General features: G+C 66.9%; 54 protein-coding genes, 2 pseudogenes and 3 riboswitches (1 of these 59 cut by a window edge). Of the genes and pseudogenes, 36 read left to right on the top strand and 20 right to left on the bottom strand.

Annotated features, from left to right (window positions below; all coding sequences use genetic code 11):
• The 5 genes from CRT60_RS12460 to CRT60_RS12440 form a co-directional block, all read right to left on the bottom strand.
• Positions 1–650: the 5' portion of a DUF190 domain-containing protein gene (locus CRT60_RS12460; protein WP_098736716.1), read on the bottom strand. The gene continues 1,198 nt to the left of window position 1, outside the view; the window shows 650 of its 1,848 coding nt (coding positions 1–650); the start codon lies at positions 648–650; its stop codon lies off the left edge, out of view.
• Positions 651–753: 103 nt separating this feature from the next.
• Positions 754–834: riboswitch (Fluoride riboswitch) on the bottom strand.
• Between the two features lie 104 nt (positions 835–938).
• Positions 939–1,298 (bottom strand): DUF190 domain-containing protein, encoded by a 360-nt coding sequence (locus CRT60_RS12455; RefSeq protein WP_098736715.1) that lies wholly within the window; start codon positions 1,296–1,298, stop codon positions 939–941.
• Positions 1,299–1,380: 82 nt separating this feature from the next.
• On the bottom strand, positions 1,381–2,598 hold the full coding sequence (locus tag CRT60_RS12450; protein WP_098736714.1) for a cation:proton antiporter: 1,218 nt from the start codon (positions 2,596–2,598) through the stop codon (positions 1,381–1,383).
• A gap of 80 nt (positions 2,599–2,678) precedes the next feature.
• A riboswitch (Fluoride riboswitch) is annotated at positions 2,679–2,741 on the bottom strand.
• 47 nt (positions 2,742–2,788) lie between these two features.
• Positions 2,789–3,616: a universal stress protein gene (locus tag CRT60_RS12445; protein WP_161958032.1), complete on the bottom strand. Its 828-nt coding sequence runs from the start codon at positions 3,614–3,616 to the stop codon at positions 2,789–2,791.
• A 193-nt stretch (positions 3,617–3,809) separates the two neighbouring features.
• Complete coding sequence (locus CRT60_RS12440; RefSeq protein ID WP_098736712.1) at positions 3,810–4,388, bottom strand: recombinase family protein; 579 nt, start codon at positions 4,386–4,388, stop codon at positions 3,810–3,812.
• 509 nt (positions 4,389–4,897) lie between these two features.
• Between CRT60_RS12440 and CRT60_RS12435 the strand changes: the two genes are divergently transcribed.
• From CRT60_RS12435 to CRT60_RS12410, 6 genes are all read left to right on the top strand, one after another.
• A complete protein-coding gene (locus tag CRT60_RS12435; RefSeq protein WP_098736711.1) occupies positions 4,898–5,578 on the top strand; it encodes a winged helix-turn-helix domain-containing protein in 681 nt (226 codons plus the stop codon).
• On the top strand, positions 5,562–6,977 hold the full coding sequence (locus CRT60_RS12430; RefSeq protein WP_098736710.1) for a sensor histidine kinase: 1,416 nt from the start codon (positions 5,562–5,564) through the stop codon (positions 6,975–6,977). Before CRT60_RS12435 ends, CRT60_RS12430 begins: the two co-directional genes overlap by 17 nt.
• Positions 6,978–6,981: 4 nt before the next feature.
• Positions 6,982–7,653 carry a DedA family protein gene (locus CRT60_RS12425; protein ID WP_098736709.1) on the top strand — a complete coding sequence of 224 codons (672 nt, stop codon included), beginning with the start codon at positions 6,982–6,984 and terminating at the stop codon, positions 7,651–7,653.
• Positions 7,654–7,738: 85 nt separating this feature from the next.
• Positions 7,739–8,347 carry a phosphatase PAP2 family protein gene (locus CRT60_RS12420; RefSeq protein WP_161958031.1) on the top strand — a complete coding sequence of 203 codons (609 nt, stop codon included), beginning with the start codon at positions 7,739–7,741 and terminating at the stop codon, positions 8,345–8,347.
• Positions 8,348–8,354: 7 nt separating this feature from the next.
• On the top strand, positions 8,355–8,987 hold the full coding sequence (locus CRT60_RS12415) for a DedA family protein (RefSeq protein ID WP_244592446.1): 633 nt from the start codon (positions 8,355–8,357) through the stop codon (positions 8,985–8,987).
• 218 nt (positions 8,988–9,205) lie between these two features.
• A complete protein-coding gene (locus tag CRT60_RS12410; RefSeq protein WP_204561848.1) occupies positions 9,206–9,559 on the top strand; it encodes a PepSY domain-containing protein in 354 nt (117 codons plus the stop codon).
• Between the two features lie 249 nt (positions 9,560–9,808).
• Here CRT60_RS12410 and CRT60_RS12405 read toward each other — a convergent pair whose 3' ends face one another.
• The 4 genes from CRT60_RS12405 to CRT60_RS12390 form a co-directional block, all read right to left on the bottom strand.
• On the bottom strand, positions 9,809–10,210 hold the full coding sequence (locus tag CRT60_RS12405; protein WP_098736707.1) for a hypothetical protein: 402 nt from the start codon (positions 10,208–10,210) through the stop codon (positions 9,809–9,811).
• A gap of 34 nt (positions 10,211–10,244) precedes the next feature.
• Positions 10,245–11,039: a COG4705 family protein gene (locus CRT60_RS12400; protein ID WP_204561846.1), complete on the bottom strand. Its 795-nt coding sequence runs from the start codon at positions 11,037–11,039 to the stop codon at positions 10,245–10,247.
• A 332-nt stretch (positions 11,040–11,371) separates the two neighbouring features.
• Positions 11,372–14,374, bottom strand: a complete 3,003-nt coding sequence (locus CRT60_RS12395; RefSeq protein ID WP_098736705.1) for a Tn3 family transposase — start codon at positions 14,372–14,374, stop codon at positions 11,372–11,374.
• Positions 14,374–14,931 (bottom strand): recombinase family protein, encoded by a 558-nt coding sequence (locus CRT60_RS12390; RefSeq protein ID WP_098736704.1) that lies wholly within the window; start codon positions 14,929–14,931, stop codon positions 14,374–14,376. Before CRT60_RS12390 ends, CRT60_RS12395 begins: the two co-directional genes overlap by 1 nt.
• A gap of 407 nt (positions 14,932–15,338) precedes the next feature.
• On the opposite strand from CRT60_RS12390, the gene CRT60_RS12385 reads away from it, so the two are divergent.
• The 6 genes from CRT60_RS12385 to glyA all read left to right on the top strand — a co-directional run bounded on the left by CRT60_RS12385 (position 15,339) and on the right by glyA (position 21,339).
• A complete protein-coding gene (locus CRT60_RS12385) occupies positions 15,339–16,025 on the top strand; it encodes a uracil-DNA glycosylase family protein (protein WP_143273227.1) in 687 nt (228 codons plus the stop codon).
• A 13-nt stretch (positions 16,026–16,038) separates the two neighbouring features.
• Positions 16,039–16,836 carry a hypothetical protein gene (locus CRT60_RS12380; RefSeq protein ID WP_098736702.1) on the top strand — a complete coding sequence of 266 codons (798 nt, stop codon included), beginning with the start codon at positions 16,039–16,041 and terminating at the stop codon, positions 16,834–16,836.
• Between the two features lie 139 nt (positions 16,837–16,975).
• Positions 16,976–17,488: a 2-phospho-L-lactate transferase CofD family protein gene (locus CRT60_RS12375; protein WP_098736701.1), complete on the top strand. Its 513-nt coding sequence runs from the start codon at positions 16,976–16,978 to the stop codon at positions 17,486–17,488.
• Positions 17,489–17,490: 2 nt separating this feature from the next.
• A complete protein-coding gene (gene cofC / locus CRT60_RS12370; protein WP_098736700.1) occupies positions 17,491–18,102 on the top strand; it encodes a 2-phospho-L-lactate guanylyltransferase in 612 nt (203 codons plus the stop codon).
• A gap of 296 nt (positions 18,103–18,398) precedes the next feature.
• A riboswitch (glycine riboswitch) is annotated at positions 18,399–18,485 on the top strand.
• 115 nt (positions 18,486–18,600) lie between these two features.
• Complete coding sequence (locus CRT60_RS12365; protein ID WP_098736699.1) at positions 18,601–20,028, top strand: L-serine ammonia-lyase; 1,428 nt, start codon at positions 18,601–18,603, stop codon at positions 20,026–20,028.
• 39 nt (positions 20,029–20,067) lie between these two features.
• Positions 20,068–21,339, top strand: a complete 1,272-nt coding sequence (gene glyA, locus CRT60_RS12360; protein ID WP_098736698.1) for a serine hydroxymethyltransferase — start codon at positions 20,068–20,070, stop codon at positions 21,337–21,339.
• Positions 21,340–21,736: 397 nt separating this feature from the next.
• On the opposite strand, the gene CRT60_RS12355 is transcribed toward glyA, so the two are convergent.
• Both CRT60_RS12355 and CRT60_RS12350 read right to left on the bottom strand, forming a co-directional pair.
• Complete coding sequence (locus CRT60_RS12355) at positions 21,737–21,943, bottom strand: hypothetical protein (RefSeq protein WP_098736697.1); 207 nt, start codon at positions 21,941–21,943, stop codon at positions 21,737–21,739.
• A 34-nt stretch (positions 21,944–21,977) separates the two neighbouring features.
• Complete coding sequence (locus tag CRT60_RS12350) at positions 21,978–23,351, bottom strand: ISKra4 family transposase (RefSeq protein ID WP_098737006.1); 1,374 nt, start codon at positions 23,349–23,351, stop codon at positions 21,978–21,980.
• Between the two features lie 62 nt (positions 23,352–23,413).
• Between CRT60_RS12350 and CRT60_RS37005 the strand changes: the two are divergent.
• Positions 23,414–23,554, top strand: a pseudogene (locus CRT60_RS37005) (transposase); the annotation flags it as partial.
• A gap of 57 nt (positions 23,555–23,611) precedes the next feature.
• On the opposite strand, the gene CRT60_RS12345 reads toward CRT60_RS37005, so the two are convergent.
• The 8 genes from CRT60_RS12345 to CRT60_RS12310 form a co-directional block, all read right to left on the bottom strand.
• Positions 23,612–24,271: a TetR/AcrR family transcriptional regulator gene (locus CRT60_RS12345; RefSeq protein WP_098736696.1), complete on the bottom strand. Its 660-nt coding sequence runs from the start codon at positions 24,269–24,271 to the stop codon at positions 23,612–23,614.
• 65 nt (positions 24,272–24,336) lie between these two features.
• On the bottom strand, positions 24,337–25,728 hold the full coding sequence (locus CRT60_RS12340; protein ID WP_244592445.1) for an MmgE/PrpD family protein: 1,392 nt from the start codon (positions 25,726–25,728) through the stop codon (positions 24,337–24,339).
• Positions 25,725–27,254 carry an AMP-binding protein gene (locus tag CRT60_RS12335; protein WP_098736695.1) on the bottom strand — a complete coding sequence of 510 codons (1,530 nt, stop codon included), beginning with the start codon at positions 27,252–27,254 and terminating at the stop codon, positions 25,725–25,727. The genes CRT60_RS12340 and CRT60_RS12335 overlap by 4 nt, the downstream gene beginning before the upstream one ends.
• A 67-nt stretch (positions 27,255–27,321) precedes the next feature.
• On the bottom strand, positions 27,322–28,494 hold the full coding sequence (locus tag CRT60_RS12330) for an acyl-CoA dehydrogenase family protein (protein WP_098736694.1): 1,173 nt from the start codon (positions 28,492–28,494) through the stop codon (positions 27,322–27,324).
• Between the two features lie 33 nt (positions 28,495–28,527).
• Positions 28,528–29,802, bottom strand: coding sequence for a dihydrolipoamide acetyltransferase family protein (locus CRT60_RS12325; RefSeq protein WP_098736693.1), 1,275 nt, complete (start codon positions 29,800–29,802; stop codon positions 28,528–28,530).
• A 3-nt stretch (positions 29,803–29,805) separates the two neighbouring features.
• Positions 29,806–30,609 carry an enoyl-CoA hydratase/isomerase family protein gene (locus CRT60_RS12320; RefSeq protein ID WP_098736692.1) on the bottom strand — a complete coding sequence of 268 codons (804 nt, stop codon included), beginning with the start codon at positions 30,607–30,609 and terminating at the stop codon, positions 29,806–29,808.
• A 25-nt stretch (positions 30,610–30,634) separates the two neighbouring features.
• Complete coding sequence (locus CRT60_RS12315; RefSeq protein WP_098736691.1) at positions 30,635–31,609, bottom strand: alpha-ketoacid dehydrogenase subunit beta; 975 nt, start codon at positions 31,607–31,609, stop codon at positions 30,635–30,637.
• A 6-nt stretch (positions 31,610–31,615) separates the two neighbouring features.
• Positions 31,616–32,614, bottom strand: a complete 999-nt coding sequence (locus CRT60_RS12310) for a thiamine pyrophosphate-dependent dehydrogenase E1 component subunit alpha (protein ID WP_098736690.1) — start codon at positions 32,612–32,614, stop codon at positions 31,616–31,618.
• Positions 32,615–32,978: 364 nt separating this feature from the next.
• On the opposite strand from CRT60_RS12310, the gene CRT60_RS12305 reads away from it, so the two are divergent.
• The 17 genes from CRT60_RS12305 to CRT60_RS12225 all read left to right on the top strand — a co-directional run bounded on the left by CRT60_RS12305 (position 32,979) and on the right by CRT60_RS12225 (position 50,456).
• Positions 32,979–34,202 carry an ABC transporter substrate-binding protein gene (locus CRT60_RS12305; protein ID WP_098736689.1) on the top strand — a complete coding sequence of 408 codons (1,224 nt, stop codon included), beginning with the start codon at positions 32,979–32,981 and terminating at the stop codon, positions 34,200–34,202.
• Between the two features lie 58 nt (positions 34,203–34,260).
• On the top strand, positions 34,261–35,145 hold the full coding sequence (locus tag CRT60_RS12300; RefSeq protein ID WP_098736688.1) for a branched-chain amino acid ABC transporter permease: 885 nt from the start codon (positions 34,261–34,263) through the stop codon (positions 35,143–35,145).
• Between the two features lie 10 nt (positions 35,146–35,155).
• A complete protein-coding gene (locus tag CRT60_RS12295; protein ID WP_098736687.1) occupies positions 35,156–36,952 on the top strand; it encodes a branched-chain amino acid ABC transporter ATP-binding protein/permease in 1,797 nt (598 codons plus the stop codon).
• Entirely contained in the window at positions 36,945–37,667 is a 723-nt protein-coding gene (locus tag CRT60_RS12290) for an ABC transporter ATP-binding protein (RefSeq protein ID WP_098736686.1), read from the top strand. The genes CRT60_RS12295 and CRT60_RS12290 overlap by 8 nt, the downstream gene beginning before the upstream one ends.
• 27 nt (positions 37,668–37,694) lie before the next feature.
• Complete coding sequence (locus CRT60_RS12285; protein ID WP_098736685.1) at positions 37,695–38,861, top strand: iron-containing alcohol dehydrogenase; 1,167 nt, start codon at positions 37,695–37,697, stop codon at positions 38,859–38,861.
• A gap of 265 nt (positions 38,862–39,126) precedes the next feature.
• A complete protein-coding gene (locus CRT60_RS12280) occupies positions 39,127–39,969 on the top strand; it encodes an IclR family transcriptional regulator (RefSeq protein ID WP_098736684.1) in 843 nt (280 codons plus the stop codon).
• Positions 39,966–41,126, top strand: a complete 1,161-nt coding sequence (locus tag CRT60_RS12275) for a thiolase family protein (protein WP_161958030.1) — start codon at positions 39,966–39,968, stop codon at positions 41,124–41,126. Before CRT60_RS12280 ends, CRT60_RS12275 begins: the two co-directional genes overlap by 4 nt.
• A gap of 1 nt (position 41,127) precedes the next feature.
• Entirely contained in the window at positions 41,128–41,538 is a 411-nt protein-coding gene (locus CRT60_RS12270) for a Zn-ribbon domain-containing OB-fold protein (protein WP_098736683.1), read from the top strand.
• A 20-nt stretch (positions 41,539–41,558) separates the two neighbouring features.
• Complete coding sequence (locus CRT60_RS12265) at positions 41,559–41,942, top strand: hotdog family protein (RefSeq protein ID WP_098736682.1); 384 nt, start codon at positions 41,559–41,561, stop codon at positions 41,940–41,942.
• 14 nt (positions 41,943–41,956) lie between these two features.
• Positions 41,957–42,343: a MaoC family dehydratase gene (locus CRT60_RS12260; RefSeq protein ID WP_098736681.1), complete on the top strand. Its 387-nt coding sequence runs from the start codon at positions 41,957–41,959 to the stop codon at positions 42,341–42,343.
• A complete protein-coding gene (locus CRT60_RS12255; protein ID WP_098736680.1) occupies positions 42,340–43,086 on the top strand; it encodes an enoyl-CoA hydratase/isomerase family protein in 747 nt (248 codons plus the stop codon). Before CRT60_RS12260 ends, CRT60_RS12255 begins: the two co-directional genes overlap by 4 nt.
• Positions 43,087–43,164: 78 nt before the next feature.
• Positions 43,165–44,307, top strand: a complete 1,143-nt coding sequence (locus tag CRT60_RS12250) for an ABC transporter substrate-binding protein (protein ID WP_098736679.1) — start codon at positions 43,165–43,167, stop codon at positions 44,305–44,307.
• Positions 44,308–44,416: 109 nt separating this feature from the next.
• Positions 44,417–45,277: a branched-chain amino acid ABC transporter permease gene (locus CRT60_RS12245; protein ID WP_098736678.1), complete on the top strand. Its 861-nt coding sequence runs from the start codon at positions 44,417–44,419 to the stop codon at positions 45,275–45,277.
• A 15-nt stretch (positions 45,278–45,292) separates the two neighbouring features.
• On the top strand, positions 45,293–46,993 hold the full coding sequence (locus tag CRT60_RS12240) for a branched-chain amino acid ABC transporter ATP-binding protein/permease (protein WP_098736677.1): 1,701 nt from the start codon (positions 45,293–45,295) through the stop codon (positions 46,991–46,993).
• Positions 46,990–47,724, top strand: a complete 735-nt coding sequence (locus tag CRT60_RS12235; protein WP_098736676.1) for an ABC transporter ATP-binding protein — start codon at positions 46,990–46,992, stop codon at positions 47,722–47,724. Before CRT60_RS12240 ends, CRT60_RS12235 begins: the two co-directional genes overlap by 4 nt.
• A 27-nt stretch (positions 47,725–47,751) precedes the next feature.
• The gene (locus CRT60_RS12230; protein ID WP_098736675.1) at positions 47,752–48,825 is read left to right on the top strand and encodes an SDR family oxidoreductase; all 1,074 of its coding nucleotides are present in this window, start codon (positions 47,752–47,754) and stop codon (positions 48,823–48,825) included.
• Positions 48,826–48,839: 14 nt separating this feature from the next.
• The gene (locus CRT60_RS12225; RefSeq protein WP_244592444.1) at positions 48,840–50,456 is read left to right on the top strand and encodes a class I adenylate-forming enzyme family protein; all 1,617 of its coding nucleotides are present in this window, start codon (positions 48,840–48,842) and stop codon (positions 50,454–50,456) included.
• Positions 50,457–50,922: 466 nt separating this feature from the next.
• Here the strand turns inward: CRT60_RS12225 and CRT60_RS12220 are convergent, their stop codons facing one another.
• Positions 50,923–51,921, bottom strand: a complete 999-nt coding sequence (locus tag CRT60_RS12220) for a sensor domain-containing diguanylate cyclase (protein ID WP_161958029.1) — start codon at positions 51,919–51,921, stop codon at positions 50,923–50,925.
• Positions 51,922–52,129: 208 nt separating this feature from the next.
• Here CRT60_RS12220 and CRT60_RS12215 point away from each other — a divergent pair.
• The 6 genes and pseudogenes from CRT60_RS12215 to CRT60_RS12190 form a co-directional block, all read left to right on the top strand.
• Positions 52,130–52,893 (top strand): IS5 family transposase gene (locus CRT60_RS12215; protein ID WP_098736672.1). Its coding sequence is split into 2 segments (ribosomal slippage): positions 52,130–52,460 and positions 52,460–52,893, totalling 765 coding nucleotides; the frame shifts between segments, so codons are not numbered across the junction.
• 62 nt (positions 52,894–52,955) lie between these two features.
• The gene (locus CRT60_RS12210; RefSeq protein ID WP_244592487.1) at positions 52,956–53,537 is read left to right on the top strand and encodes an ABC transporter ATP-binding protein; all 582 of its coding nucleotides are present in this window, start codon (positions 52,956–52,958) and stop codon (positions 53,535–53,537) included.
• Positions 53,519–53,920 (top strand): annotated as a pseudogene (locus CRT60_RS12205) (ATP-binding cassette domain-containing protein); the annotation flags it as partial. The gene CRT60_RS12210 and the pseudogene CRT60_RS12205, both read left to right, overlap by 19 nt.
• Positions 53,921–53,934: 14 nt before the next feature.
• The gene (locus tag CRT60_RS12200) at positions 53,935–54,822 is read left to right on the top strand and encodes a branched-chain amino acid ABC transporter permease (RefSeq protein ID WP_098736671.1); all 888 of its coding nucleotides are present in this window, start codon (positions 53,935–53,937) and stop codon (positions 54,820–54,822) included.
• A gap of 3 nt (positions 54,823–54,825) precedes the next feature.
• Entirely contained in the window at positions 54,826–55,035 is a 210-nt protein-coding gene (locus CRT60_RS36440) for a hypothetical protein (protein ID WP_098736670.1), read from the top strand.
• Positions 54,969–55,720 (top strand): branched-chain amino acid ABC transporter permease (locus CRT60_RS12190; RefSeq protein WP_244592443.1); only part of this gene is annotated, 752 nt, incomplete at its 3' end. The genes CRT60_RS36440 and CRT60_RS12190, both read left to right, overlap by 67 nt.

Below are 55,720 nucleotides of genomic sequence, written 5' to 3'. Positions count from 1 at the left end.
GCACCGGCCAGGAAGGCGACCGGGTAATGGACATGTCCCACCCCCCAGGCGTGGCAGACCCAGTCGCCGGTGACGGCGGCGATCAGACAGGGGATCAGCGCCTCGTACTCGATGCGACCGATGGTCAGCACCTCCAGCGCGAAGACGGCGCCGGCCACCGGCGTGCCGAAGACGGCACCGAAGCCGGCGGCGATGCCGCCCATCAGCAGAATGCGCAGTTCGGCGGCGTCGAGCCGGCACAGGCGGGCAATGCCTCCGGCGATGCTGCCGCCCAACTGGACGGCGGTTCCCTCCCGGCCGGCCGAGCCACCGAACAGGTGGGTGATGACGGTGGAGACCAGGATCAGCGGCGCCATGCGCAGCGGCACTCCGCCGCCCGGCTCGTGGATTTGGTCAACGATCAGGTTGTTGCCGCCCTCGGCCGGCCGGCCGACCCAATGATAGACGAAGCCGATGACGACGCCAGCCACCGGCAGGCCGTAGAGCAGCCATGGGTAATCGAGGCGTGCCTGCGTCGCCCGGTCCAGGCTCCACAGGAACAGCGCGCACAACGAACCGACGATGGCGGCCATCGGGACGGTCAGGCACAGCCAGGTGCCGACCGCCGCCATCGGCCCGGCCCATGGCGCGGCCCGGTCACGAAGGGTCATGGGGACTCTCCACCGGAACCGCGCATGGCGCGCCCGCACGCTTCCGGAACAGTGTTGCGACGATGGGATTTGGCTGGATTCGGACACACTACTCCCCCAAGGACAGGAAGTAGGAGTCATCAGCCCGCCGGAGCGGAGCGGTTCGACCGGAAACGGTCAGGCAGAATCCATTGCCGCTTTTCACCTCTCATTTTTGCGCCGCAGCGTCAACCGCAAAGATCACGATGCACGCGCCGCGCGACAGTCGCGCGCCGCGATCCGGGGTGGAACGACCCGTCCGGCAACGCCTCAGGTGAGCCGGGCCGGTTGGCGGATGGTGCCGGGGCCGTATTGCAGCACCTGAACCTTCTCCAGGGTGATCAGCCCGCCGGGCATCATGGCGTCGAGAACCGGCAGGAACGCATTGATCGCGTCCTCGCGGTCGACAATCTCGACCACCAGCGGAAGATCCTGGGAGAGCCGCAGGATCTTCGCGGTGTGAACCTGGCTGGAATGGCCGAAGCCCATGCCCCCACGCAGCACCGTCGCCCCGGCGAGGTGCATGGCTCGGGCCTTCATGACGATCTGTTCGTAGAGCGGGCCGCCGTCATGACGATCGCTTTCGCCGATGAAGGCTCTCAGGAGCACCGCGTTCTGGGGAACCTGCATTTGGGCGCCCTCCCAAACTCGACGCATGATCCACACGCGTCCCGTCATCATTATTGTACCGCCGACATCGTCCGGCATCAGTTCATTCGGCCTCCCCCACCGTTTTCCCTGCCGGCACAGCACCGGCCGTCGGCGCGGTCTCCGGCACGACCGGCGGCAACAGGTGGTGGGGCAGGCAGAACGCGTTGGCAAGCAGGGTGGGCAAGACGGCACTGCCGATGACGGTCGCCACCAGGGTGGAGTATTGTGCCTGGTCGATGATCCCGTGCGACAGGCCGAACAACGACGCGATGGTCCCGAAAGTCAGGCCGGTGGACATCAGCAGCGTCGTGTGCATCGCCTCCTCGCGCGGTGCGCCGAAGCCCCGTGTCGTCGGGTAGACGCCGGCGATCTTCGCCGCCACCTTGATCGCCAGGAAAACGACCGCCGCCGTCGGCGCGGCGACCAGGGCCGGCACGGAGACGAAGGAGCCGGCCCGGATGAAGTAGAAGGGTGTCAGCAAGCCGAAGGTCAGGGTGCGCAGCCGGCGGATCAGCGCGTGATCCTTGCCGACGGTGCCCGCCAGCACCATGCCGACCAGATAGGCCGGCAACACCGCCTCGCTGTCCGCCCAGACGGCGAGCGCCGCCAGTCCGAACAGAATCAGGAGCAGGAACTTGGCCTCCAGTTCCGATGGCCGGTTGCCGAACCGCTGGAAGACGTGCCGGGTCAGCCAAGGCAGGATGGCGAAGACGGCCAAGCCAGCCACGACGAAGACCGCCGTCTTCACGGTGAAGGGGGCGAAGATGAGGCCGAGGGCGAGCACGGTGCCGAGGTCGGTGACGAAGCAGGCGCCGAGCAGCACCTTGCCGTATTCGGTCACGTTCAGCCCCGATTCCAACATCACCGCGTAGACCACCGCGACCGAGGTCGTCGACAACGCCACTCCAGCCAGCCAACTGGCCGGGGCCGTCCAGCCGAGGAGGCTGTGCGCGGCGGCGGCGCAGGCGAGGAAGGGTACGAGAAAGCTGACCAACCCAATGGCGCCGGCCTCCCGCCATCGCCGCCGGAACACCGCGGGATCGAGTTCCGCCCCAGCCAGGAAGGTCAGCACGATTGCGCCCGTGCCGGACAGGAAGACGATCCAGCTCTGGTCGGCACCCAGGACGGCATCGCCCAGCATCGCGCCGACGATCAGTTGGGCGATGGTGCCGACGACGATCTCCGAAAGCGCGGTGGCGATGCCCAGGCGGATCGACAGCAGGGTGGCCACCAGCGCCAAGCCCAGCCACAGCGCGGCAAGAGTCCAGGTTTCCGACATGACGCCTCTCCCTCTGAGCAAGCCCGGGGGCCGTTGCGTGGGAGAAGCGGGTTTGGGCACAGCCGACCCCCACCGCGTCCCACGCAGCAGGAGTCATCAGCCCTTTCGGACGGTTCCGGGGGAACTCCATCCCCGATGGCAAAAGCCTAACGCCGATCGTCTCCGCTGGTCAACGGCTGTGCGGACGGGGTCAGTGGCTCATCAGCAGGGGAATGTCGGCCGCACCCAGGACGTCATCGGTGACGCCGCCGCACAGGCGCTCGCGCAGCGGGCTGCGGGCATAGGCACCCAACACCAGAAGATCGCTGCCCGCCCGCCGGGCGGCGTCGAGGAGCGTGGCGGCGACGCCCCCATCAACCGGCAAAAGCTCCGGCTTGGCGGCGACGCCGTGGTCGGCCAGAAACGCCACCAGGGCCGCCGCATCCTCCTCCCGGACACCCCGCTCCAGCACGGTCAGAACCCGGATTTGCGTGGCGCGGACCAGGAATGGCATCGCATCGGTAACCGCCCGGGCGGCTTCGGCGCTCGCGTTCCAGGCAATGGCGATCACGCGCCCAACCGACGCGATTGGGTGGGCGGGAACCAGGAGCGCCGGACGCCCGCTTCGGGTGAGGATCCGGCTTTCGACCGTGGGGTCGAGGCGACGCAGCCCGCTCCGCGCCGTGCTGGAGAGGATGGTGAGATCGGCACAGCGGGCCTGACGCGCGAACAGCGTGGCCGGGAACCCATGCCCGACCTGAAAGGAGGCTGTGGCGGTCCCCGGTCCGCCGACGGCGCACCACGCGTCATACACGGCGCGGGCGCGGTGCTCCTCCTGGTCGTACCGTTCCAATGCCTCACGGATGGTCCGGTTGCTGACCCCGTCGCCGAGTGCGGCGATCACCCGGCCATCTGGCAATCGCGCATGCAGAACAGCGACACGCGCGCCGAAACTCTCGGCCACGAGACCGGCGGCATCGAGACGGCGGCGATCCGATGGCGACCCGTCGAGCGGTACGAGAAGGGAACGGATGTCCATAGTTTGCAGACCCCGCGACGTCGTTCGGGACCTCCTGGTCCGTCTCCCAGTATCGATCTTTCCTTGCCCGATCGCCAGCCAGGACGGGTGGCCCTTGTCCGGTGGCGTGTGAGCATGCCGCAGGCCGTGTCGATCGGTTTCACAGGCGATGACGGAGAACTGGGGGCAATGGAACAGGAAGCCGACATTGGCATCAGGAACCGGTAGCGGCATCTTCGGGCGGCTGTAGGGCAAATGCCCGGTACAGGGTCGATGGGTGAACATTGAGGATTCGGGCCGCCTCACGGGGCGACCGCCCTTCGTCGACCAATCGCCGGGCAAGAGCGATCTGGTCGACGGTCAGCTTTGGTGGCCGGCCGAACCGAACGCCGCGCGCTTTGGCCGCAACACGGCCCGTACCGGTCCGCTCGGCAATCAGCGCACGCTCGAATTCGGCGATGCCAGCAAATACGGTCAGAACCATGCGACCGGCCGGCGAGGTGGTGTCGGCCCATGGCTCGGCGAGCGAACGGAGCCCTGCACCGGCCCCCTCAAGCCGCTCCGCAATATCGAGGAGATCACGGGTCGACCGAGCCAGCCTGTCGAGGCGCGTGACCGTCACGACGTCATCAGCCCGAAGCTGGTCGATCAGCCGGACAAGCTGCGGTCGGTCGCGCTTCGCTCCGGAGACCTTCTCTTCATAAATCCGCCGACAGCCGGCCACCTGCAGGGCCGTCCGCTGCTGCGAGAGATCCTGGTCGTCGGTGGAAACGCGCGCATAGCCTATGAGCATGGGGCACCCGTCGCAAAAGTCATCGCGAAACTTTTTCCTTTCGCGACAGATTTTTGCAACATCAAAATCTCTTGAGCTTTCATCCGGCTGCGGGTGTCGCGAAACTTAGGAGTTTCGCGAGGCAAGCAACCGTTGCGGTTTCGCCGTGCGGTCAATATTGCCGGACGTTCAAAGATTCCGAGCGTTCAAGCCGCTGGAAAGGGTGGCGGCAGCGCGCATGCGGAGCGGTTGGCGCCTTCAGCGCCATCGTCGATCTCGATTTGGCCTTCACATGCATCGCTGCAGCTGAACCCGTCTTCTGGCCCCATGCATAGAGGGGCAGATGTCCCTCGTGAAATGATACCGGGAAAGTTGAAGGAGCTGTTCATTCCATCCGTCTCGGGAGGTGCCCAGGTTACAAATCCGTATAGAATCAGTGACCGCCCATTAAGACGACTTCGACTATCTTGTTTGACCGGCTGTGAGGATCAGAGACGGACATTTCGAGGAGGGATCGGGGGGCTGCGCCAATGAAGATATTGATCATTGAAGACGATCCGGAAACGGCGGGCTATCTCCAGACCGGTCTGCGAGAACAGGGGCACAGCGTTGAATGCGTGGGCAACGGGCGCGACGGCCTGCTTCTCGCCGCGGGACAGCCGTTCGACGCTTTGGTCGTCGATCGGATGCTGCCGGGCCTCGATGGACTCTCGGTGCTGAAAACCTTGCGCGGTGCGGGGGTGAAGACGCCGGTGCTGTTGCTCACCGCCCTCGGTGGGATCGGCGACCGGGTGGAGGGGCTGGAGGCCGGAGGCGACGACTATCTGGTCAAGCCCTTCGCCTTTGCCGAATTGCTGGCCCGTCTCAATGCTCTGGTGCGGCGTCCGCCGCTGAACGACGTCCCCACGGTGCTCCGGGTGGCCGACCTCGAAATGGACCTCCTGAAACGCTCCGTGACCCGAGGAGGCGCATCCATCGATCTGCAACCGCGCGAGTTCCAGCTGCTGGAGTATCTGATGCGCAATGCCGGGCGCGTGACGACCCGCACGATGCTGCTGGAGCATGTCTGGGACTTCCACTTCGACCCCAAGACCAACATCGTCGAAACCCACATCAGCCGCCTGCGGGCCAAAGTGGACCGCGGCCGCAGCAGAGAGTTGATCTGCACGGTACGCGGGGCTGGATACACCCTGAATGACGACCCTGCCTAGACTGTTCCGGACCGCCAGTTTCCGGCTGGCCGCCGCCTTTGCTCTCATCTTCGCGGTGTCGGCGCTGATCCTGGGGGGAGTGGTCTATTGGACCACCCACGCGGCGTTGGAACAGCAGATGAACAGCCGGATCATGGCCGACCTCGACCGGCTCCGCGGTGAATTCCAGGCCGGCGGTCAGGCGCAGCTCGCTGCCGAGGTGCGGCGCACCGCTGGCCGTCCCGGCGCGCTGCATGAACTCGTCGCCGATGCAGGCGGCGCCATTCTGGCCGGCGACATGACGACGGTTCCTCAGCCGGGCTGGAGCACCATCGAACCGCACCGGATGCCCAGCGACGAGAGCGAACTCGTGGGGATCCGCACCCTGACGATCCGGCTGCCGGACGGCACACTGCTGGCGGTCGGTGACGATCTTGAATGGATAGAGGATGCCGACGAAGCGATCTTCCACGCATTTTCCGTCGCGGTACTGGTAACGCTCGGGCTTGGGATCGCCGGCGGTGCTCTGTTGAGCGTGGCTTTCCTGCAGCGGGTGGATGCCATCTCGCGCACGGCGGAGCAGATCATCGCCGGTGACCTGGCCAGCCGCATCCCGGTGCGGGGAACCGGCGACGACCTCGACCGGCTCTCGGATACGCTGAACCGCATGCTCGGCCGCATCGCCGATCTGATGGAGGGGTTGCGGCAGGTGTCCAACGACATCGCCCACGATTTGCGCACTCCGTTGGCGCGGCTGCGCCAGCGTCTGGAGCGGGTGCGGACAACCGCCGCATCGACCGACGACTACGCGGTCGCAGTGGACGCGGCCCTGGCGGAAACCGACACGCTGCTGGAGACCTTCGCCGCGCTGCTGCGCATCGCCCAGATCGAGGGCGGCGCTCGACCGCCGGTTCGCGACCCGGTGGAGCTTCACGTCATCGTGGAGACAGTGGTCGAGGCCTTCACGCCCTCGGCCGAAGAGGACGGCAAGGTCTTGGTCAGTCCTCCGCTCGACCCGGCGGTGGTCGCGGGCGACCGCGAGTTGCTGACCCAGATGCTCGTCAATCTTGTGGAGAATGCCATTCGCCACACCCCGGCCGGAACGCGCATCGAGGTGGCTCTCACCGTCGGTTCAGGGGTGGCGCGGTTGACGATTGCCGATGACGGCCCCGGTGTGCCGGCGGAAGAGCGCGGGCGCATTTTCCGCCGCTTCTACCGGCTGGAGCGGAGCCGCACCACCGATGGCAGCGGGCTTGGCCTCAGTCTGGTGAAGGCCATCGCGGACCGTCATGAGGCGACGGTGTCCGTGACGGACAACGGCCCGGGCCTGCGGGTCTCGCTTGACTTCAATCTCCTTGATGGCGCGTCGGCCCGGCCGGCCGGGGAATGCCCCCCGGTCACGGCACAACATTCGAGGTGACGCGATGTCTCTCCCGCTCCACGGGCTGCTTCCCCAACTTCTGACCGGTTACGGTTATTGGCTGATCGCCGGCGTAGTTGCGCTGGAGAGCATGGGTCTGCCCCTGCCGGGAGAGACGATGCTGATCGCCGGATCGATTCTGGCGGCGGCCTCCCCCGATTTCCGGATCGAGTTCGTGATCGGCGCGGCGGCTGCCGGCGCCGTGGTGGGTGACAATGTCGGTTTCCTGATCGGTCGGCGCTACGGCTATCGGCTGCTGGTGCGCTATGGGGCGCTCTTGCGGCTGACCGAACCGCGGCTGCGGCTTGGCCAATACCTGTTCCAACGGCACGGTGGCAAGGTCGTGCTGTTTGGACGGTTCGTCGCGCTGCTGCGGGTGCTGACCGCGCTGCTCGCCGGCGCCAACCGTATGTGCTGGCGGCGCTTCCTGCTCGCCAATGCCTGCGGCGGGCTGCTCTGGTCCATTGCTTTCGGCCTGGGTGGCTGGAGCTTCGGGCAGGCACTGGAGCGCTATCATGGCCCACTGGCGGTCGGTGCCGGCGGCATCGCCCTGGTCGCCGGGGTCTTGGGGTGGCGATATGCGCGGCGTCATGAAGAACGCCTGCAGCGTGCCGCAGACCGGGCCTTCGCCGATCCCCGCCAGTCTCCCGAACTCACCCGAACGCTCCAGCCCTAGCCATCGGCGTCACGCGCGAAGCGCCCCCGCACTGCCCATCTGTCTGCCCGGCCTGTCATCGCATCGAAACAAGTGGACCTCGCTCATGGAAGCTTTGAATCGGCATCTGTTCCTCCTGCTGAACGCCCCGCCCGATCCGCAGACCATGCTTCTGCTGCTGGCGCGCTTCCTGGCGGATGACGTGGTGGTGCTGGCGGCGGCGCTGATCGCGGTGCTGTGGGTGTGGGGACGGCACAACGGGCGTTCGGCTCTGGTCGGCGCCGGCTGCGCCCTGCTGACGGCGGCCCTGATCAACACGGTGATCGGCGCTATCTGGCAGCATCCGCGCCCCTTCATGATCGGGTTGGGGCACCAGCTGATCCCGCATGCGGCCGACTCGTCCTTCCCCAGCGACCATGCGACCTTCATGTGGACGATTGGGGTCAGCCTGCTGCTGCGCGGTTCCTGGCCGCGGCTGGGCTGGGGGATGATGGCCTTCGGTGTCGGCGTCGCCTGGGCGCGCATCTATCTCGGTGTTCACTTCCCGCTGGACATGGCCGGCGCGCTTCTGGTCGCCACCACGGCATCGCTGCTGGTCGTTCCGGTCCGGCCGCTGATCGACCGGATGCTGACGCCGGCCATCGTCCGGCTTTACGAGGGAACCGTGCGGCTGCTGCATCTGCCCGCTGCCCTGTTCCCGCTGGACCGCGGGTGAGGGCGTGGTGGGGCATCTTCTCGAAGCGCTCGGATCGATCATTGTGTCGGTCATCGCGACGCTGGGGTATCCCGGCGTCGCGATGCTGATGGCGCTGGAATCCGCCTGCATTCCGCTGCCGTCGGAGGTCATCATGCCATTCGCCGGCTATCTCGTCTCGACAGGACACTTCAACCTGATGCTGGTCGCCACCGTCGGCGCCATCGGCTGCAACCTGGGATCCGAGATCGCCTATGCGGTGGGACGGCGGGGCGGACGGCCGCTGATCCGGCGCTGGGGCCGCTACGTCCTGCTCGACGAGCATGACCTCGATCTGGCGGAGCGCTTCTTCTCCCGGCTCGGCGGACCGGCGGTGCTGGTGGCCCGGATGTTGCCGGTTGTGCGGACCTTCATCGCCCTTCCCGCCGGAATGGCCGGGATGCCGAGGCTCCGCTTCCATCTCTACACCTTCATCGGCTCCTGGCCCTGGTGCTTCGGGCTGGCCTATGTCGGTTACGCGCTGGGAGAACGTTGGAACAGCGATCCGACGCTGCGGGACTGGATGCATCGCTTCGACGTTCTGGTGATCGTCGTGATGGTGGCGGCGGTGGCCTGGTTTCTATGGCGGCGACTGCGCACCCCGGCAAAGCCGAACCGTTGATCGCCCCCGTTGCCTGCCGGCACTCCGGTCCGAATTGGGTCGTACCGCTGGCGAGTTGCCGGTCTTGGTTGCCCGATCCAGCGGGTCTGCCGCCGATCATGGCGAAGCCGCGGCCTCGATCTTACCAAACCGTATAGCGCTCGCCAAAGGCCGGTAAGCCAGCCCCGCCTAGGATCGTCTGTACCGGGGCATGACGCCCCGCAACAGGAGCGATTCGTATGAAGACCGTCATGAAGCCCGCGTCTGCGATCTGTGCGGCACTGCTGGTGGCTGGCATCGGTTATGGCGCGCACGCCGCTCAGAAGACCCATGAAGACGCCCGTGACCTGTCGGCGCTGTCGCAGGCGAAGATCTCGTTGTCGCAGGCGGTGACTGCCGCCGAACAGGAAACCGGCGGCAAGGCACTGTCTGCCGACATCCTGCAGGAAAATGGAAAGGTGGCCTTCGGTGTCGAGGTCGCCAAGGACAAGGCGACCGAGACTGTGGTCGTGGACGCAGCCTCCGGCGGTGTTCTGAAGCGTCATGTCGCAAAGGGCGATGGTGAAGAGCAGGAAGACAACGACGCCGAATGATCTTGATGCCGTCTGTGTCCGGCCCGGAAGGAGACTTCCGGGCCATTTTCTTTGGATCGGCACTCGGCACCGGCTCCAGCGCCCTTGAAGGCATGTCGAATATGTCGGCGGTCCCCTCCCGCACAACCACCGCCGACACGTCAAAAAGGCGCGATGGTCATGCCCACCGCGCCTCTTCCTTTCGAAATGTCCGGATATCGCGTCGTCAGCCCCATCAAACCGGCGGATGCGGATCGATGCGACGGTCACTCAGCCATGTGTGCCGTTGCTGTCCATGGTATCGAGCAGGGTCGCCAAAGCCTTCTTGGACGCGGCCACCGTCGGGGCGCTATCGCGCAAAGCCGACAGTGCCCCGTCGATGGCCTTGTCGACCGCATGCCACTGGCTCGGTGCTCGGGGCTTCAGGCCCGCTTCCGCCTCGTCCCATGACGTTTCAAGATCCTTGATGCGGATCTTTGCGCCCGCAAGGTCTCCCTTGTCGACCAGGGCCGCCGTATCGACGACAATCTTGCGGAAGCCCGAGATGTCGCCCAGTCCGGCAGACGCTTCGGCCTGCGAAACCGCGCCTGCTACCGGCATGAAATATGTGACTGCCACGGCACCCGTGGCAACGAGCGCCACAGCGGTGAGTGCGATCCAGGAGTGTTTCATCGACGATCTCTGCTTTGCATGAAGGAAAGGATGATCAGGCTTCATCGCCCACGGATGCATTGCGATGCTGAGCGGTGGTGACGCTCACCATCGCCACCAGGGCCACGATGACGACCAGGAAGACGGCGCTGGTCATGATCGTGCCGAGACCCAGACCACCGTACTGCCGGGCCTGCGACAGGAAATCGCCCAGCGATGCGCCAAGCGGCCGCGTCAGCACATAAGCGATCCAGAAGGTCAGGATCGGGTTGCAGCCGCGGTAGTAGGCCAACGTGACAAGCGCGATCAGCCCGCCGAAGACGAGCACGCCGAGCCGGAAGCCGAGTTGGAGTGCCTCGGTTGCAAGATCGCCGGCCGCCGTGCCCAGAGCGAAAGTGAAGAGGATCGCTGTCCAGTAGAACACCTCACGACGGTTGGTGACGATGGTGTGGATCGACAGCGTCCGTTCGGTCGCATACCAAGTGGCGAAAATCGCCGCGAGGGCCACCGCGAACACCGTTGTGCTGACGTAGAGGCTGACATTCAGACCGTCCGTCAGCGCATCCGTGATCTGGGTGCCGACGACGCTGACCAGAACGACGGTCAACCAGTAGATCCAGGGCACATAAGCCCGCGCACGCAGTTGCAGCAGCAACGCGCCGCCCAGCAACATGGCCATGATCCCACCGGTCAGGCCGGTCCCCAGGCCGACATGAACGGCCAGATAGTCGGCCCCGGTTTCGCCCACCGTGGTGGACATGATCTTGATGATCCAGAAGATGAGCGTGACCTCCGGCACCTTGTTCAGCATACCGGCGCCGGACGCCCGTGCGTCGTGTGTCGCGTGCATTGGATGGCTCCTTCGTGTGTTCACGGTGATTTCGCGGCTGGAAAGAAGCCTAAAGTCGGCAAGGTTCGGCGGCGGTGGACCCGATGTTGAAAAATCCCAATGTCGGAAGTGGGTGCCGCCGGATCATACGCCTCCCGAAAAAACAGAGCTTGGTGGCGTCTCTTTTCCTTACCGGCAGCCCACAGAAATCATTCAAAATCCCGATGTCTGGCCGAAGGAGGTGCAGGCTTAGGTTTTTCTATTTCAGATCATTTGCATTTTGGGGGCCGAGTAGCAGCGGAACAGAAAACCTAGGTAAGGCCGCGGCGGATGCTGGCTGACGGCGTTACCATTCAGGCGTCCTCATAGGCCAAGGCCACCGGACTGCGCAGTGGCCGCAGTTCACCCCGAGCCACTGGCTCGGGCAGGGTGAAGGCGTAACGGCCAAGCATGTTGATGTGCTCATGGGCGAGCGGCGACAGGCGGGCCACGTCCTCGTTGCGAACGTCGAAACCTTCCATTCGCAGTTGGTCAAGCGCGGCGTCCATGTAAATCGTGTTCCACAGGATGATGGCGTTGACGACCAGACCAAGGGCGCCGAGCTGGTCCTCCTGACCTTCCCGGTAGCGCTGACGCAGTTCGCCCCGCTTGCCATGGAAGACGACGCGGGCGAGTTGGTGGCGGCCCTCACCTCGGTTGAGCTGGGTGAGGATGCGGCGGCGATAGGCTTCGTCGTCGATGTAGGCCAGCAGATAGAGCGTCTTGATGATTCGGCCCAGTTCCTCCAGCGCCCGTGCCAGCCGGGTTGGCCGGTCGTTCGTCTGGAGCGTCCGCATCAGCCCGCCGGCCTGCACGAGGCCCAGCTTGAGCGAGCCGGCCAGGCGCAACAGATCGTCCCAATGCTCGGCGATGAGGCCCGTCCTCACCTTGTGCGCGGCCAGCTTGTCGAGGGGGCCGTAGTCGGCCGCCGGATCAGTCCGCCAGAATCGGGCGCCGCCGACATCGGCGATCCGCGGGCTGAACTGGTAGCCGAGCAGCCAAAAGATGCCGAAGATCACGTCCGTGTAGGCGCCGGTGTCGGTCATGATCTCGGTCGGCTCCAGATCGGTCTCCTGTTCCAACACGACGCTCAGCAGCACCAGGCTGTCGCGCAGAGTGCCGGGCACGGTAATGGCGTTCAGGCCGGTGAACTGGTCGGACACGAGGTTATAGTAGGTGACGCCGCGTTCGGAGCCGAAGTACTTCGGGTTGGGGCCGGCGTGGATGGTGCGCACCGGTACCACGAAGCGCAGCCCGTCGGCGGAGGCGACATCGCCGCCGCCCCACCGCCGCGCCAAGTCGATGCCGTTCTGGGCGGCGACAAGGCGGGCATTGGCCAGGGTCAGGGTTTCTGCCCGCAGATAATTCTGCCGAACCCAGCTCAGGCGCGACCGCCGGAGCGCCGGCAGGTCCGGGCGCACCAGCGGTTCCAGGCCGGTGTTGCATGCCTCGGCCAGCAGCATGGCACACAGCGTCGTCGGCAGATCCTGCGCCCGCGCCTCGGCTTCGCTGGCATGGGTGAAGGCGCCAGCGAAGCCGGTCCGGGCATCGATTTCCAGCAGCAATTCCGGTAGATCGACACGCGGCAGGCGCGCTGTCACGGCCTCCCGCAGAGCAACGAGGCTGGCCGGCTCGTCGAGGCGGTCGAGGCCGGTCAGCACCAGGTCCTCGTCGGTGCCATTCCGTTCGAGGCGGATGCCGGCATTTTGAGGAAGGTTGTCGGTCACCGTTCGGAACGCCTGATCGAGCCGCTCGGTCAGTTGATCGATCTCTTCACCCGCATTCTGCGACTTTCCCAGCGTGCGGCAGACGGTTGGCCGCGCGGCCTCCCAAGCGGCGCCGTCGAGCAGGCCGATGCGGGGGTCGGCAAAGCGCAGACTTGGCGTCGCAAACACGTCGCGGCGACGGAGCGCGCCGCGCAGCCGATCGACCAGACACAGGGTCCAGGCGCGCCGGTCAAGGACGCCGTTCCGGATCACCCGGCGTTCCCAAGACTTCGGCACGAACTCCGTGGGCCACGGCGCACCGCGTGCATTGCCCTCCCCAACCGTCCGGAGGTGGTGCAGAGCCTTCAGCACAGGCCGGCCAGTCGGCATGGCGCCCAAGCCGACCACACGCACGAAGTGCGGTAGGAAACGCCGGATGCGGCGGTGCTGCGCCATAAGTTCGTCGAGATAGGGATCGTCCGGCGGCTTGGTCAGGCTGTCCACTTGAGCCACGGCGGCTTCCAGGGCGGCTTGCGGCACAGCCCCGAAAACGGCGGTTCGCAGATCACTGTCGCCAACATCACCGTCGAGCACCAAAGCACAGACCCTGCTCAGGATGCGGGCGGCAGCGTCAAGGTCGCCCAGGCTGCGCAACCGCGCCTCCCGGCCCTTACGGACGGCATCGACGAACATCCGGGTGACGAGCAGGTCGAACAGGTCGAGCACATCGTCCTGCGCGCTCGCCTCAAGCGTCCGAATGAACGCCAGCAGGGTGGCGGCGCGGCGCTCGTCCGGCAACCGGGCGACCGCCTGGGCCTTGGCGACGCCGGCGAACCGCGCCAAAGACATGATGCGGACTTTCGGCAGATGGCTGGTGAGCGGTAGACCAGCCACGAGGTGCCGTACCTCGTCGAGGCGCTCAATCGCGCGCACCAATTCGTTGGTGCTTTGCAGGGTCGGCCCCGAGCGGAGCCGGTCCATCGGGCTCTGTCGCCCACCCTCCGGCACCACCAGCAGAGCGTCAAGCCGCGCCTTCTGCTCGGGCGTGATCCGGGCCGCCAGCAGGCGCCACAGGCGGCTGTTGGCACGAGACCGCACCCGCGCGACGGTCCGTTCGAGCACGCTCGCCCCCGGCAGCAGCACTTTGTGCGTTACCAGCCAGGCCGTCGCTTGGTCGAACAGGGCCGTCGGCCGGTCTGTCCCCGTCCAGCACAGCGCGTAGAGCCATCGCTGGAGGCGCCATTGCGCGGCGGAGTCCGAAAAATCCCGGTAGCCATAGCGTTTGCGGATTTCAACCGGGTGACGCCAACGCCATTGGCTGGCCCGGTACGCATCGAGCGCTCCGTTGACTGGCACGCCAAGTTGGTCGCCAAGGAAGCCGATGACACCCGGCGGTACCTTGCCTGGATCTTCAAGGAACGTTCCGAGAAACCGCACCGTGCCGAGCTGAACGGCGCAACCAAGCCGCATGTGGGTGCCGCGGTGCGCCAATATGAACACGCGATCTGCGTCATCAAGGTGGAAGAACCGGGCCAACTGCTCGGCAGACACTTCGGCCGGAAACTGGCCGTACCGCCCTTCTTGTTCCGGGGTGAGAAAGCTGACCGGCATCAGGGTCGGTCGGCACCAGCGAGCACCCGATAGACGGACGCGCGCCCGATCCCGAGTCGCTGGGCGATGGCGGTTGGTCCCAGCTTCTCTTCGGTCCGCAAGCGCCAGACCTCCGCCGGGTCGATCGATGGCTTGCGGCCCTTGTAGACTCCCTTGGCCTTGGCGCGCGAGATGCCCTCCATCTGGCGCTCCCGGCGCAGGTTGGTTTCGAACTCGGCGAACACGCCGAGCATGTCGAGAAATGCCTTGCCGGCCGAGGTTGTGGTGTCGATGGGCTGTTCGGTCGCCTTCAGGGCGACCCCCTTGGCGCGCAGCTCATGCACGATGTCCTGGAGATCCTTGATCGAGCGTGCCAGGCGATCGACGCGGGTGACCACCAGCGTGTCACCGGGGCGTAGGAACTGGAGGAGCAAGGCGAGCTCCGACCGGCCGGTACGGGTCGTGCCACTCGCCTTCTCAGAGCGGATGACTTCGCAGCCGGCTTGGCGAAGCGCCTCCTCCTGGATCGCCACGTCCTGATCCAGCGTGGAGGCGCGGGCGTAGCCGTAGATCGCCATGAATCGTCTCGTTTGCTTCTAAACCAGCAAACGGTAACGTCTCACTCAGGCGAAATCCATCCAAATGAGACGCTGAGAATTGTCTCACGACGCCGTATCGTATGGGTATACCCTAACATTACATTGAGATGGCGATGACGCTCGCTTGCTGGACGGGTCATCTGGACACTTGGTCATCATGATATTAATGATAACAGCAGCATCATATTCTTCTTGACCGCTGAATATGATATGAATTATACCATTACCGCATGGCGGTGGTAGCGCCTAGCGCGCAGCTGATAGTCGCGCAAGAAACGTCAGCAAAGAGGGCTGCCTTCACCTTGGGCGGTGACCTTTTCCCGAACGCAGGGTGAAGCGTGACAGCCCGGAAAGACGGCACCCACTCACATTCGAGGCCCTCCATCATGTTCTCTTTGGATCGCTCACTCCTGCCTGCAGCCAATCAATTTCTCGCCGATCTTGATACGCAATGGCGAGCCGCGACCGGCCTCAACAACAGGGCCGATTACTCGATCAACTATTCTCCCATTTGCCCTTGCCCTCTGATGGTCCTCGGCCTCAATCCGGGCGGCTCCGCCGACAATTTTAAATTGGTCGACGTGGCCGCGGGCGGCAGCGAGTACATCGAGGGCTATGGGCCGACATCGCAGAACATTGGTCGCCTGCTTCAGCGAGCACTGGGTGTTTCATCGCCCGAGGGAATTCGGACCGTGCAGGGCAGCAATGTGATCTGGCGCCGGTCCCCCAACATGCAAAGCCTGGGCATCCGTGTTCCTGTAGCCGCCAAGGAAACCGCTCCGCATCTGGCTCGGCTGATCAGCTATATTGGCCCTCGCGCCATCTTGTTTGGCGGCAAGGCCGCCTACGATGCTTTCCTTGGTGCCCACAAGGCTCGTGTCGTGACACAAGGCGAAACCATCCTGGGGCCGAACGGCAGCAGCCAAGCCGTTTACTTCGGCCACAGCGCCTTGTCGCTGCCGTACCTATCAGGCAACGTCGAGGCATTCATCGTCCTTCATCCCTCCAAGGGCCTTCGAGACCCCGCCGTCAACCGGTTGAAGTTCCACTTTGCTCGCCTATTTGCCGCCTGAGGAGACAGCCGCAATGATCCGCCGCGAAGACTATGTTCGCGAGTTGCAGCAGGGAATTCTCCTGATCGCTGACCACCTCGCCCGACTGAAAGGGGAGGATGCCGCCGTTGCTTTCGCGGGCTTCTCGGCCGAAGGGGATTATGCAGACGATCAGCCGGAAAAGGTCGACCTGACCCAGTTTGGGAACGGTATGCCCCTGTTGCTCATGTACGACTTCGCCATGGGGTTGTGCGCCCTGGAGCCCAGTGGGGACTTTGAGGAATCGGCTTTGGCGTCTTTCATCGATCTGGTTCCACGGACCAATGCTTACGGCGAGCCCGCGGCCTGGCCCGAGGACCCACTGACGACCCAAGTGCTGGACATGTTCCGGGCTCGGCAAAAGCTATCGGACCCGAACCAGCGATCAACTGCCGTGTTTTCCGTCCGAGAACTGGCGCTACTGGCCGATATGAGAGAGGGCGCCGTTCGAAATGCCCTGAGTGCCAAAGAACTGGCATCCCACCGCGAAGACGGCAAGGTGGTGGTCAATTGGGCCGAAGCTGCGGCTTGGCTACTAAAAAAGCGGGGTTTCAGACCAACGCCTGACACCACTTCCCATTATATCGAGTTCGAAACGGCTTCATCGCTCACACAGTTGCTGGCGGCTCTGGCGGCGTTCCCTGGTGCTGAAGCCAACCTGCCTACGGAGTGGCTGTCCGGACGGTGGTCTGGAAATTTGAGTGAGGTGCAGGCAGTAGCGCACGCCCTCCGCATCGACCCGGAAAAGCTGGCCATCCATATGAGCCGCCTTTGGGTGCGCGAGCAACAGTGATCGGGTGATATCAGGCGGCAGTGTAGTGGCAGAGCAAGCAAGGGTCTTCGCCTAGGGCAAACTCCGACTGTGCCTCAGGGAAAAGCTCCAGATGCCAATAATACCCCTTACCTAGGTTTTCTGTTCCGCTGCTACTCGCATCCCTCGGACGCTGCCTTTCCAGGACTATTTCGTCCGTCTGCGCTGCGAGCCGACACTGGACTCCCTTGAGTATGCGGGAGGGCAGGGCGCGCGTCCGTCCCCGTCCTTCCTCGATCTGATGGAACGGCCGGACCTGGAGGGCGTCGTTCTCTGCCCTTCAAACCCATACCTGTCGATCGGCCCCATGCTGGCGATGCCCGCCGTCCGCGGCTGGCTGGAAGGCCGGCGCTCTCCCGTGGCCGCCGTGTCGCCCATCGTCGGGGGGCAAGCCATCAAGGGGCCGGCGGCCAAGATTTTGCGGGAACTCGGACAGGAGGTGTCGCCGGTTTCCGTCGCGCGCTTCTACGAAGGCCTGATCGATGCGCTCGTCATCGACGAGGCGGACGGAGGGCTGACGGCCGACATCGCGCGGCTCGGCATCCGGCCGGTCGTCACCCGCACCATCATGCGCGATCACGACGACAAGGAGCGTCTGGCCCGAGACTGCCTCGCGGCGGTGCGGGGAGTGTGACCATGCGCTGCCTCACGGTGATCGTACCGGTGAAGCCGCTGGAGGAGGGCAAGAGCCGGCTTCGCCCTCTGCTCTCGCCCGAAGAAAGGCGCACTCTCAACGGGATGTTCCTGCGGCGCACCCTGGCGGTGGCGGAGGAACTGGCGGGGACGAGCGCGACGATCGTGGTCAGCCGCAGTGAGGAGGTTCTGACGCTTGCCGCCCGTCGCTCCATGGTTGCGCTGCCCGAGGAACCGGGCTGCGACCTCAACGGCGCGCTGGAACAGGCGAGCCGCGTGGCCCGCGGCCGCGGAGCGACCGGCGTTCTCATCCTGCCTGTCGATCTCCCGCTGGCAACAGCATCGGCCATCCGGCGCGTGATCGCGGACCATCGCAGCCGGGCCGAAACGCGTTGCGTCTTGGTCTCCGATCGCACGGGTTTCGGAACGAACCTGCTGTTCCAGACCCCACCGGCCCTGGAACGATACTCCTACGGTGCGGGCAGCCTTCAGCTTCACCGCGGGGCTGCCGAGCAGGCGGGGTTGTCCACGGTGATCCGTCGCGATCCGGACCTCGCCTTCGACATTGATCGTCCGGAGGACCTTATCGGCTGGCGTGCGCGGACATCGAGGTAGCCCCAACGAGCTTCCCCTGGAGCAGTGGTCGGCTCGAAAATTCATGCGATCGGGAGCGGCACTTGGGACGCGCCCGCACGCAACGGAGCCGGCATTCAGGCGACGCTGCGCGGCGACATCCGGGGCGGGCGCGGTATCTGGAATTCTGTGGCGGAGAAAATGCTTGACCAGCCAATTTATCAGAAATACGGTTTGTATGCATCCGTTGACGTAGGCCGCAACCAACAAAGCAGCTTGGCCTTGCGATCCGCGCTGTCAACGGACGACACTTCAAGAGAAAAGCCGGGCCATCAGGCCAACATCGCGCGGGAGAGACCGGCCACGCCGGCGCCGAAGGAGCAACCGCCCCGGAAACTCTCAGGCAAAAGGACCGCGACGATGTATACGATCTCTGGAAAGAGGCGCATTCTGCGTCCGCCGACGGGATAACGCTCTCAGGCGAAAAGACAGAGGGGCACCAAATCGACTGGCTGCAAGGGCCACGTCAGGAGGAGCGCCTTGTCGAACGCAAACACCACATCAGCTTCCGGAAAACCTCTCCGTTCGGTATCGGACGCCCCGATCAGCGTTACCGAATGTTTTTCGATCGGCATCGGGCCATCGAGTTCGCACACAGTTGGCCCGATGCGGGCGGCGCATCGGTTCGTAACGGAGCTGCTTGCCTCCGACGAGGCGACGAGGGTGACCGCAGTATCCGTGGAACTGTTCGGCTCTCTTGCGCTGACCGGCAAGGGACATCGCACCGACATCGCGGTCCTGTTGGGATTGTCCGGGTGCCTTCCCGACACCGTCGATCCGGATGCGGTCGACCTCATCGTTGAACAGATCCGCAGCAGTGGGCTTCTGCCGATCGGTGGACGGTTCCCCATCCCCTTCCGTGAAGAAGAACACCTTGTCTTCCGCTACGACCAGATCCTCGACGCACATCCGAACGGCATGCGCCTGAAAGCCTTTGATCGCGCCGTCCCGCTTCTCGAGCGCGAATACTGCTCGGTCGGGGGCGGCGCCATCGTCTGTCGCGACGACGCCCTGCAGCCGGCGGCCGACCACAACTTGCGGACCCCCCACCCGTTCGCGTCGGCGGCGGAACTGCTGGATTGCGGACGGCGGACCGGACGGTCCATTGCGGAGATCATGCTGGAGAACGAGCGTTCGCGGCGTGACGACACCGAAACCTTTGCTTTCCTTGACCGGGTCCGCGACGCCATGATGGCGAGCATCGAACGTGGCTGCGGCAGCGAAGGGATATTGCCGGGCGGGCTCAACGTCCGACGCCGGGCACCGGGTCTGTTCCGCGCCCTGTGCGCCGCCGGGAACCAGCTCGCCGATCCGTTGCACGCGCTCGATTGGGTCAGCCTTTACGCCCTCGCGGTCAACGAGGAGAACGCGGCCGGCGGGCGCATCGTCACGGCCCCGACCAACGGGGCTGCCGGCATCATCCCGGCCGTTCTCAAATACTACGAGACGTTTCACCCCGGCGCGAACCGCAACGACTCCCGAACCTTCCTCCTGACGGCGGCCGCCATCGGCGCGCTGTACAAGAAGCGGGCTTCGATCTCTGCGGCCGAAATGGGGTGTCAGGGAGAGGTTGGAGTCGCCTGTTCGATGGCGGCCGGCGCGCTGGCCGCCGTCCTCGGCGGTACCGCCGAGCAGGTCGAGAACGCCGCCGAAATCGGCATGGAACACAATCTCGGCCTGACCTGCGACCCGGTGCGTGGCTTGGTCCAGGTGCCGTGCATCGAACGCAACACGATGGGTGCGGTGAAGGCGATCAACGCGGCACGCCTCGCGTTGCGCGGCGACGGAACGCATCTCGTGCCGCTCGACGCCGTCATCGAGACCATGCGCCAAACCGGTGAGGACATGCGCTCTAAATACAAAGAAACCAGCCTGGGCGGACTGGCCGTGAACGTCGTCGCCTGCTGAGAACAACCGCCGGCTTGCCGGCTTTCGGGAGACTCCACAATGACTGGCCTTTTTGACCGTGCCCTTGGCACGGACGACCCGGTTGTGTCCGCAGCGATCCAGGCGGAACTGAAGCGGCAGCGCGATCAGATTGAGCTGATCGCCTCGGAGAACATCGTCTCGCCGGCGGTCATGCAGGCGATGGGAACGGTTCTGACGAACAAGTACGCCGAAGGCTATCCCGGCCACCGCTATTACGGCGGCTGTGAGCACGCCGACACCATCGAACGGACGGCAATCGACCGCGTCAAGCAACTGTTCGGCTGCGGCTACGCCAACGTTCAGCCGCATTCCGGGGCGCAAGCCAACGGAGCGGTGCTGCTGGCGCTCCTCCAGCCGGGCGACACCATCCTCGGCATGTCGCTGGAGGCCGGCGGCCATCTCACGCACGGTGCGCGCCCGACGCTGTCGGGAAAATGGTTCAAGGCGGTGTCCTACGGCGTGCGCCGGGACGATTGCCTGATCGACTATGTTGAGGTCGAAGCGCTGGCGACCGAACATCGTCCAAAGCTGATCATCGCAGGCGGATCAGCCGTTCCGCGGGTCATCGACTTTGCCCGCTTCCGGGCCATTGCGGATCGCGTCGGTGCTTACCTGATGGTGGATATGGCGCATGTCGCTGGTCTCGTCGCCGGCGGCGTCCACCCAAACCCGCTGTCGCACGCTCATGTCGTGACGTCGACCACGCACAAGACGCTGCGCGGGCCGCGCGGCGGAATCATCCTGTGCAATGACGAGGCAATGGCGGAGAAGATCAATTCGGCCGTGTTCCCTGGCCTCCAGGGCGGGCCGCTGATGCACATCATCGCCGCCAAGGCCGTCGCGTTCGGCGAAGCGTTGATGCCGGAGTTCAGGACCTATGCCGCCCAGGTGGTGACCAACGCGCGGGTTCTGGCCGAGACGCTGAAGGCGCGGGGCTACGATCTCGTCACCGGTGGCACCGACACCCATCTGGTCCTTGTTGACCTGCACTCCCACGGGGTGACCGGCAAGGCGGCGGAGGCCAGCCTCGAGCGCGCGCATCTCACCTGCAACAAGAACGGCATCCCTTTCGATTTGCAAAAACCCGCTATCACCTCCGGCATCCGGCTGGGAACGCCGGCCGGCACCACGCGCGGGTTCGAAGCGGCCGAGTTTGCCCGCATCGCGTCCCTGATCGCCGACGTGCTGGACGGTCTGGCGCGCAACCCGGACGACAACAGCACCGCCGAGACCATCGCCCGCCAAGGCGTCCTGGAACTCTGCCGTGCCTTCCCGATCTATGCCCGTTGAAGAATGGAGCCCATCGCAAAACGGCGGCAATTGCAATTGGCGTCGGCCCGAAGCGCGCCCCCGACCGCCTTGGACGAGGTGAAACCACACACGCCGCTCGGTTCCAACGAGACATCGATCCCGGCATGGTGGTGCATGGCTATCCCCCTTGATGCTTGGGGCCGAGCCGCTCGGCCGCCGTTGCCACACCATCCCTGTGGGGACGGCCGCCTGCCCAAGCCGGAGTTTGAGCTAAGGCCTGTTACGGCATCCAACGCGGCCGGTACCGGCGACGGAACCGGCCACCGGCGGATCATCGTCCAGTCCAGGCACCGCGATGCCGGGATCCTTTTCGTGAAGGTCACGACGCATGCGGGCGTGGCTGGCTCCGCTGAACAGTGTGCCGACCGTCTCCATCTCAAATCGAAACGATGGCCTTCGGGTCGTAGGATGCATCCAAGACATCGGCTCTGCCGATCCGATCGACACTCAAGGAAGCCGGATCGAACGAGAAGAGCACCCGGTTCTGTTGAAGATCGAGAGCGCTGTAGGCAAGCCGGCCGCCAACATCACTGAGATCGCCTGCCGCTGTCCAGCCTGGGCCTGAAGCGATGTCCTTGACCATGCGCGTACGAGACCGTCGCAAACCTGGGGGGCCTTCACGCCGCGGGGCGGAAGGGGCGGCCGGCGTATGGCTCGGCGGCGGCGTGATCCGCGGCGAATGTCCCGTTCATCACTGCGGTGCGGACCTTCAGCATGCGGTGAGCGCCACGCGGGGACCAGCGCATCTGCTGATTGGCGCCCATGCGCCGGTGCAGCAGGCGCTGGACCGTGCTTTCGGTCGTCGCCGTGGAGATGGGATCGCCCCGGCCGCGGGCGGCCGCATAGTCGATGATCAGGTTGGCCTGTCCGACGACATAGATCTCCAGAGCGCGCAGCAGCGTAGCCACTTTCCGGACCTGCCGGTCGTCGGCGGTATCCAACAGGGCGTCGAGGTCGGTCAGGGTGTCACCGATCAAGCCCAGCGCCCGCTCGGTCTGGCCATGCCAGAGCCGCCAGCGGACGCGGGAGACAGCGTCGGCCAGGGGCACCGTCCGCTCCGCGGCGGCCGGCTCCGCCGCTGTCCAGCCCTTGACCGCTTGCGCCACATGCTGGACCCGCATCGACAGATGAAACCAGTCGAGGACGTGGCGCACCGGGCCGCAACTGGCCGCCCCGGCCAAGGACCGGGGGCCTTCCGCGCCGTCGCTGAGGATGGTGACCGGCGTGCTCGCCGTCGCTCCCAGACGGCGCAGGACGTGATGAAGCTGCTTCACCTGGCGGTCAGCCTCGGCCGGCATGCTGCCGAAGACCACCTCCTGACCCTCATCTTTGGCCGCCCGGGCGATCATCACCTCGAACGAGCGCATCTGGTAGGTCCGCACCGATTTCACGTGCCCCGCGTCGATGGCCAGCGTGATCGCCTGCGCCGGGGCCGGCGATCCCTCGTCCGGCGGAACCAGCGCCGCCCGTTCGAGCCGAGCCCCAACCTGGAGTGTGCGCCGGCGGATCGTCTCCACATCCGGAGCCGTATCCAAGGGCAGCAGATCGGCCAGCAGCGCCCGCGCCCGCCGGTACGGCAGCGCGCTGCCCATCTCGGCCAGGACGCGTTCGTACTCCGGAGTGCAGCGATCGGGCATCATCTCCGCGACCGGGGTCAGGCTGCGCCGGCAGGCCACACCACAGTGGCAGGGGCCGAAGCGGGGCGCGCGCACCTCCACCGTGCCGAACAGCGACACCAATGTGCGGGTGCGGTGGTCCTTGAGCGGGCGCAATGCCCCACAGTGGCTGCACTGGCGACGGCGGCGACAGTGCGTGTCGGCCTGGGCGGTGACCAGGACGCGCTGCAGGCCGGACAGGGTTGCCTTGCCCTCAGCCAAGCTCAGCCCGAGCGTCGCCGCCTGACCGACTTCGGTGCGCTCACCCTCGGAGATCACGTGACGCGTCACCGCACCATCCTCGCCCGTGACCTCAGCCATGACCCGCCACTTCATCGTGCCCCCGACCGCGGCCATCCGGACACGCCGTACCATTCTCCCCCCAGGTTTGCGACGGTCTCGGCTCCCTTATGCGTCTGCTCGGCCTGGAACTGCCAGTCCCGGATCACACGACTCTCTCCCGGCGCAGCGCCAATCTGGAGGGCGCGTCAGCGCTGGCCAGGACGGACGGCCCGCCTGCGACAGCTATGGAGAGCACACCGGCGGGGCGGCCTCACGTCTCGGACACCACCTGGCGGGACACGGCCGCCCCGAAATCAAGGCTCTTTTCTGCCCTCAATGTTGATGGGCACGAGACTTGGCGCAATCAACCCGTTCGACAGAAGCTGGAGATAGACTGTGACCGCCTCCTCCGGCAGATTGACCACACCATTCTCGTTGGTGTAACGCAAGGCAAGATAACCGCGCGTGGCGACCAGCATGTAGATGAGCGGCTCCAGGGAATCGTCGCTGAGATCGGCGATCTCGCCGGCGGCGCGGGCCTTCTGCAGGAAGCGCAGGTAGCTGGCGGTGATGTTGCGGAAATGCTGGCGGTGCGCCTTGGGCGCAAAGATTTCGGCTTCGTTGAGGATGCGCAGGAAATAAGGCATCCGCTTGAGAAAGGAGAAGAAGGCACGGAACGACAGCTCCTCCTTCTCCAGGAAGGTTCTGGCGCCGCCGGCCTGCTGGCGGATGTGGGCCAGCATCTTGGCGCCGAGCACCGGCAGCAACTCGTCGAAGATTTCCTGACGCGAGGCGAAGTAGTTGTAGAATGTGCCCTGTGCCAGATTGGCCCGCTGGGTTATCCGGGTGATTGATGCGTCGACGTAGCCATATTCGCCGACCACTTCGGCTGCGGCCTGGAACAACGCATCGCGCACCTCTTCCGACCGCTGCACCCTGGTCTTCTTTCCTGTCGCCGTCCGGGCCATTGCCATCCTCGTTCCTACCTCTTGGTTCCTGATCCGGATCTAGCTGTTCCCCGCCCGCTTAACGAGAGAAACTAGCGTGCGGAGTGCGGCAAATAGGAGAAGGCCGCCAAGGGATCTCCGATGTTCGCGCGGGGCAAGGCACGGGCGAAGCCTTCGATCCGGTCGTAGGCCTCGGATGGCACCCCGGTCTCGCCCCCGATGCGGCGGACCAGCGCGCCGACCTCGTCCCAGGAGAAGGCGAAATCGTCGGTCGTCATGTCCTGCCGCCGGGTCAGGACCGTGCCGTCGTCCAGCGTCGCCTCGATGGCGCAGCACAGGCGGGCGACGCTCTCGTCCGCGATCAGGTCGACGCGGGCGACCAGGGCGTTGACCGCCGCGTCGTCGTAGCGGGTCATCGTCCGCATGGTCGGCACTCCGCGCAGCAGCGTCAGCGCGATGCAGAAGGGGATGCTCATCAGCGTGCCGGAGATGCTGGCGAAGGGCCCCTTGGAATCCATCCCGGCGTAGCCGGTCTCGAACGGATTCATGCGCACGGTCACGGCGCGGACGGCGCGTCCCGCCAGTTCGTCCCGCAAGGCTAGGGCGGCGGTGACCGGTGTCTGGTTGAAGGCGCAGACCGGGTAGGGCTTGAAGGTCACCCGGCGGATCGACCAGACTGTTCCGAGCTTCGCCGCCAGCGCCGCGACGTCGCAGCCGGTGCGGGCGAAGGCGCGGACGAAGCCGGCCCGCCCCTCGAACGCGCCCGGGGCGGACACCGAGCCGTTCGCCGCCAGCTGCGCCGCCGTCAGCCCGTTCACGGCGGCGACGCCGACCTGATAACGCCACTCGTCGGTGCCGTCGTCGAAGGATTGCAGGAGGCCGCCGGTGAAGGAGGCGGCGTTGGCGAGCGCCGCCGCGATGCGGTCCTCGGGCAGGTCCAACAGATACGCCGCCGCGGCGGCCGCCGCGACCGTGCCGTAGAGCGGCGAGGCGCGCAACCCGGCCGGCGTGGTCAGCGGCGAATAGGCGGTCTCCAGCAGGCCGCCCGCCTCGTAGCCGGCGACCAGCGCCGGCAGCAGCCGCTCGACCGGCCCCTGTCCGGCCTCGACCATGGCGGTCAGCAGCGGGATCAGGATGGCGCCGATGTGGGCGGCGCCGCAGGTGTCCTCCTGGGCGCGGCCGTGGAACAGCGCCGAACCGGCCAGCGCCGCGCCGGGCACGCCGGTCCTGCGCCCATCGCCGAGCATGGTGGCGCCGCCGCCACCGCCGTCATGACGTTCGCCGTGCATGGCCAGCGCCGCCGCCCGCGCCACCGGGGCGTAGGGCGTGTCGTGCCCGCCGAGGGCGATGCCGTAGCCGTTCAGCAGGCAGACCCGCGCCTTCTCCACCACGTCGGGCGGCAGTGAGTCCAGGGTCAGGCCGGCGACGAATCGGGCGATGGCGGAGGCCAGGGGAAGGATCGCAGGGTTGTCGGAAGCGGTCACGGCGCGTCCTCCTGGGAGGTGGGGATCAGTTCGTCGCGCAGGACCCGCTTCAACACCTTGCCGGACGGGTTGCGCGGCAGGGACTCGCGGATCAGCAGGCGCTTGGGGAGCTTGAAGCCGGCGAGGTGCTGGCGGCAGTGGCGGTCCAGCGCTTCGGCGTCCAGGCTTTCGCCCTCCTGTAGGACCACTACGGCGGCGGGAACCTCGCCCCAGCGCTCGTCCGGGACGGCGATGACGGCGACCTCGACGACCTGGGGCAGCAGGAAGATGACGCGCTCGATCTCCGAGGAGGCGATGTTCTCGCCGCCGCTGATAATCATGTCCTTCTTGCGGTCGGTCAGGAATAGGAATCCGTCTTTATCCAGATACCCCACGTCGCCGGTGCGGAACCAGTCGCCGAAGAAGCTGCGCGCGGTCTTTTCCGGATCCTTCCAGTAGCCCTTGGTGATCTTCGGACCGCGCAGGCAGATCTCGCCCGCCTCGCCGGGGGGAAGGGGGGTGCCGGACTCGTCGCGGATCCCGATCTCGACATGAGCGAGCGCCCGACCGGTCGAGCCGATCTTCTCGATCTCGCGGCCCGCCTCCATTAGGGTGTCGCCGCTGCAGCTCTCGGTCAGACCGTAGCCGTCCACGTAACGCGCGTTGGCGAACAGTCCGGTGAAGTCGCGGATGCGCTGTTCGGGCGTGCGCTCGCCGCCGCCGACCGCCCATCGCAGGCTGGAGACGTCGTAGCGCTCGCGACCCGGATGGGACAGCACGCGGCCCACCATGACCGGGGCGAACCATGCGCCGGTCAGCTTTTCCCGCTCGATGGCGGCCAGCACGGCGTCGGGGTCGAAGTCGCGCAGGACGCAGATCATGCCGCCCTGCCACAACACCGCCACGCCCGGCAGGTCGAATGCGCCGACATGGTACATCGGCCCGACCGCCAGCAGCCGGTCCTGCGCCGACAACCCCAGCGCCGTCACGTGGTCCATGCATTTCCAGTAGAAGTTCTCGTAGGAATGCATGACCCCCTTGGGGTGATCGGTGGTGCCCGACGTGTACATCAGCCGGAACAGATCCTGCGTGCCGCGCACCCGCATCGGCGGGACCGGAGCATCCTTGCCGGCGCCGGCGGTTCCGGCAAGGACGCGCCCGTCCAACTGGGCCGCCGTGTCCACCAGCACCGCGCGCGGGTCGTCGGCCACCGCCGCCGCCAGTTCGGCGTCGGCGAAGATCAGCTTGGCGCCGGCGTTGCCGGTGATGAAGGACACCTCGGCGGCGGCCAGCCGGTAGTTGATCGGCAGGAACACCGCGCCGATGTGGCTGGCCGCGAAGGCGATCTCCAGGAAGGCCGCACTGTTCTTCATCAGCACCGCCACCACGTCGCCCTCGCGCACGCCGCCCCTGTGCAGGAAGCCGGCCATGCGTTCGATGCGGTCGAGGAAACCGGCGTAGGTGATCCGCCGATCGCCGTAGACCAGCGCCAGCCGGTCAGGCGTGCGCAGCGCGTGGAAACGGATGAAGGCGCTGAGATTCACCACGATGTCACCCTCCCTCGGGACGTGAGCGGCCGGCGTTGTCCGCCAGCTCCGTTCGGAAGATTTCCGCTCAATAGGATTTCGGCATGCCGAGATCGTGCATGGCGATGAAGTTCAGCACCATCTCTTCCGACACCGGGGCGAAGCGGAACAGCCTTGCGTCGCGCCACAGCCGCTCGACGTGGTATTCCTTGGCGTAGCCCATGCCGCCCATCGCCTGCATCGAGCGTTCGATCGCCTGGCCCGCCGCCTGCGCCGCGATCAGCTTGGCAATGTTGGCCTCGCTGCCGTAGGGCTGCCCCTGGTCGCACAGCGTCGCGGCCTTCAGGTTCATCAGCCGGGCGCATTGCAGCTCGGCGTGGGCCTGGGCCAGCGGGAACTGGACGCCCTGGTAGGACGCCACCGGCTTGTCGCCGAACACCTTGCGGTCCTTGGCGTAGTCGACGCCGAGCCGGATCGCCAGGGTGCCGGCGCCAACCAGACCGGCGGTGGTGACGATCCGCTCGGTGTTCAGCACGTCGAGCAGCTGGTGCCAGCCCTGGTCGAGCGTGCCGATCAGTTCGTCCGGCTCGACCCGCACGTCGTCGAAATAGACGGTGCTCGACGCCAGCGTGTGGGTGCCGACCTTGTCGATGGCCTGATGGTCCAGGCCCGCGCGGTCCACGTCGATCAGGAACAGGCTGATGCCGGCGGTGCGGCGGGAGGATTCCTCAAGGCGGGTGGTGCGGGCGACGACCAGCATCTTGTGGGCGTCGGGCACGGCGGTGATCCAGATCTTCTGACCCTTGAGGCGCCACCCCTGCCCGTCGGCGTGGGCGAAGGTGCGGATCTCCAGGCTGTTGGAGCCGGCGTTGGGCTCGGTCAGCGCCATGCAGAAGTTCATCCTGCCCTGGATTAGGGCGGGCAGCATCGCGTCCTTCTGCGCACTCGTGCCGAACTTCGCCAGCGCCACGCCGCCGAAGATCGGGTTGATCATGAAGAGCTGGGCCAGGGTGGAACCGCCGCCGGCCGCCGACAGCGCCTCGATCACCAGGGCCATGTCGAGCATGCCCAGCCCCGAGCCGCCATACTCCTCGGGCAGGGCGACGCCGCCGAGGCCGGCCTCGCAGAAGGCGATCCAGGCCTCGGTGGGAAAGCTCTTCTTCGCGTCCTGCTCGCGCCAATAGTCGAGGCCGAATTCGGTGCCGACGCGCGACGCCGTCTCGATCATCAGGCGCTGTTCTTCGGAAAGCTGGAAATCCATGGGAGTCTCTTCTCCAGGTCAGGCGTCGTCGGGTCAGGGTGCGCGAAGCAGGCGCAACGGCCGCTCCAGCCCGGCGATGATGCGGTTGAGGAAGGCCAGTGCGGCGACGCCGTCGAACAGCCGGTGGTCCGCCGACAGCACGAGGCCGAGTTCACGTTTCAACACCGGGGCACCCGACTCGTCGGGGCGGAACACGGAGCGCACGCTGCCGACGCCGAGGATGCTCGACTGGCCTGGGTTGATGATCGAGGACATGAAGGTGACGTTGTGCATGCCGGCGTTCGACACGGTGATGGCGCCGCCCTGGAGGTCCTCGCCGGTCAGCCGTCCGTTGCGGGCGCGCTCGGTCAGCGCCGCGGCTTCCCGCGCCAGCTGGTCGAGCGGCAGATGGGCGCCGCCGCGCAGCACCGGGGCGACCAGCCCGCGCGGGGTGTCAACCGCCATGCCGATGTCGCCCTGGCCGAGCGAGAGGATCTCGCCGCCGGGGGTGGCATCGTCCCACACGCGATCCATGTCGGGCGTCGCGGCGAGCGCCCGCCCGACGGCGGCAAGCACGAGATGGGTCATCGAGATGCGCGGCAGGCCGGGTTCGGCGTCGGCGTTCAGCCTTTCGCGCAGGGCCATCAGTTCCGACACCTCAGCCTCGGCGGCGAGGTAGAAATGCGGCACATCGCGCTTGGCGGCGGTCAGGCGGCGGGCGATGGTCGCCTGCGTGGCGCTGGGCTTCGACCGCCCGCCCGCCGGTGTGGCGATCGGGTCCGCCGCCGGGGTGCGGATCGGTTCCGGCATCGCGGCGGGCGCTGACGCCTGCCGCTGCGCCGCCGCCTCGACGTCGGCCATCTTGATGCGGCCGCGTGGGCCGCTGCCGGTCACGGTTGTCAGATCGACGCCGAGAGCCTGGGCGCGGCGGCGTGCCAGCGGTGTCGAGAGGACGCGTTCGCCGTCTCGGACTGGGGCGGGCGGGGGGCCGCTCCTCGTGCCCGCTGTGGTGCCGCTCTTCGCGGGAGGCGCGGGAGTCCCGACCGTCGGCGGAGCGGCGCCGTCCGCCGGTGCGGGCGCCGCGCCCGATCCATCCGCAGACCAGCGGGCGATGAGGGTGCCGACCGCCACCGTCTCGCCGGCGGGGATGGTAGTCTCGATCAGCACGCCGTCACTGTCGGCCTCGACCTCCGAGGCGATCTTGTCGGTCTCGACCACGACCAGCACGTCGCCGGTCTTGAAGGGCTGGCCCGGCAGCACTCGCCATTCGGCAAGTACCCCCTCGGTCATCGTCAGCCCCAGTTTGGGCATCACCAGATCACGGACCATCGGTCAGCGCCCCGTGAAGGCGGCCTTGCGCTTCTCCAGGAAGGCCTTGCACCCCTCGTGCGAATCCTCGGTGTCGAGCACGAGGCCGATCATCGCCTGCTCGTAGGCCAGCGCGGCGCCCAGCGGCATCTCCGCGCCATGGCGGAGCGTGCGCTTGATCATCTTGAGGATCAGCGGCGACTTGGCGGCGATCTTGTTGGCGGTCGCCATCGCTTCCGCCATCAGATCGGCCTTGGGCACGGTGCGGTTGATCAGGCCCCAGGCCACCGCCTCGGCGGCGGTGAACTGGTCGCCGGTGAAGACCAGTTCGCGCGCCCGGCAGGACGGGATCTGGCGCAGGATGCGCTGGGTGCCGCCGGCGCCGGGGAACAGACCGAGGTTGATCTCGGGCAGGCCGAACTTGGCGGTCTCGGCGGCGATGCGGATGTCGAGCGACAGCAGCAGCTCGGTCCCGCCGCCCAGCGCCCAGCCGTTGACGGCGGCGATGGTCGGCTTATCGCAGGTCTCGAAGCGGCGGAACACCCGGTGGATGACCTCGGCGAAGTCCAGGTAATGGGCGAGGCCCTGGCGGCTGTCGAGGTCGGCGATATCGCCACCGGCCACGAAGGCGCGCTCGCCGGCCCCGGTCACGACGATGACATGGACGCCGTCGTCGGCTTCCAGTTCGGTCAGCGCCCGTTCCAGCTCCAGCAGCGTCGGGATGTTCAGCGCGTTGAGCGTGTCCGGACGGTTGATGGTGATGGTCCCCACGGCGCCGTCGCGGGTCGTCAGGATGGCGTTGTTACCGGCGGTGGTTTCAGCGGTCATGGTCTTGGTTCCTCCCGTGGGTCCGTCAGGCGAGCGTGTCTTTGACCGCCGCGACGATCCGGTCGGCGTCGGGCAGATAGGCCGTCTCGAGCGATTTGGCGAAGGGGATGGGCATGAAGGGCGCGCCCACGCGCAGTACCGGGGCGTCCAGTTCGTCGAACAGGTCCGACGCGATGCGCGCGGCGATCTCCGCGCCCACGCCGAAGGCCTGCACCGCCTCGTGCGCGATCACCACGCGGTGGGTCTTGGCGACCGAGGCGAAGACGGTCTCCTCGTCCCAAGGCTGGATCCAGCGCAGATCGATGATCTCCGCCTCGACGCCGTCCTGCGCCAGCCGGTCGGCGGCGGCGCGGGCGGCGTAGAGGGTGGCGCCGTAGGTGACGATGGTGACGTGGCGCCCTGGCCGGTCGATCCTTGCCTTGCCGATCTCGCGCGGGGCGTTCACGTCGATGTCGCCCTGGAGGGCGTAGAGCGCCTTGTTCTCGACGAACACCACCGGGTCGGGCGCCTCGATGGACGCGCGGAGCAGTGAGTAGGCGTCGGCGACGGTCGCCGGGCAGACCACGCGCAGGCCGGGGATGTGGGCGAACCACGCCTCCAGGCATTGCGAATGCTGCGGCCCTGCGTTCAAGCCTCCGCCGTGCGGCGTGCGCAGCACCATCGGCACGCTGCATTGCCCGCCGAACATGAAGCGCGCCTTGGCGGCCTGATTCACCACGGCGTCCATGGCGAGCGCCACGAAATCCATGAACATGATCTCGACCACCGGCTTCATGCCGGTCAGCGCGGCGCCGACGGCGGCGCCGACGATGGAGGCCTCGGAAATCGGCGTGTCGCGGACCCGGTCGGGACCGTGGGTGTCCAGCAGGCCGCGGGTCGCCTTGAAGGGTCCGCCGGCGGCGGCGACGTCCTCGCCGAAGAGCATCACCGAGGGGTCGTCCGTCATCGCGTCGGACAGGGCCTGGGCGATGGCGTTCACATAGCGCAACGGCTTCGACATGAGACTTCAGGCCCCGGCGGTGAGCGTGGTTGGCGTGTAGACGTCGCGGAAGGCGGCGTCGAAGTCGGGCAGGACGTCGGCGCGGGCGGCCTCCAGGGCCGTGGCGATGTCGGCGTCCACGGAAGCGACCAGGGTGGCCAGCGCCTCCTCTTCGATCCCAGCGGCGAGCAGCGCCTCGGCGGAGCGGCGCAGCGGGTCGTTCTCCGGCAGGGCTGCGATCTCGTCGGCGTTGCGGTATCGCTGCGGGTCGCCCTCGAAATGGCCGTGCCAGCGGGTGGTGATGCATTCCAGGATGCGCGGGCCGCCGGTGCGGGCGGCTTCCACCACCTCGGTCGCGGCCTCGGCGACGGCACCGAGGTCGTTGCCGTCGATTTGGCGGTGCGGAATGCCGAAGGCGCCGCCGAGCTTGTCGAGGGTGGCGGCGAACTGGCGCGAGGTCGGCGAGAATTCCGACCAGCCATTGTTTTCGCAGACGAAGACCATCGGCAACCGCCACAGCGCCGCCATGTTCAGGCATTCGTGCAGCGCGCCTTCCGCCATGGCGCCGTCGCCGAAGAAGGCGACGGCCACGCCGCCGCTGCGCCGCGTCTGATGGGCCAGCGCGCTGCCGGTGGCGAGCGGCAGCCCGGCGCCGACGATGCCGTTGGCGCCCAGCACGCCGAGCGTCAGATCGGCGACGTGCATGGAGCCGCCGCGTCCGCCGCAGATGCCGCCGGCCCGTCCCATGATCTCCTTGAAGAAGAGGTCGAGCGCCACGCCGCGCGCCAGGACGTGGCCATGACCCCGATGGGTAGTGGCGAAAGTGTCGCAGGGGCCCAAAGCGCCGATCACCCCAGCGGCCACCGCTTCCTGCCCGACGCTGAGATGGATGAAGCCGGGAATCTCGCTGTCGGCGAACAGCTTGGACAGGGTGGTCTCGGTCGCGCGGATCAACTGCATGGTGCGGTGGAGCGCCAGCAGCCGGTCGGGCGGGAAACGGTCGTTGCGTGCGGCGGATGACGGCATGGGTGCCTCCCTTCGCGTCTTGTCGCGGAGACGATGCTCCGCTTGTTGAGCAAACAATGAACCATGAACCGGCATTCAGTCAAGCAACTGTTTTGGAGGGGCTCGCCCCTCTCTAGCCCTCACCCATTGATCCGGAGAGGGGAGCGAAGGAGCCGCATGGACGGTCAAGGAGTTGATCAATTAGGCTGCGCCAGCCCTTTTCCCGCTTGGTAGATGAGGATGAGCGGGACCAAGTGCAGATTTCCCAATTATGCCGTTGCGCCTACAGTTCGCTCAGGATACAGTCTCCATGAAAAATGACTCACAGTTCATTTCATAAGGCGTGCAACGTACAGCTCGCCGCTCATGGGAGGAAAGGACTGACATGCACCGCCGTTCCGTCATTGGCCTAATCGGGGCCGCCGCCCTGACCACCACCGTCGCCGCCACCATCGCCCTGTCGGCCGGCACCGCCGCCGCGCAGGACAGCGTCAAGATCGGCATGACCTCGGCCCTCACCGGCCCCTACAACGAATATGGCGAGGGCGGGCGGCGCGGCGTCGAACTTGCCATCGAGAAGTGGAACGCCAAGGGCGGCATCAACGGGAAGAAGATCGAGTTGGCGATGCTGCTCGACGACCAGCTGGTGCCCGACCGCGCGGTGCAGAACATGCGCCGCCTGCTCGACAACAAGGATCTGGTTGCCTTCATCGGCCCGGCGGGCAGCGGTCCGACCCTGGCGGTGATCGAGATGGCCGCCGCTGACGGGCGCCCCTACATGAATCCGGTGGCGCAAACCCCGACCGTCACCTACCCCGACGGTGGCAAGCCACGCCCGAACGTCTTCTCCTTTGCGCTCCAGAACGACGTCGAGTCGATGGTGCTCGGCCGTTACGTCGCCAAGAATTTCAAGAAGCCGGGGCTGGTCCACGAAAGCACCGCCTACGGCGTGTCCGGCGCCGACATGATCGGCAAGGAGTTGAAGGCGGCGGGCAACGCCGCCCCCGTCGCGGTGGAAACCTACAACCAGCGCACCCAGGACATGACGGCCCAGGTCGCCCGCCTGCAGCGGGCCGGCGCCGACGTGGTGGTCTGCGTCGGGCTGGGCGCCGATCTGGCGGTGATCCGCCGCACCATGGCGCGGCTGAACTACAACGTGCCGCTGGTCGCCTCGAACGGCGCGCTGTCGATCCCCTACCAGGAAGCGGCGGGCGATCTGGTGGTCGGCACGCGCGGGTCGATGGTCTACGTCTTCGGCGAGGACACGCTGAACCCGGCGGCGCAGGGCTTCGCCGACGCCTACAAGGCGAAGTACGGCACCGACCGCTGGTGGGGCAAGGACCCGCAGCGCCCGCAGATCTTCATGTCGCTGTCGGTCAGCAACGCCTACGACGCCGCCGACGTGCTGTTCGAAGGCATCAAGCGCGCCAACTCGACCGATCCCAAGGCCATCGCGACGGCCATCGAGGGCATCCAGGGCCTGCGCGGGGTCAACGCGACCTACTCCTTCTCGGCGGCCAAGCACCACGCCATCGCGCCGGAGGACGTCGCGATCTTCGAGTACGCCAAGTCCGGCGACAACATCGGGCTGAAGATCGTCAAGGACTGACCCAGGGACTGACCGGTTTCCCTCTCCCGCCCGGGAGAGGGATAACGAGGACGACGCCATGCATTTCGTGCTGCAACTCATCTTCGCCGGCGTCTGCGTCGGCGCGGTCTACGCGCTCATCGCCATGGGGCTGTCGCTGACCTTCTGGACCACGCGCACCCTGAATTTCGGCCAGGGGTCGCTGCTGATGACCGCCTCTGTCGGCACCGTGGCGATGCTGGGGGCCGGGATGCCGGCGGCTGTCGCCGTGCCGCTCGGCGTGCTGCTGGCCGGCGGGCTGATGGTGATTGCCGAGCGCATCGCCATCCGCCCACTGTTGAAGGCGGGCGACAGCATGGGCTGGGTGGTCTCGACGCTGGGGCTGGGGATCTTCCTCCAGGGCTTCGTCTCGACGGTCTTCGGGTCGCAGGCCATCGCCTTTCCGTCGCTGGTCTTCGACAGCATGGATTTTGTCGATCTGGCCGGCGTCCAGGTGTCCTCGCAGTATCTCGCCGTGCTGGGCCTGTCGCTGACGCTGATGGTGGCGATGGAGCTGTTCCTGCGCCGGTCGGCCTGGGGCCGCGCGGTGCGGGCGGTGTCGCACGACGCCGACGCGGCGGCGCTGGCCGGCATTCCGGTGCGCCGGGTGATCGTGCTGTCCTTCGTCGCCAGCGGCGTGCTCGCCGGCATCGCCGGCGTGATGGTCGCCCAGATCACCGGCACGGTCGATCCCGGTTTCGGCTTCAACCTGATGGTGCTGGGCTTCGTCGCGGCGGTGTTCGGCGGCATGGGCAACACGGCCGGCGCGCTGGTCGGCGGCATCGCGCTCGGCGTCATCGAGAAGCTGGTCGGCGGCTACGTCTCCACCGCGGCCGAACATGGCATGGCCTTCGCCATCCTGATGGTGATCCTCGCCATCCGCCCGCAGGGCCTGTTCGGCCGCAAGGAATTCACGAAGGTGTAAGGCGCCAGCGATGCGGAACTCCCTCACGTTTCTCACTCGGACCCCGGTGGTCGCGGCACTCCTCGTGGCGCTCGGCGTCGCGGCGGAATTCGCCAGCGGCTCCACCGTGCAGATCTGGTCCTTTCTTCTGGTCAATATCCTGCTGGCCCAGAGCATCAATGTGCTGACCGGCGTCGCCGGGCAGATCTCTCTGGGGCACGCAGGCTTTCTCGGCATCGGCGCCTACGGGTCGGCCCTACTAATGAAGAACCTGGGGCTTCCCCTGCCGCTGGCGCTGGTCGCCGGGGCGGGCATGGGCGGTGCGGGCGGCTGGCTGCTGTCCTTCGCCGCCGGCCGGGTGCGCGAGTTCTACCTCGCCATGATGACGCTCGGCTTCGGCATGATCTTCTACGAGGTGGTGCGCGAGTGGACCTCGCTGACCGGCGGCGTCGTCGGCCTCAGCGGCGTGCCGTCGCCGGGCCTGCGCACGCTGACCCTGTTCGGCTGGCGCATCGACCCGGTGGCCTATTTCCAGATCACGCTGGCGGTGGTCGCCGGGGTGGTGTGGCTGCTGCGCAACTTCATCACCAGCCCCTACGGCCGGGCCTTCTTCGCCATCCACGTCAGCGAGGTCGCCGCCGGCAGCATCGGCGTCGCCCGTGCCGCGACCAAACGCAACGCCTACACGCTGAGCGCGGCGCTGGCCGGGCTCGCGGGCGGTTTCTACGCGCATCTCGTCGGCTATCTCGGGCCGGAGACCTTCGGCCTGCACCGGTCCGTCGAGGCGCTGGTCATGGCGGTGGTCGGGGGGCTGGGCACGCTGACCGGCCCGATCCTGGGCGCCGTCGTCTTCACCTACCTGCCGGAAAAGCTCCAGGTCTTCGCCGAGTACCAGTTCATGGTCTACGGCCTGATCCTGCTGCTGTCCTTCGTGCTGCTGCCGCGCGGGCTGGCCGGGCTGCTGCTGCCGCGCCCACGCTTCTCCAAGGACGTGGAGGCGCTGCCGCCGCCGCCGCCGGCTCACCGCGCCGCGGCCGGAACCGGGCCGCTGCTGAGCGCCGAGGGCGTGTCCATCAGCTTCCTAGGCCTGCGCGCGCTGGACAACGCGTCGGTGACGCTGGGGGCCGGCGAGATCCTCGGCCTCGTCGGGCCGAACGGCTCGGGCAAGAGCACGCTGGTCAACATCATCAGCGGCATCTACCGCCCGACCGACGGCAAGGTGTCGTTCGATGGCGGAATCCTCACCGGCCTGCCCGACCACGCGGTGGCGCGGCGCGGCGTGCTGCGCACCTTCCAGGACCCGCGTCTGGTGCCGTCCTTCACGGTGCGGGAGAATGTCCTGCTCGGCGGGCACCGGCTCTACCGGCAGAATCCGCTGGCGGCGTCGCTGAACCTGCCGGGCGCGCTGCGTGAGGACGCCGAAATGCTGGGCCGGGCCGAGGCGATCCTGGCGATGGCCGGGTTGTCGCACCTCGCCGACACGCCCGTGCGCGACCTGCCCTACGGCGACCAGCGCATGACGGAACTGTCGCGCGTCATCCTGGCGAATCCGCGCCTCGTCATGCTCGACGAGCCCGCCGCCGGCCTTTCGGAAGGCGAGCTGCACAAGCTGGGCGGTCTGGTCCGCCATCTGAAGGAGCAGGGCGTCGGCGTCATCCTGATCGAGCATCACATGGACTTCCTCAACGAACTGGTCGACCGCGTCGTCGTGCTGGACAGCGGGCGGGTCATCTACCAGGGCGCCATGGCCGGCATGTACCGCGACCCGGCCGTGGTCGCCGCCTATCTCGGCACCGAAACCCATCCGGGGGAGACCGTCCATGCCTGAGAACACGGGTCTCGACATCCAGGGGCTGGAGGTCCGCTACGGCCCGGTCCAGGCGGTGCGCGGCGTCTCGCTGCGGGCCGAGCCGGGGACCATCACCGCCATCCTGGGCGCCAACGGGGCCGGCAAATCCTCGCTGATGAAGGCGATCTCCGGGCTGGCCCCGGTGGCGGCGGGCAGCATCCGGCTCGACGGCGAGGACATCACCCGGCTGTCCCCGCACGAGCGGGCGCGGCGCGGCCTGTCCCACGCGCTGGAGGGACGCCGGCTGTTCCACCGCATGTCGGTCGAGGAAAATCTGCGGGTCGCCTGGGATTTCCGCAACCGGGGCGGCAGCTTCAAGGCGGTCGCCGACCGGGTCTACGACCAGTTCCCGATGCTGACGGCGCGGCGCGACACGCCGGCCGGCATGCTGTCGGGCGGGCAGCAGCAGATGGTCATCCTGTCGGCGGCGCTGATCCACGAGCCGCGCTACCTGCTGCTCGACGAGCCGTCGCTGGGGCTGGCGCCGGTCATCGTGCAGCAGATCTTCGGCTTCATCGAATCCGTCTGCCGCGAGCGCCGCACCACCATCCTTCTGTGCGAACAGGTGGCGGCCATCGCGCTGCGCGTCGCCCACGCCGGCTGCGTGTTGCGGCGCGGGCAGGTGGTGCGCAGCGGTGAGGCGGCCGATCTCGCCGCCGATCCAACGCTGTCGGCGGCCTATCTGGGCGGGTAGCATCGTAGAAACTGGGAGGGAAACGGCATGCAATCGGGTGTCTATGAGTTCCTGGCGCAGGATCGTGTCATTTATGGTCGCCCGGCGGCCGAGGCCGTGGCGGAGACCGCCGGGCGGCTGGGCAAGAGCCGTCTGCTGATCGTGGCGAGCCGGACGCTGAGCCGCTCGACCGGCGTCGTCTCCGCCATCCGCGAGGCGCTGGGCGACCGCTGCATCGGCGTGTTCGATTCCTGCGTCGAGCATGTGCCGCGCGCCTCCGTCCTCGCCCTGGCCGGGGAGGTGCGGCGGCTGCAGCCGGACCTGATCGTCACGGTCGGTGGCGGCACCCCGATGGACACGGTGAAGGTGACGCTGGTGGCGCTGGCCGAGGGCATCGCCGACGAGGCCGGCTTCGACGCCGTGCGCATCCGCGTGGCGGAGGACGGCACTCGCATCGTCCCGGCGGTGAAGGACCTGCCGCTGCGCCAGATCATCGTGCCGACCACCCTGTCGGGGGCCGAGTTCTCCAACCTCGGCGGCGCCACCGACGTGACGCGCCAGGTGAAGGATCTCTACACCGGGCGCCACATCGGTGGGCAGGTGGTCATCCTCGACCCCGCCGTGACCGTTCACACGCCCGACCGGCTGTGGCTGTCCACCGGCATCCGCGCCGTCGACCACGCGGTGGAGACGGTGTGCTCCCGCAAGCCGCAGCCCTTCACCGACGCGACCTGCCTGCACGGGTTGGGCATGCTGGCGCGTTCCCTGCGCGTCAACCAGGCCGAGCCGGACGACCTCGACGCCCGGCTGGAGAGCCAGCTCGGCGTCTGGCTGGCCTCGACCGGGCTTGGCCGGGTGGAGTGGGGCGCCAGCCACGGCATCGGTCACCAGCTCGGCGCGGTCGCCAACGTGCCGCACGGTCATTGCTCCTGCGTCATGCTGCCGAGCGTGCTGCGCTGGAACCGGGAGGTGAACGCCGACCGTCAGGCGCTGGTGGCCCGCGCGCTGGGGCGCGAGGATGGGGACGCCGCGGCGGCGGTCGCCGGTCTCGTCCGCGACCTGGGGCAGCCGGGCAGCCTGCGCGAGGTGGGCGTGACGCGCGACCACTTCGCCGCCATCGCGGCCGGGGCCATGCAAAACATGATGGTCCGCAGCAACCCGCGCCCGATCACCGGGGAGGCCGACATCCGCGACATTCTGGAGTTGGCCTGGTGAGGGGAGCCGGTCCGTCCTGAACCGGACCGCGCCACCGCCGTCACGGAACGAATGGCCCTGCCTCCCGGCAGGGCCATTCGTCTTTTCCGAGGTCCGCTTGAGGACTGCTTGTTTCGGGCCCCTCGGCTCCCAGCTCTGCGAAATGACTATGGTGGTATGCGTATCAAGCAGTCCTCGCAGCGAACGATTGTTTTGACTAACAATAAGATCGGAGGCACAATCTTAATACAGAATGAAATTCTCAATAGAGAATGGAGAGCGCGCCATGCTCGCCGATCATCAGGATCAGGACAAGGATAGGGACATCGCGGCGCTCAACATCGGCAAGCCGGTCGGCGCGGTGGTCAGCGCCTTGGCGATCCTGCGTTATCTGGCGTCCCAGGACGGCGCGGTGTCGAGCATCCAGACCGCCCGGGCGCTGGGGCTGAACCCCAGCACCTGCTTCAACATCCTCAAGACCCTGGTCGCCGAGCGCGTCGTCCATTTCGAGGAGGCCGGCAAGGCCTACCGGCTGGGCGCCGGGCTGGTGGAGTTGGCGGGCAGCGCGCTCGATCAGGTCGGTTACGCCCGGCTGATCCACCCGGAGCTGGAGCGGCTCGCCGCCGCGTGGCAGACGCCGATGACGGCGTGGCTGCGCGTCAGCAACGCCCGCGTCATGCTGGTGGACCGGGCGGAGGCGACCTCGACCATCCAGATCCACATGCGCATTGGCCACCGCCTGCCGCTGCTGGTCGGCGCGCTCGGCCGCTGCATGGCGGCGCACGCCGGTTTCCCCGTCGACGAGATGAGGCGCCAATACGCCAAGGTCCGGCAGGACGGCCCGCCATCCTTCGAGCACTTCCTGGAAGAAGTCGAGGCGGCGCGGGTCGACGGCTATGCGGTGGACCGAGACGGCTTCGCGCGCGGCGTGACGACCGTGTCCAGCCCGGTGCTCGACGCCGAGGGCACGCCGTTCCTGGCGCTGTCGGCGGTTGGGCTGACGGCGCAATTCTCCGATGAGCGAGTCGCGGCGATGGCCGCCGACCTGCGAGACACCACGCGGCGGATCAGCCGGCAACTGGCCGGCTCGTTCAGCCCCCTTCCTCATCACCGGGAGAGCACGCGATGACCCCCGTCATCTCCGGGGTTGCCGACACCGCCGTCGGCCGGCTGGACGGAACGAGTTGCATGGCGCTCCATGCCGAGGCGGCAACGGCGGCGCTGGCCGACGCGGGCCTGCGGGCGGACGAGGTGGACGGCGTGCTCTGCGCCTATTCGCTGGCCGAGCCGCATCTGATGCTCTCGTCGGTCTTCAACGAGTATTTCGGCATCACGCCCTCCTACAGCGCCGCCATCCAGGCCGGCGGGGCGACCGCCTGCGCGCTGGTGATGCAGGCCGCCGCCCTGGTACGGGCGGGGATCTGCCGCAACGTGCTGGCGGTCTGCGCCGACAACCGCCTGAGCGGCATGGGCCGGGGCGGGGCCGTCGCGGCGCTTTCCGAGGTCGGGCACCCGCAGTTCGAGCGCCCCTACGGCCTGTCGATCCCGGCGGCCTACGCGCTGGTGGCCCGCCGCTGCATGCACGAGCGCGGCGTCGCTCCCGATGTCTTCGCCGAGCAGCTCGCCGCCATCGCCGTGACCCAGCGCGGCCACGCCCGCCGTCATCCCAAGGCGCAGGCCCGCGACCCGCTGACCATGGAGCAGGCGCTGTCCGCCCGCATGATCGCCGACCCGCTGCGGCTGTTCGACTGCTGTCTGGTGTCGGACGGCGGGGCCGCCATCGTGGTCAGCGCCGCCGATTCCGCCGCCGACCACACCGGCCGGCCCGTGTCGATCCTCGGCTACGGGCAGATGAACACGCACGAGCACACCTTCGCCATGCCGTCGCTGACCGATTTCGGCTGTCGGCAATCGGCGGCGCAAGCCTTCGCCATGGCCGGGCTGACGCCTGCCGACATCGACGTCGCCGAGATTTACGACAGCTTCACCATCACCCTGCTGGCCGAGCTGGAATCCATCGGCTTCTTCCCGAAGGGGGAGGCCGGTCCGGCGATCCTCGACGGCGCGCTGGAACTGGACGGGCTCCTGCCCTGCAACACCCATGGCGGCCTGCTGTCCTACGCGCATTCCGGCGCCGCCGGGGGCATGTTCCACATCGTCGAGGCGGTGCGGCAACTGCGCGGGGAGGCCGACGACCGGCAGGTGGCCGGAGCAGGAACCGCCTTCGTCCACGGCGACGGCGGCATTCTGTCGGCGCATTGCTCGCTGATCCTGGGGAGGGCCTGAGATGACCGCCGCCGTGAAGCCCGCCCCGCTGATCACCGCCGACACCCGTTCCTTCTGGGACGCCTGCGCGCGGGGGGTGCTGACCTACCAGCGCTGCGCCGCCTGCGGCCATGTCCAGTTCCCGGCGCGTCCCTTCTGCACCGTTTGCCGGGCCGCCGGTCCGGTGGAGGAGCGCTCCGCAGGGGTCGGCGCCATTCACAGCCACACCACCGTCCACCGGGCACCGACACCGGCCTTCAAGGACGACGTGCCCTACGTCGTCGCGCTGGTCGATCTCGACGAAGGGTTCCGCCTGATGGCGAACCTGCGCGATTGCCCGCCCGCGGAGGTCCGCATCGGTCTGCGGATCCGCGTCATCTTCGAGCCGCTGGCCGGCGGCGGCGCCTTGCCGCAGGTCCGGCCGCTGGAGTGAACCCTTCTGGAGGGACATCCATGTATGTGTTCGACTCGCTTCCCGTGGGGGCCGCCTTCGGCGCCCAGGAGCTTCACCTGTCCGATGCGCTGATGCGGCGCTGGGCCAGCCTATACCCCGATGACGCGGCGGACGGGCGGATGCCCGCCGGGATGATCGCGGTGGCGTCCATGCGGGCCTACTCCGATCTGGTGGCGCCGCGCCCGCCGGGGAACGTCCACGGCTCGCAACGCTATGAAATGCTGCGCCGACCCGCCTTGGGCGAGCGGTTGACCACCACCATCGCCTGCGCCTGCAAGGAGGTGAAGCGCGACCGCCGCTGGGTCCATTTCGACACCGAGACGGTGGGAGAGGACGGCACGCCCTGCTTTCGCGGCCGGATGATCGTGCTGTGGGCGGCATGAGGGGGGATGTCGCCATGACGGATACGCTGGCTCCGGTCTCCAAGCGCATCGACCGCACGGCGATCCGGCTCTACGCCGAGCTGACCGACGATTTCAACCCGATCCATCTCGACCCCGATTTCGCGGCGAAGTCGCCGATGAAGGGCATCATCGCCCACGGCCTGCTGTCGGTGAATCTGTTGTGGCAGTCGGTGCGGATCAGCCTGGGTGAGGCGGCGGTGTCCGACGCGACGCTCGACATCCGCTTCCTGCGCCCGGTGCGCGAGGACGACGTGGTGACGGCGGGCGGGCGGCGGCGGGCGGATGGCAACGGCTACGACGTGTGGATCGCCAACCAGCACGGCGAGACGGTGATTTCCGGCCGCATGGCGCATCCCGCGGAGGGGAGGGCGGCGCCATGACGGACAGCCTGCTCGTCCGCGACGACGGCGACCTGCGCCGGGTGACGCTGAACCGGCCGGAGAAGATCAACGCGCTCGACACCGCGATGCTGCGGGCCCTGGCCGCCGCCATCGACGGCGCGCCGGATGCCGGGGCCGCCCTTGTGGCGATCGATGGCACCGGTCCGCGCGGCTTCTGCGCCGGCGGCGACGTCGCCGAGATGGGGCGCGGGGCCGAGGCCTTCGCCGCGCAGGAGGAGGCGCTGCGGGCCGCGATGCAGGCGCTGTACGGGTCGGCGGTGCCGGTCGTCAGCGTTGTGCATGGCCGGACGCTGGGGGCGGGATGCATCGTGGCCTGCCTCAGCGATCTGGTGCTGGGCGCCGACAGCGTGCAGTTCGGCTTTCCCGAGATGCGCTTCGGCCTCTACCCGGCCTTCGTCCACGCCGCGCTGACCGAACGGCTGCCGGCGGCGCTCGCCTTCCAGATCCTGGCGGGCGGGCGGATGATGACGGCGGCCGAGGCCTACGGCTTCGGTTTCCTGACCGAAATCCTGCCGGACGGCGGGTTCGCCGAGTCGGCCGAGGCGCGCATCGCCCATTACCGTGAGCGGATCGACGCGCTTGTCATCGGCCGCCGCATCCTGCGGATGGAGGACCGCCCGTCGATGGCGGAGAAGACCCGGCGGCTGGCACCGCTGCTGGCCGAGAACCACGCGGCCCCGTCCGTCCGGCGGCTTCTGGCCGATCTGTCCTTCGCCCGCTGAGGCGCGGGCCTCGAAACGACAACGAGTCCCGTCAACGGGACCGCGTCACCCCCAACACCCGATTCCTGGGAGGGAACGATGTCGATACGCACCAGTTTCGCCGTTTTGGCTCTGGGCACCGTCTTCGCCGGCAGCGCCTTGGCCGCCGACCCGGAGGTCTACAAGATCGGCGGCATCTTCGCGATGACCGGCGCCTCGCCCCATTACGGCAAGGTGATGAGCGGCGGCGCGCAGCTCGCGGTGGACGAGATCAACGCCAAGGGCGGCATCGACGGCACCAAGCTGCAACTGGTCATCGAGGACCACAAGAGCGGCAGCGCCCAGGCCGCCGTCGCCGGGATGAACCGGCTGATCGACGTCGAGGGGGTGAAGGCGGTGCTGCCGTCCTTCTCCACGGTGACGCTCGCCACCATGCCGATCGGCGACCAGAAGAAGATCCTGATGCTGAACGGCGGCGGGGTCAGCGCCCAGACGGTCGGCACCTCGCCCTACATGTTCAACATCCGCTCGATGGCGTCGGATCTGGCCGGCGGCATCGCCCACCGCGCGGCGGAGCAGGGCGCCAAGAAGCTCGCCCAGATCGCCATCAAGTCGGAGTTCGGCGACGCCACCATCGCCGCCACCACTAAGGCCTGGGAAGGCATGGGGCTGAAGATGGTCGCCGCCGAGCAGTTCCAGGCCGACGCCGCCAACATCGACACCCAGGTCGCCAAGCTGCGCGCCTCGCAGCCCGACGCCATCGCCAACTGGCCGACGACCCCGCAGGCCGGTCTGGCGGTGAAGCGCCTGCGCGAATTGGGCATGAAGCAGCCGGTCTACTGCATGGAATGGACCGCCGAGGACACCAAGGTCGCCGGCAAGCACGCCGAGGGCGTCGAGGTGGTCACAGACTATTTCGCCGCCACCGACGAGAACCCGTGGTCCAAGCGCTTCGCCGAAGCCTACAAGGCGAAATTCGGCGACATGCCGGACTTCTACGCCGCGAACTACTACGAGGGCGTCTACGTGATTGCCGAGCTGATCCGGCGGTCGAAGGCCAAGGGCGGCGACTACTACACCGGCGAGCGTCTGGTGGAGGCGCTGTGGGAGAATCCGACCTTCGACAGCGTCTACGGCAAGACGCTGACCTTCCGCAAGAACGGTGTCGCGCAGAAGCCGGTGGCGGTCTTCCGCCTCGAGAACGGCGAACCGAAATTCGTGAAGTTCACGTCGGCCGAGTGATCGCCGTTCCGATGCGCCCTCTTTTTCAACCCTCTCCCCAGGGGGGAGAGGGTTTCCGCCGGTGCCTCAAGCGCCCGCAAGGGGGCGTCTTCGCCCAGGAGCCCATCCCATGGATCTGCTCATTCAACTGACCCTGAACGGCCTGTTCAACGGCGCGCATTTCGCCCTGCTGGCTATGGGCTTCGCGTTGATCTTCGGCACCACCGGGGTCGTGCATTTCGCCTACGGGCCGGTCTACGCGGTCGGCGCCTACGTCGTCTGGGCGCTGGTGGCGCTGGCCGGGCTACCCTTCTGGGTGGCGGTGGGGCTCGGCGTCGCCGCCACGGCGGCGCTGGGGGTTGCGAGCTATCTTTTCATCTACCGCCCGTTCGAGATCGGCGGCAGCCCCCCCTTCGTCGTGCTGGTCGCCTCGCTCGGCCTGTTCATCGTCATCAAGAACCTGATCGGCATCGTCTTCGGCACCGACGTCAAGACGGTCGACGTCGCCTACGACGTCCATTTCGTCGGCAACGCCTTCTTCACCACGGTGCAGGTAGGCCAGGTGCTGGCGGCGCTGCTGGTCGGCGGCGGCATTGCGCTGTTCCTGCGCACCAGCCGCTATGGCAAGGCCATCCGCGCCATGGCCGACAACCGCGAGATGGCGACCGTCATCGGCATCGACACCACGCGGCTGTCCATCCTGGTCTTCGCGCTGGGCTCGGCGGTGTCGGCGGTCGCCGGGGCGCTGGTGCTGCTGCGCGACGGGCTCAACCCCAACATGGGCTTCGGCGCCGTCTTCGTCGCCTTCGTCGCGGTGATCGTCGGCGGGGTCGGCTCGCTGCGCGGCGCGGTCGTCGCCGGTTTCCTGCTGGCTTTCGTGCAGAGTCTGGGCATGTGGCAGATCCCGACCGAGTGGCAGAACACCATCGTCTTCGTCGTGCTGTTCGGGTTCCTGCTGGCCCGGCCGTCCGGCATCGTCCGGCGGGCGTGAGGAGGCCCGGAAACCATGGAATACCTTGCCCACGTCCTCGTCATGGTCTGCCTCTACGGCATCCTGGCGACCTCCTTCAACCTGCTGATCGGCTTTGGCGGCATCTTCGCCCTGGCGCATGCCACCTTCTACGCCAGCGGAGCCTACGCCGCCGGCATTCTGGCAACGAAGCTCGGCATCGGCTTTCCCTTCACCATGCTTGCCGGGATCGTCGTCACCGCCGCCATCGGCCTGCTGGTCGCCTTCCCTGCCATGCGGGTGGGCAGCCATTATCTGGTCGTCATTACGCTGGCGCTGCAGGCCATCACCATCGACGTGCTGATGAACAGCAAGCCGGTCACCGGCGGACCGGACGGCATCGGCGGCATTCCCCCGGTGTCGCTGTTCGGCACCGCTCTGAACAATCCGGTGGCCTTCCTGCCGTTGGCGGCGGTGATGGCGGCGCTGTGCTGCGCGGTGGCCTGGAGGCTTGGCGCCTCGCCTTTCGGCCGCTCGCTGCGCGCCATGCGCGAGAACGAGGCGGCGGCCCTGGCGGTCGGCAAGAACCTCGTCCGCATGAAGCTGGTGGTCTTCGCCCTGTCGGCCGGGCTGGCGTCGGTCGCGGGATCGTTGGTCGCCCACTACATCGCCTTCGTCAACCCGGAATCCTTCACCATCGAGGAGACCATCCTCATCCTCGCTATGGTGATCCTCGGCGGCATGGGCAATCTGTGGGGCTCGCTGGCCGGTGCCGCGATCCTGGTGCTGCTGCCCGAGGGGCTGAAGTTCGTGCATGTGCCTGGCGACATCGCCGACATGGTGCGGCAGGTGATCTACGGCGTGGTCCTGATCGTCATCCTGCGGCTGCGTCCCGAGGGGCTATTCCCCGAGACGGTATTCCGTCCGCCGACCGGCGCGGTTCTGCCGACGGTTCCCGCCAACGGTCCCGCGTCGACGCTGGTCCGCGCCGAGGGCACGCCGGGCGAGGTGGTAGTCTCCGCCAAGGCGCTGGCCAAGAACTTTGGCGGAATCAAGGCGGTCAAGGATCTGACCATCGATCTGCGGCGCGGCCAGATCGTCGGGCTGATCGGCCCCAACGGTGCCGGCAAGACGACCGCCTTCAACCTGCTCTCCGGCTTCCTGCGGCCGACGAGCGGCACCATCCTCTACCGGGGCCGCGACCTGACCGTGCTGAAGCCGCACGAGGTCGTCGCCGCCGGGCTGGCGCGCTCCTTCCAGGATCTCAAGCTGTTCACCAAGCTCAGCGTCGCCGAGAACATCCTGGTCTCGCTGCCTAAACAGCCGGGCGACCGCCTGTTCGACGTCTATCTGCGGCCCGGCCGCGTCCGCTGGGCCGAGCGGGAGAACCTCGCCCGAGCGTTGGAGATCGCCTCCTTCGTCGGGCTGCTCGCCAAGGCCGACGAGGTCGCCGCCAACCTGTCCTACGCCGAGGAGAAGCTGCTGGTCATCGCCCGACTTCTGGCGACTGGGGCCGACGTGCTGCTGCTCGACGAACCGCTGTCGGGCCTCGACACCGGCACGGTGGAGCGCATCTGCGGTGTGCTGCGCGATCTGGCGCGGGCCAACAAGGCCATCTGCATCATCGAACACAATCTGGAGGTCATCCGCGGCGTCTGCGACGAGATCGTCTTCATTGACGAGGGCCGCGTGCTGACCAAAGGACCGCCGGAGACGCTGATGCGCGACCGCGAACTGGCCGAGAGGTATTTTGGATGACCGAGATTCATGCGATGCCGATTGCCGAACCTCTGCTTGAGGTGCGGGGCTTGAGTGCCGGGTACGGCAAGCGGGCCGTGGTCCATGACATGGACCTGACGGTGCGGGCCGGGGAGATCCGCGTGCTGCTGGGCCACAATGGGGCCGGCAAGACGACGCTGGTGCGTTCGGTCTTCGGGCTGATCCGGCCGTCCTCCGGCAGCATCCGCTACCGGGGCGAGGACATCACCAAGCGGCGCTGCGCCGACAACGTCAAGGCGGGGATCGCGCTGGTCCCGCAGGGGCACGGCATCTTCCGCAGCCTGACGGTGCGCGAGAACCTGGAACTCGGCGCCTACACCGCCGACGACCCGGCCGCCACGCGGACCAACCGCGACGCGGTGATGGATCTCTTCCCGATCCTGCGCGAGCGCGCCGGCCAGATCGCCGGCACCATGTCGGGCGGGCAGCAGCAGATGCTCGCCATGGGGATGGCACTGATGCACCGGCCCGACGTGATGATCCTCGACGAGCCCTCCATCGGCCTCGCCCCCAACCTCGTCCAGCGCGTCATGGAGGCCATCGCCGAGGTGAACCGGGCGCTGCGCATGGCCGTGCTGATGGTCGAGCAGAACGTCGTCCACGCCCTGCCGATCGCGCAGAGCGTCACCGTGCTGCGCACCGGCCGCAAGATTTACGAAGGCGCGCCCGAACCGCTGGGCGACCGCCAATACCTGATGACGCTTTTCTAAGAAACTTCCCACACAAGGATCGACTTCATGGCCCGTCAGAAGATGCTGATCGTCGGCGCTCTCGGCACCGTCGGCCGCCCGATGCTGGAACATTTCGAGGCGTCGCCCGATTGGGACGTCTGCGGCGTGTCGCGCCGCACCCCCGATTTCGAAACCACGGCCGAATGGGCGGCCATCGACCTGCGCAACCCTGACGACTGCCGCAAGCTGCGCGAGATCAAGGGCGTCACCAACATCTGCTACACCGCCGTCTACGAGAAGCCCGACGTGACGCGCGGCTGGTCGGAATGGGACCATGTCGAGACCAACCTCGCCATGCTGAAGAACGTGGTGGAGAACGTCGAGGCGGTGTCGCCCAACCTGCGCCACGTCACGCTGTTGCAGGGCACCAAGGCCTATGGCGGCCATCTCGGGCCCTTCCGCCAGCCGGCGCGCGAGAGCGACAAACGCTACATGCGGCCGAACTTCTACTACGACCAGCAGGACTGGATTGCCGAGCGCCAGCAGGGCAAGGACTGGAGCTGGAGCGTGCTGCGCCCGCAGATCGTCTGCGGCCTCGCCATCGGCAGCCCGCTGAACATCATCACCGCCATCGGCGTCTTCGCCGCCGTGTCGCGCGAATACGGCCTGCCGCTGCGCTTCCCCGGCGGTGCGTCGCGCATCGGCGAGGCGACCGACGCGCGGCTGATCGCCAAGGCCGCCGAATGGGCCGGAACCAGCCCGCAATGCGCCAACCAAGTCTTCAACATCGCCAACGGCGACGTCTATGTCTGGGAGAACGTCTTCCCCAAGGTGGCCGAGCTGTTCCGCATGGAGCTGGAACCGGCGCAGCCCTTCTCGCTGGCCCGCATCATGCCGCAGAACGAACCGATCTGGGACCGCGTCGTCGCCAAGCACCAGTTGAAGCCCTACAAGTATGGCGAGGTGGTGCCGTCCTGGCAGTTTGCCGACTTCCTGTTCGGCTACGGCCAGCGGCCCAACCCGCACCACATGAGCACGATCAAGGCGCGCAAGCTGGGCTTCCACGAGTGCGTCGACACCGAGGAGATGTTCGTCGATCTCCTGCAGGAGCTGCAGAAGCGGCGCATCCTGCCGGAATGAGGAGGGCCGCCGCCATGACGACCAAGCGCAGCGTTCACGGCGTTCCGGTGGAGTGGGAGACTCTGCCGGCGCTGGTCGCGGCCCGCGCGGCGCAGCACGGGGACCTTCCCCGGCTGACCGTCGCCGGGCGGGCGATGAGCTACCGGGATCTGGACGACGAGTCCTCCCTGGTGGCCGCCAACCTGCACCGGCTGGGGGTGCGCCGGGGCAACCGGATCGCCTGCTTCCTGCGCAACGCGCCCGAGCATCTTGTGACCTGGGTCGCCGCCGGAAAGCTGGGGGCGATCTGGGTGCCGCTGAACGCCGGTCTGGTTGGCGAGGATCTCGTCCACACCCTGACCGACGCCGCGCCCGCCGTGCTGGTGGTGGACGGGGAGTTGGCGGAGCGGGTCGCGGCGGTCGAGGACCGGCTGCCGCCGATGCGGGTCTATCAAGTGGCAGAGGGGCAGACGGCAGAGGGGCAGATAGGGGGCGGCGGGCGCCGTCCCGCCTTCACCGAACTGCTGGAACCGGGCTCTACGCCGCCGGTGGTCGAGGTGTCCGGCGGCGATCCGGCGGTGATCATCTACACCGGCGGCACCACCGGCCTGCCCAAGGGGGCCCTGCTGCCGCATTTCGCCTGGATCGCGGCGGGGATGCGCTATGTGGAGGCCTTCGAGACCAAGCCGGACGACGTGCATTACTCGATCCTGACGCTGTTCCACGTCGGCGGGCTGATGCTGGGGGTGGTCGGGCCGATGGTCGCCGACATTCCGACCGTCATCGACCGCCGCTTCAGCGGCAGCAACTTCTGGGCGCGGGCGCGCGAGACCGGGGCGACCATCGTCGATCTGATCGGCACCATGATCACCGTGCTGGTCGAACAGCCCGAAGGGGCGGGCGATCGTGAGCACCGGGTGCGGGTTTCGCTGGGCGTGACCGGGCAGATCCCGCCCGCCGTGGCCGACCGTTTCGTCGAGCGCTTCGGCGTCGGCTTCGTCAATGTCTATTCGCTGACCGAGACCGGCGGCGTGCTGATCGTCAACAACCGGATGGACTCGCCCAAGCCGCGCGCCAACGGCCGGACCCATGGCTGGGCCGAGGTCGCCATCCTGGACGACGGCGACCAGCCCATGCCGCCCGGCTCCATCGGCCAGATTGCGTTGCGCCCGCGCTACCCGCACATTTTCATGTCGGGCTATTTCAACGCGCCCGAACGCACGCTGGAGTGCCTGTCGAACCAGTGGATGCACACGGGCGATCTGGGATACCTGGACGAGGATGGCTTCCTCTTTTTCACCGGCCGGCAGGCCCACTGGCTGCGCCGCCGGGGCGAGAACATCTCGGCCTACGAGGTGGAAAGCGTGCTCAGCCATTGCCCCGGCGTGCGCGAGGTGGTGGTGGTCGGCGCACCTTCCGAGAAGGGGGAGGAGGACGTGAAGGCGTTCGTCATCCGTGAGGCCGGCTGCGACGTGGCGCCCGCCACCATCGCCGCGTGGTGCGAGGGCCGCATGGCGGCCTTCAAGATCCCGCGCTTCATTGCCTTCGTCGACGATTTCCCGCGTTCCGTCACCAAGCGCGAGATCGAACGCCACAAATTGCGGGAGTTGCCGAACGACCGTGTCTGGGACCGCGAGCGCCAAGCCGGATAAGGTGTGATGATCTTGCCCCGGTTTGGTGGCTCTTGCGCACTTTGCGTAGATGGTCCGGGTTACGGTGGCGAGGAGACTGAGAAGCTGTTCGTAGGCGGCACGTGTCGCCTGCGAACAGCTTCTCACGGCACTACTACAATCTCGCTGTGCATCGGCCTGCAACACTGGCCCAGTTTCAGGGGTGATCGGCGTCGCCGCTGCCATGAATTTGGTCAGGATCGGCAACTGGATGGCTGACGTTCCGATCGCGCCAACCTAGCGCTCGCACTTCGGCCAACTCGTTGAGTTCGCGCGCACCTCCCCACTTCTTGAATTCGCCAGCAGTATCAAGAATGCGGATGGGCCAGTATCCAGCCGGCACTGACACCGTTCCAGGGCCAGCCGAAGAGTCAGCGCGAGATGACCGAGAAAATGAGCGTCAGCAGCAGCCTTGCCCGGATTGATCCCGATAGCTTCCAGAGCTTGCTCATGGGTTCGGTTCCGCCACCTTGCGCGCGCGTTTGGCTTCGTACATGCGCAAGTCGGCCAGATGCAACAGGCCGGCCGGGTCTACGCCTTCGTCTGGGCAGTGTGCCGCGCCCAGGCTTCCGCGCATGGCGAAGTCAGCCCCCTCGAAACGCCAGGGACGCTCGATGTTACCGTTGATCCGATGCATTGCGGCCTGGAGATTGCTGTCGGAGGCCAGCGGAGAGAGCAGCAACGCGAATTCGTCGCCACCGATGCGGGCTACCAGATCGGTCTGGCGCACGCTGGCGCGCAAGCGGCGGGAGAACTCGACGATCATCGCGTCGCCCTGGCGGTGGCCATACTGGTCGTTGACCTGCTTCAGTTCGTCCATGTCGAGCACCAGCACTGCACAGGCACACCTATTGCGCACGCTGCTGTCCACTAGGCTGCGCAGGCGGTCCATGAAATACGACCGGTTGGCCAAGCCTGTCATGCTATCATGCGTGGCTTGGTGATAGAGGCTGTCTGCGTCGTAGCGCGTCGCAAAATACATGGCGGACGCAATCATTTCGACTACGAGTTTCAGCAGCTCGACCGTGGTCTCGGTGTAGGCCTGGGGCGAGCGCCACATGGCCTTCATGATGCCCACCGTCACTTGGCGGAAGGTCAGTGGCAACACTACCATGGAGCGCAGCCCGACGCGGCGACATGCCTCGCGATACACATGCGGATCGGTTTCCGAATCATGGCAATGCTGTAGCTGGCCCGTCCTGACGGCCAGCCCGGACATGCTGCCTTCGCGGGGAATGCGCAAGCCAAGTTGTGAATGTGCAATGCCGGAGACTGCGCGATAGACCATCTCGTCACCTTCGACCAACTCGATGGCGAGGCCATCTGCGGCGGTCAGTGCCAGGGCGTGTTCGACCACTATGGCCATCACGCCGCTCAGGTCGAGGCCCTGTCGGGTGATTTCTATCTGCATGTCAATAATGCGTCGAAGTTCATCAGCGGTAAGCACGATGCGGGGCTCTGGAACGATGCAGGCAATCCGAAAGGATTGTATCATTCTGCTGCGATGTTCCACAAATGATTCGTCAGATTTTCTGTACGAGACGCAAAAAAAATCTAACAAGTATCAATCTTGCTGGGACTAGGCGGTAAACTCATAAATCGTCTTGGCCTAGAGAGTAGTGTCGTGATTCAAGGGTTTCCCGAAGGAGCCCTTGATGACAAGCCGCCGCTACGAACTCACGGACCAGGAATGGTCGATCCTGTCGCCGCTACTGCCGAACAAGCCGCGCGGTGTGCGGCGTGTGGATGATCGCCGGGTTCTGAATGGTATTCTGTGGCGGTTCCGCACCGGATCGCCCTGGGCGGAGATACCGGAACGGTATGGTCCTTCGACGACCTGTTACAACCGTTTCGTGCGATGGCGGAAGGCCGGGGTCTGGGATCGGCTTCTGGAAGCGGTATCGGCAGCCTACGACGGCGACATCGTGATGATCGACAGCAGCTGTGTTCGCGTGCACCAGCACGCGGCCACGGGAAAAAGGGGGCTGGAGACGATGGCGGCATGGGACGTTCCCGTGGGGGCCTCACCAGCAAAATCCACGCGCTCGTCGATGCGGAAGGCCGCCCCGTCCGTCTGCGCCTGACTGCCGGGCAGGTTGCCGACTGCATCGAAGCCGACGCCCTGACGGAGGATCTTGGCGAGGGGGCCATCCTGTTGGCCGACAAAGGCTATGACAGCAATGCCATCCGCGCCAAAGCCGCCGAGTGGAAGGCTTGGGCCAACATTCCGCCCAAAACCAACCGCAAGGGCAGCTTCGTCTTCTCGTCCTGGGTCTATCGTCAGCGGAACCTTGTCGAAAGGTTCTTCAACAAGATCAAGCAGTTCAGAGGTATCGCCACCCGATACGACAAACGACCCGAAAATTTCCTGGCGGCCGTGAAGCTCGTCGCCGTCAGGCTATGGTGCCAGGGATTATGAGTCTACGGCCTAGTGTGAGGTCGTCTGGTTCTAATGCTCCTGAATGCAATACCGGGACGTCCATAAACTCCTTTGTACCTAGCCGCTACAAGGGCCGCGACATCACCCGCACCAAGCCGGCCGACATCGCATGCAAGGGGCTGGTCCGCTCCTTCCAGATCTCGGCCGTCTTCCCGCATCTGAGCGTGCTGGAGAATGTCCGCGTTGCGCTCCAGCGGCCGCTCGGCACCAGCTTCCATTTCTGGAAGTCCGAATCGTCGCTCCACGACCTGCATGACCGGGCGTTGGAGCTGATCGAGGCGGTCAACCTCACCCCCTGGGCCGGCCATCTGGCGGCCGAGCTGCCCTATGGCCGCAAGCGCGCCCTGGAGATCGCCACCACCCTGGCGCTCGACCCGGAGGTGATGCTGCTCGACGAGCCGCTGGCCGGCATGGGCCATGAGGACATCGAGGGCACCGCCGCTCTCATCAAGCGCGTCGCCGCCGACCGCACCGTGCTGATGGTGGAACACAATCTGTCGGTCGTCGCCCACCTGTCGGACACGATCACCGTTCTGCGCCGCGGCGAGATCCTGGCGGAAGGGCCGTACGAGGTGGTCTCCAAGAACCCGCAGGTGATGGAAGCACGCTGCCGCCGGTGGTGAAGGAGGGCGGGATGACCGTCCCGCAGATCCACGAGCTGTTCCCCAACCTGAAGGGCCGCGGCTCGACCCAGGGCACGCGGCTGTCGGGCGGCGAGCAGCAGATGCTGGCCATCGCGCGCATCCTGCGCACCGGCGCCACCCTGATCCTGCTGGACGAGCCGACCGAGGGGCTGGCTCCCGTCATCATCGAGCAGATCGGTGTCGCGGTGCGGGCGCTCAAGGCACGCGGCTTCACCATCGTGCTGGTGGAGCAGAATTTCCGCTTCGCCGCCACCATCGCCGACCGCCATTACGTGATGGAGGAAGGCCATGTGGTGGACATGATCCCCAACGACCAGCTCCACGCCAACATGGACAAGCTGCACACCTATCTCGGCGTGTGAGCGGGAGAGCCCTCATGTTCCAACTTCTTGGCATTCCGCCCCAAGTGTTGTTCGGGCAGCTTCTGCTCGGTCTGATCAATGGTTCCTTCTATGCGCTGCTCAGTCTCGGGCTGGCGGTGATCTTCGGCATGTTGAACGTCATCAACTTCGCCCATGGCGCGCTTTACATGGTCGGCGCCTTCGTCGCGTGGCTGCTGCTGACCTCTGTCGGCGTCGGCTATTGGGGCGCGCTGGTGCTGGCCCCGCTGGTGGTCGGGTTGCTCGGCATCCTGCTGGAGAAGACGATGCTGTCGCGGCTCTACAAGCTCGACCATCTCTATGGGCTGCTGCTGACCTTCGGGCTGGCGCTGATCTTCGAGGGCGCCTTCCGCCACCAGTATGGCGTGTCGGGCCAGCCCTACCCGATCCCCGACCTGCTGAAGGGCGGCACCAACCTCGGCTTCATGTATCTGCCGACCTACCGGGGCTGGGTGGTGGCGGCGTCGCTGCTGGTGTGTCTCGGCACCTGGTTCGCCATCGAGCGGACCAAGCTGGGGGCCTATCTGCGGGCGGCGACGGAGAACCCGACGCTGGTGCAGGCCTTCGGCATCAACGTTCCGGTGATGGTGTCGCTGACCTACGGTTTCGGCGTGGCGCTGGCCGGTCTGGCCGGGGTTCTGGCGGCGCCGATCTATCAGGTGTCGCCGCTGATGGGGTCGAACCTGATCATCGTGGTGTTCGCGGTGGTGGTGATCGGCGGCATGGGCTCGATCCTCGGCGCCATCGTCACCGGGCTGGGTCTGGGGCTGCTGGAGGGGCTGGCCAAGGTCTTCTACCCGGAGGCCTCCAACATCGTCGTGTTCGTGATCATGGCCGTGGTGCTGATGGTGAAGCCGGCCGGACTGTTCGGACGGGAGAGATAAGCCATGACCATGCAAACCCGCGACACACTGCACGAAGGTATCGTCATGTCTGGCGGCTCGCCGAAGATCCTGCTGGCCGGAGCCGGGCTGCTGCTGGCAGTCCTGGCGCCCTATGCGCTCTACCCCGTCTTCCTGATGAAGGTGCTGTGCTTCGCGCTGTTCGCCTGCGCCTTCAACCTGCTGATCGGCTTCGCCGGGCTCCCGTCTTCCTGATGAAGGTGCTGTGCTTCGCGCTGTTCGCCTGCGCCTTCAACCTGCTGATCGGCTTCGCCGGCTTGCTCAGCTTCGGCCATGCCGCCTTCTTCGGCGGGGCGGCCTACATCGCCGCCCACACGGTGAAGGTCTGGGGCTGGGCGCCGGAGTTCGGGCTGATCGCCGCCACCGCGGTCGCCGGCCTGATGGGCCTGGTCTTCGGGCTGATCGCCATCCGCCGGCAGGGCATCTATTTCGCCATGATCACGCTGGCGCTGAGCCAGATGGTGTTCTTCCTGGCGCTCCAGCTTCCCTTCACCCATGGCGAGGACGGCATCCAGGGCGTGCCGCGCGGCACCCTGTTCGGGCTGTTCGACCTCAGCCAGCCGCTGACCATGTACTATACTGTGCTGGCGATCTTCGTCGCCGGCTTCGCCCTGATCTGGCGCACCGTCCACTCGCCCTTCGGCCAGGTGCTGAAGGCGATCCGCGAGAACGAGCCGCGGGCGGTGTCGCTCGGCTACCGCACCGACCGCTACAAGCTGGTCGCCTTCGTGCTGTCGGCCTCGCTGGCAGGGCTTGCCGGCGGCACCAAGGCGCTGGTGTTCCAGCTCGCCAGCCTGACCGACGTGACGTGGCAGATGTCGGGCGAGGTGGTGCTGATGACGCTCTTGGGCGGCATGGGCACTTTGTTCGGGCCGGTGGT

This window comes from Azospirillum palustre (assembly GCF_002573965.1).
Classification (GTDB): Bacteria; Pseudomonadota; Alphaproteobacteria; order Azospirillales; family Azospirillaceae; genus Azospirillum; species Azospirillum palustre.
Note: the sequence above shows the minus strand (reverse complement) of the source record. Positions and strands in the feature narration are given on the sequence as shown.

Excerpts from the sequence above, each read along its gene's own strand:
- CRT60_RS12345 (WP_098736696.1), bottom strand. The coding sequence starts at position 24,271 with ATGGCAATGGCCCGGACGGCGACAGGAAAGAAGACCAGGGTGCAGCGG.
- CRT60_RS12355 (WP_098736697.1), bottom strand. The coding sequence starts at position 21,943 with ATGGTCAAGGACATCGCTTCAGGCCCAGGCTGGACAGCGGCAGGCGAT.
- CRT60_RS12350 (WP_098737006.1), bottom strand. The coding sequence starts at position 23,351 with ATGAAGTGGCGGGTCATGGCTGAGGTCACGGGCGAGGATGGTGCGGTG.
- CRT60_RS12325 (WP_098736693.1), bottom strand. The coding sequence starts at position 29,802 with ATGGTCCGTGATCTGGTGATGCCCAAACTGGGGCTGACGATGACCGAG.
- CRT60_RS12290 (WP_098736686.1), top strand. The coding sequence starts at position 36,945 with ATGCCTGAGAACACGGGTCTCGACATCCAGGGGCTGGAGGTCCGCTAC.
- CRT60_RS12420 (WP_161958031.1), top strand. The coding sequence starts at position 7,739 with ATGGAAGCTTTGAATCGGCATCTGTTCCTCCTGCTGAACGCCCCGCCC.
- CRT60_RS12250 (WP_098736679.1), top strand. The coding sequence starts at position 43,165 with ATGTCGATACGCACCAGTTTCGCCGTTTTGGCTCTGGGCACCGTCTTC.
- CRT60_RS12230 (WP_098736675.1), top strand. The coding sequence starts at position 47,752 with ATGGCCCGTCAGAAGATGCTGATCGTCGGCGCTCTCGGCACCGTCGGC.
- glyA (WP_098736698.1), top strand. The coding sequence starts at position 20,068 with ATGACTGGCCTTTTTGACCGTGCCCTTGGCACGGACGACCCGGTTGTG.
- CRT60_RS12305 (WP_098736689.1), top strand. The coding sequence starts at position 32,979 with ATGCACCGCCGTTCCGTCATTGGCCTAATCGGGGCCGCCGCCCTGACC.
- CRT60_RS12380 (WP_098736702.1), top strand. The coding sequence starts at position 16,039 with ATGATCCGCCGCGAAGACTATGTTCGCGAGTTGCAGCAGGGAATTCTC.
- CRT60_RS12395 (WP_098736705.1), bottom strand. The coding sequence starts at position 14,374 with ATGCCGGTCAGCTTTCTCACCCCGGAACAAGAAGGGCGGTACGGCCAG.
- CRT60_RS12390 (WP_098736704.1), bottom strand. The coding sequence starts at position 14,931 with ATGGCGATCTACGGCTACGCCCGCGCCTCCACGCTGGATCAGGACGTG.
- CRT60_RS12400 (WP_204561846.1), bottom strand. The coding sequence starts at position 11,039 with ATGCACGCGACACACGACGCACGGGCGTCCGGCGCCGGTATGCTGAAC.
- CRT60_RS36440 (WP_098736670.1), top strand. The coding sequence starts at position 54,826 with ATGACCATGCAAACCCGCGACACACTGCACGAAGGTATCGTCATGTCT.
- CRT60_RS12235 (WP_098736676.1), top strand. The coding sequence starts at position 46,990 with ATGACCGAGATTCATGCGATGCCGATTGCCGAACCTCTGCTTGAGGTG.
- CRT60_RS12275 (WP_161958030.1), top strand. The coding sequence starts at position 39,966 with ATGACCCCCGTCATCTCCGGGGTTGCCGACACCGCCGTCGGCCGGCTG.
- CRT60_RS12280 (WP_098736684.1), top strand. The coding sequence starts at position 39,127 with ATGCTCGCCGATCATCAGGATCAGGACAAGGATAGGGACATCGCGGCG.
- CRT60_RS12435 (WP_098736711.1), top strand. The coding sequence starts at position 4,898 with ATGAAGATATTGATCATTGAAGACGATCCGGAAACGGCGGGCTATCTC.
- CRT60_RS12225 (WP_244592444.1), top strand. The coding sequence starts at position 48,840 with ATGACGACCAAGCGCAGCGTTCACGGCGTTCCGGTGGAGTGGGAGACT.
- CRT60_RS12245 (WP_098736678.1), top strand. The coding sequence starts at position 44,417 with ATGGATCTGCTCATTCAACTGACCCTGAACGGCCTGTTCAACGGCGCG.
- CRT60_RS12295 (WP_098736687.1), top strand. The coding sequence starts at position 35,156 with ATGCGGAACTCCCTCACGTTTCTCACTCGGACCCCGGTGGTCGCGGCA.
- CRT60_RS12310 (WP_098736690.1), bottom strand. The coding sequence starts at position 32,614 with ATGCCGTCATCCGCCGCACGCAACGACCGTTTCCCGCCCGACCGGCTG.
- CRT60_RS12285 (WP_098736685.1), top strand. The coding sequence starts at position 37,695 with ATGCAATCGGGTGTCTATGAGTTCCTGGCGCAGGATCGTGTCATTTAT.
- CRT60_RS12450 (WP_098736714.1), bottom strand. The coding sequence starts at position 2,598 with ATGTCGGAAACCTGGACTCTTGCCGCGCTGTGGCTGGGCTTGGCGCTG.
- CRT60_RS12265 (WP_098736682.1), top strand. The coding sequence starts at position 41,559 with ATGTATGTGTTCGACTCGCTTCCCGTGGGGGCCGCCTTCGGCGCCCAG.
- CRT60_RS12330 (WP_098736694.1), bottom strand. The coding sequence starts at position 28,494 with ATGGATTTCCAGCTTTCCGAAGAACAGCGCCTGATGATCGAGACGGCG.
- CRT60_RS12300 (WP_098736688.1), top strand. The coding sequence starts at position 34,261 with ATGCATTTCGTGCTGCAACTCATCTTCGCCGGCGTCTGCGTCGGCGCG.
- CRT60_RS12320 (WP_098736692.1), bottom strand. The coding sequence starts at position 30,609 with ATGACCGCTGAAACCACCGCCGGTAACAACGCCATCCTGACGACCCGC.
- cofC (WP_098736700.1), top strand. The coding sequence starts at position 17,491 with ATGCGCTGCCTCACGGTGATCGTACCGGTGAAGCCGCTGGAGGAGGGC.
- CRT60_RS12410 (WP_204561848.1), top strand. The coding sequence starts at position 9,206 with ATGAAGACCGTCATGAAGCCCGCGTCTGCGATCTGTGCGGCACTGCTG.
- CRT60_RS12425 (WP_098736709.1), top strand. The coding sequence starts at position 6,982 with ATGTCTCTCCCGCTCCACGGGCTGCTTCCCCAACTTCTGACCGGTTAC.
- CRT60_RS12455 (WP_098736715.1), bottom strand. The coding sequence starts at position 1,298 with ATGCAGGTTCCCCAGAACGCGGTGCTCCTGAGAGCCTTCATCGGCGAA.
- CRT60_RS12255 (WP_098736680.1), top strand. The coding sequence starts at position 42,340 with ATGACGGACAGCCTGCTCGTCCGCGACGACGGCGACCTGCGCCGGGTG.
- CRT60_RS12385 (WP_143273227.1), top strand. The coding sequence starts at position 15,339 with ATGTTCTCTTTGGATCGCTCACTCCTGCCTGCAGCCAATCAATTTCTC.
- CRT60_RS12445 (WP_161958032.1), bottom strand. The coding sequence starts at position 3,616 with ATGGACATCCGTTCCCTTCTCGTACCGCTCGACGGGTCGCCATCGGAT.
- CRT60_RS12315 (WP_098736691.1), bottom strand. The coding sequence starts at position 31,609 with ATGTCGAAGCCGTTGCGCTATGTGAACGCCATCGCCCAGGCCCTGTCC.
- CRT60_RS12270 (WP_098736683.1), top strand. The coding sequence starts at position 41,128 with ATGACCGCCGCCGTGAAGCCCGCCCCGCTGATCACCGCCGACACCCGT.
- CRT60_RS12260 (WP_098736681.1), top strand. The coding sequence starts at position 41,957 with ATGACGGATACGCTGGCTCCGGTCTCCAAGCGCATCGACCGCACGGCG.
- CRT60_RS12240 (WP_098736677.1), top strand. The coding sequence starts at position 45,293 with ATGGAATACCTTGCCCACGTCCTCGTCATGGTCTGCCTCTACGGCATC.
- CRT60_RS12430 (WP_098736710.1), top strand. The coding sequence starts at position 5,562 with ATGACGACCCTGCCTAGACTGTTCCGGACCGCCAGTTTCCGGCTGGCC.
- CRT60_RS12440 (WP_098736712.1), bottom strand. The coding sequence starts at position 4,388 with ATGCTCATAGGCTATGCGCGCGTTTCCACCGACGACCAGGATCTCTCG.
- CRT60_RS12200 (WP_098736671.1), top strand. The coding sequence starts at position 53,935 with ATGTTCCAACTTCTTGGCATTCCGCCCCAAGTGTTGTTCGGGCAGCTT.
- CRT60_RS12405 (WP_098736707.1), bottom strand. The coding sequence starts at position 10,210 with ATGAAACACTCCTGGATCGCACTCACCGCTGTGGCGCTCGTTGCCACG.